Annotated in this window: 58 protein-coding genes and 4 pseudogenes (1 of these 62 only partly in view); 28 read left to right on the top strand and 34 right to left on the bottom strand. The window is 65.2% G+C overall.

Annotated features, from left to right (window positions below):
• The 5 genes from AC1DYK_RS09855 to AC1DYK_RS09835 all read left to right on the top strand — a co-directional run.
• A protein-coding gene (locus tag AC1DYK_RS09855; RefSeq protein ID WP_478166108.1) for a xanthine dehydrogenase family protein molybdopterin-binding subunit crosses the window boundary here: on the top strand, nt 1-1,432 show its 3' portion. The gene continues 950 nt to the left of window position 1, outside the view; 1,432 of the gene's 2,382 nt are visible here — the last part of the coding sequence; its start codon lies beyond the left edge, outside the window; its stop codon occupies nt 1,430-1,432.
• Nucleotides 1,429-2,280, top strand: coding sequence for an FAD binding domain-containing protein (locus AC1DYK_RS09850; protein ID WP_478166107.1), 852 nt, complete (start codon nt 1,429-1,431; stop codon nt 2,278-2,280). The genes AC1DYK_RS09855 and AC1DYK_RS09850 overlap by 4 nt, the downstream gene beginning before the upstream one ends.
• Nucleotides 2,281-2,345: 65 nt before the next feature.
• Nucleotides 2,346-3,503, top strand: a complete 1,158-nt coding sequence (locus tag AC1DYK_RS09845; RefSeq protein WP_478166190.1) for a xanthine dehydrogenase family Fe-S subunit — start codon at nt 2,346-2,348, stop codon at nt 3,501-3,503.
• Between the two features lie 267 nt (nt 3,504-3,770).
• Nucleotides 3,771-4,577, top strand: coding sequence for an alpha/beta fold hydrolase (locus AC1DYK_RS09840; protein WP_478166106.1), 807 nt, complete (start codon nt 3,771-3,773; stop codon nt 4,575-4,577).
• An 83-nt stretch (nt 4,578-4,660) separates the two neighbouring features.
• Entirely contained in the window at nt 4,661-5,191 is a 531-nt protein-coding gene (locus AC1DYK_RS09835; RefSeq protein ID WP_478166105.1) for a MarR family winged helix-turn-helix transcriptional regulator, read from the top strand.
• A 150-nt stretch (nt 5,192-5,341) separates the two neighbouring features.
• On the opposite strand, the pseudogene AC1DYK_RS09830 reads toward AC1DYK_RS09835, so the two are convergent.
• Nucleotides 5,342-5,791: pseudogene (locus AC1DYK_RS09830) on the bottom strand (Tn3 family transposase); the annotation flags it as partial.
• A gap of 155 nt (nt 5,792-5,946) precedes the next feature.
• Here AC1DYK_RS09830 and AC1DYK_RS09825 point away from each other — a divergent pair.
• Together AC1DYK_RS09825 and AC1DYK_RS09820 are read left to right on the top strand one after the other, a co-directional pair.
• Nucleotides 5,947-6,318: a hypothetical protein gene (locus AC1DYK_RS09825; RefSeq protein ID WP_478166104.1), complete on the top strand. Its 372-nt coding sequence runs from the start codon at nt 5,947-5,949 to the stop codon at nt 6,316-6,318.
• 83 nt (nt 6,319-6,401) lie between these two features.
• On the top strand, nt 6,402-6,593 hold the full coding sequence (locus AC1DYK_RS09820) for a CGNR zinc finger domain-containing protein (RefSeq protein WP_478166103.1): 192 nt from the start codon (nt 6,402-6,404) through the stop codon (nt 6,591-6,593).
• Nucleotides 6,594-6,739: 146 nt separating this feature from the next.
• On the opposite strand, the gene AC1DYK_RS09815 is transcribed toward AC1DYK_RS09820, so the two are convergent.
• The 4 genes from AC1DYK_RS09815 to AC1DYK_RS09800 all read right to left on the bottom strand — a co-directional run bounded on the left by AC1DYK_RS09815 (nt 6,740) and on the right by AC1DYK_RS09800 (nt 9,471).
• Nucleotides 6,740-7,606: a polysaccharide deacetylase family protein gene (locus AC1DYK_RS09815; protein ID WP_478166102.1), complete on the bottom strand. Its 867-nt coding sequence runs from the start codon at nt 7,604-7,606 to the stop codon at nt 6,740-6,742.
• Nucleotides 7,607-7,616: 10 nt separating this feature from the next.
• A complete protein-coding gene (locus AC1DYK_RS09810) occupies nt 7,617-8,081 on the bottom strand; it encodes a VOC family protein (RefSeq protein WP_478166101.1) in 465 nt (154 codons plus the stop codon).
• A 22-nt stretch (nt 8,082-8,103) separates the two neighbouring features.
• Complete coding sequence (locus tag AC1DYK_RS09805) at nt 8,104-8,826, bottom strand: SDR family oxidoreductase (protein WP_478166100.1); 723 nt, start codon at nt 8,824-8,826, stop codon at nt 8,104-8,106.
• A 78-nt stretch (nt 8,827-8,904) separates the two neighbouring features.
• The gene (locus AC1DYK_RS09800) at nt 8,905-9,471 is read right to left on the bottom strand and encodes an ester cyclase (RefSeq protein WP_478166099.1); all 567 of its coding nucleotides are present in this window, start codon (nt 9,469-9,471) and stop codon (nt 8,905-8,907) included.
• A gap of 111 nt (nt 9,472-9,582) precedes the next feature.
• Here AC1DYK_RS09800 and AC1DYK_RS09795 point away from each other — a divergent pair, with 111 nt between their 5' ends.
• Both AC1DYK_RS09795 and AC1DYK_RS09790 read left to right on the top strand, forming a co-directional pair.
• Entirely contained in the window at nt 9,583-10,494 is a 912-nt protein-coding gene (locus tag AC1DYK_RS09795) for a LysR family transcriptional regulator (RefSeq protein WP_478166098.1), read from the top strand.
• Nucleotides 10,495-10,660: 166 nt separating this feature from the next.
• A complete protein-coding gene (locus tag AC1DYK_RS09790; RefSeq protein ID WP_478166097.1) occupies nt 10,661-11,695 on the top strand; it encodes an IS110 family RNA-guided transposase in 1,035 nt (344 codons plus the stop codon).
• A gap of 645 nt (nt 11,696-12,340) precedes the next feature.
• On the opposite strand, the gene AC1DYK_RS09785 is transcribed toward AC1DYK_RS09790, so the two are convergent.
• Nucleotides 12,341-13,267 carry a carbohydrate kinase family protein gene (locus AC1DYK_RS09785; protein WP_478166096.1) on the bottom strand — a complete coding sequence of 309 codons (927 nt, stop codon included), beginning with the start codon at nt 13,265-13,267 and terminating at the stop codon, nt 12,341-12,343.
• Between the two features lie 156 nt (nt 13,268-13,423).
• Between AC1DYK_RS09785 and AC1DYK_RS09780 the strand changes: the two genes are divergently transcribed.
• The 10 genes from AC1DYK_RS09780 (at nt 13,424) to AC1DYK_RS09735 (ending at nt 24,636) form a co-directional block, all read left to right on the top strand.
• Complete coding sequence (locus AC1DYK_RS09780) at nt 13,424-14,428, top strand: substrate-binding domain-containing protein (RefSeq protein ID WP_478166095.1); 1,005 nt, start codon at nt 13,424-13,426, stop codon at nt 14,426-14,428.
• A 30-nt stretch (nt 14,429-14,458) separates the two neighbouring features.
• Nucleotides 14,459-15,433: an ABC transporter permease gene (locus AC1DYK_RS09775; protein WP_478166094.1), complete on the top strand. Its 975-nt coding sequence runs from the start codon at nt 14,459-14,461 to the stop codon at nt 15,431-15,433.
• Nucleotides 15,433-16,227 (top strand): ATP-binding cassette domain-containing protein, encoded by a 795-nt coding sequence (locus tag AC1DYK_RS09770; RefSeq protein WP_478166093.1) that lies wholly within the window; start codon nt 15,433-15,435, stop codon nt 16,225-16,227. The genes AC1DYK_RS09775 and AC1DYK_RS09770 overlap by 1 nt, the downstream gene beginning before the upstream one ends.
• Nucleotides 16,228-16,237: 10 nt before the next feature.
• Nucleotides 16,238-16,693 (top strand): RbsD/FucU family protein, encoded by a 456-nt coding sequence (locus AC1DYK_RS09765; RefSeq protein WP_478166092.1) that lies wholly within the window; start codon nt 16,238-16,240, stop codon nt 16,691-16,693.
• Nucleotides 16,694-16,770: 77 nt separating this feature from the next.
• Nucleotides 16,771-17,907: an ROK family transcriptional regulator gene (locus AC1DYK_RS09760; protein WP_478166091.1), complete on the top strand. Its 1,137-nt coding sequence runs from the start codon at nt 16,771-16,773 to the stop codon at nt 17,905-17,907.
• Nucleotides 17,908-17,990: 83 nt separating this feature from the next.
• A complete protein-coding gene (edd, locus tag AC1DYK_RS09755; RefSeq protein ID WP_478166090.1) occupies nt 17,991-19,895 on the top strand; it encodes a phosphogluconate dehydratase in 1,905 nt (634 codons plus the stop codon).
• Complete coding sequence (gene eda / locus AC1DYK_RS09750) at nt 19,892-20,521, top strand: bifunctional 4-hydroxy-2-oxoglutarate aldolase/2-dehydro-3-deoxy-phosphogluconate aldolase (RefSeq protein ID WP_478166089.1); 630 nt, start codon at nt 19,892-19,894, stop codon at nt 20,519-20,521. Before edd ends, eda begins: the two co-directional genes overlap by 4 nt.
• A gap of 52 nt (nt 20,522-20,573) precedes the next feature.
• Complete coding sequence (gene zwf, locus AC1DYK_RS09745; protein WP_478166088.1) at nt 20,574-22,037, top strand: glucose-6-phosphate dehydrogenase; 1,464 nt, start codon at nt 20,574-20,576, stop codon at nt 22,035-22,037.
• A gap of 24 nt (nt 22,038-22,061) precedes the next feature.
• Complete coding sequence (gene pgi, locus AC1DYK_RS09740) at nt 22,062-23,657, top strand: glucose-6-phosphate isomerase (protein WP_478166087.1); 1,596 nt, start codon at nt 22,062-22,064, stop codon at nt 23,655-23,657.
• A 118-nt stretch (nt 23,658-23,775) separates the two neighbouring features.
• Nucleotides 23,776-24,636 (top strand): SMP-30/gluconolactonase/LRE family protein, encoded by an 861-nt coding sequence (locus tag AC1DYK_RS09735; protein WP_478166086.1) that lies wholly within the window; start codon nt 23,776-23,778, stop codon nt 24,634-24,636.
• A 25-nt stretch (nt 24,637-24,661) separates the two neighbouring features.
• Here AC1DYK_RS09735 and AC1DYK_RS09730 read toward each other — a convergent pair.
• Nucleotides 24,662-25,087 (bottom strand): annotated as a pseudogene (locus AC1DYK_RS09730) (transposase); the annotation flags it as partial.
• Nucleotides 25,088-25,212: 125 nt separating this feature from the next.
• On the opposite strand from AC1DYK_RS09730, the gene AC1DYK_RS09725 reads away from it, so the two are divergent.
• Nucleotides 25,213-25,458 (top strand): aldehyde dehydrogenase family protein, encoded by a 246-nt coding sequence (locus AC1DYK_RS09725; protein WP_478166189.1) that lies wholly within the window; start codon nt 25,213-25,215, stop codon nt 25,456-25,458.
• A gap of 495 nt (nt 25,459-25,953) precedes the next feature.
• On the opposite strand, the gene AC1DYK_RS09720 is transcribed toward AC1DYK_RS09725, so the two are convergent.
• Nucleotides 25,954-26,724, bottom strand: a complete 771-nt coding sequence (locus tag AC1DYK_RS09720; protein WP_478166085.1) for a DeoR/GlpR family DNA-binding transcription regulator — start codon at nt 26,722-26,724, stop codon at nt 25,954-25,956.
• A 95-nt stretch (nt 26,725-26,819) separates the two neighbouring features.
• Here AC1DYK_RS09720 and AC1DYK_RS09715 point away from each other — a divergent pair, with 95 nt between their 5' ends.
• Both AC1DYK_RS09715 and AC1DYK_RS09710 read left to right on the top strand, forming a co-directional pair.
• Complete coding sequence (locus AC1DYK_RS09715) at nt 26,820-27,413, top strand: GDP-mannose pyrophosphatase (RefSeq protein ID WP_478166084.1); 594 nt, start codon at nt 26,820-26,822, stop codon at nt 27,411-27,413.
• Nucleotides 27,414-27,417: 4 nt separating this feature from the next.
• Nucleotides 27,418-28,002 carry a LysE family translocator gene (locus tag AC1DYK_RS09710; protein WP_478166083.1) on the top strand — a complete coding sequence of 195 codons (585 nt, stop codon included), beginning with the start codon at nt 27,418-27,420 and terminating at the stop codon, nt 28,000-28,002.
• Between the two features lie 52 nt (nt 28,003-28,054).
• Here AC1DYK_RS09710 and AC1DYK_RS09705 read toward each other — a convergent pair whose 3' ends face one another.
• From AC1DYK_RS09705 to AC1DYK_RS09635, 15 genes and pseudogenes are all read right to left on the bottom strand, one after another.
• Nucleotides 28,055-28,543, bottom strand: coding sequence for a NuoB/complex I 20 kDa subunit family protein (locus AC1DYK_RS09705; RefSeq protein WP_478166188.1), 489 nt, complete (start codon nt 28,541-28,543; stop codon nt 28,055-28,057).
• A gap of 199 nt (nt 28,544-28,742) precedes the next feature.
• Nucleotides 28,743-29,630 (bottom strand): helix-turn-helix domain-containing protein, encoded by an 888-nt coding sequence (locus AC1DYK_RS09700; protein ID WP_478166082.1) that lies wholly within the window; start codon nt 29,628-29,630, stop codon nt 28,743-28,745.
• A gap of 344 nt (nt 29,631-29,974) precedes the next feature.
• A complete protein-coding gene (locus AC1DYK_RS09695; RefSeq protein ID WP_478166081.1) occupies nt 29,975-30,424 on the bottom strand; it encodes a MarR family winged helix-turn-helix transcriptional regulator in 450 nt (149 codons plus the stop codon).
• Nucleotides 30,424-30,786 carry a GIY-YIG nuclease family protein gene (locus tag AC1DYK_RS09690; protein WP_478166080.1) on the bottom strand — a complete coding sequence of 121 codons (363 nt, stop codon included), beginning with the start codon at nt 30,784-30,786 and terminating at the stop codon, nt 30,424-30,426. Before AC1DYK_RS09690 ends, AC1DYK_RS09695 begins: the two co-directional genes overlap by 1 nt.
• Before the next feature lie 202 nt (nt 30,787-30,988).
• Nucleotides 30,989-31,495 (bottom strand): annotated as a pseudogene (locus tag AC1DYK_RS09685) (cation:proton antiporter domain-containing protein); the annotation flags it as partial.
• 1 nt (nt 31,496) lies between these two features.
• Complete coding sequence (locus AC1DYK_RS09680) at nt 31,497-31,766, bottom strand: hypothetical protein (protein ID WP_478166079.1); 270 nt, start codon at nt 31,764-31,766, stop codon at nt 31,497-31,499.
• Between the two features lie 64 nt (nt 31,767-31,830).
• A complete protein-coding gene (locus tag AC1DYK_RS09675; protein WP_478166078.1) occupies nt 31,831-32,250 on the bottom strand; it encodes a hypothetical protein in 420 nt (139 codons plus the stop codon).
• 103 nt (nt 32,251-32,353) lie between these two features.
• Nucleotides 32,354-33,127 (bottom strand): SDR family oxidoreductase, encoded by a 774-nt coding sequence (locus tag AC1DYK_RS09670; protein ID WP_478166187.1) that lies wholly within the window; start codon nt 33,125-33,127, stop codon nt 32,354-32,356.
• 171 nt (nt 33,128-33,298) lie between these two features.
• Nucleotides 33,299-34,507 (bottom strand): trans-sulfuration enzyme family protein, encoded by a 1,209-nt coding sequence (locus tag AC1DYK_RS09665; protein WP_478166077.1) that lies wholly within the window; start codon nt 34,505-34,507, stop codon nt 33,299-33,301.
• Between the two features lie 165 nt (nt 34,508-34,672).
• On the bottom strand, nt 34,673-34,936 hold the full coding sequence (locus AC1DYK_RS09660; protein ID WP_478166076.1) for a hypothetical protein: 264 nt from the start codon (nt 34,934-34,936) through the stop codon (nt 34,673-34,675).
• Between the two features lie 44 nt (nt 34,937-34,980).
• Entirely contained in the window at nt 34,981-35,481 is a 501-nt protein-coding gene (locus AC1DYK_RS09655; RefSeq protein ID WP_478166075.1) for a DUF1097 domain-containing protein, read from the bottom strand.
• Nucleotides 35,482-35,558: 77 nt separating this feature from the next.
• Nucleotides 35,559-36,464 carry an SDR family oxidoreductase gene (locus AC1DYK_RS09650; RefSeq protein WP_478166186.1) on the bottom strand — a complete coding sequence of 302 codons (906 nt, stop codon included), beginning with the start codon at nt 36,462-36,464 and terminating at the stop codon, nt 35,559-35,561.
• 61 nt (nt 36,465-36,525) lie between these two features.
• Nucleotides 36,526-37,266, bottom strand: a complete 741-nt coding sequence (locus AC1DYK_RS09645) for an SDR family oxidoreductase (protein ID WP_478166074.1) — start codon at nt 37,264-37,266, stop codon at nt 36,526-36,528.
• A gap of 116 nt (nt 37,267-37,382) precedes the next feature.
• Nucleotides 37,383-38,381 (bottom strand): GlxA family transcriptional regulator, encoded by a 999-nt coding sequence (locus AC1DYK_RS09640; RefSeq protein ID WP_478166073.1) that lies wholly within the window; start codon nt 38,379-38,381, stop codon nt 37,383-37,385.
• 40 nt (nt 38,382-38,421) lie between these two features.
• Nucleotides 38,422-39,507, bottom strand: coding sequence for an NAD(P)H-dependent flavin oxidoreductase (locus AC1DYK_RS09635; protein ID WP_478166072.1), 1,086 nt, complete (start codon nt 39,505-39,507; stop codon nt 38,422-38,424).
• 159 nt (nt 39,508-39,666) lie between these two features.
• Here AC1DYK_RS09635 and AC1DYK_RS09630 point away from each other — a divergent pair, with 159 nt between their 5' ends.
• On the top strand, nt 39,667-40,521 hold the full coding sequence (locus AC1DYK_RS09630; RefSeq protein WP_478166071.1) for a LysR substrate-binding domain-containing protein: 855 nt from the start codon (nt 39,667-39,669) through the stop codon (nt 40,519-40,521).
• 312 nt (nt 40,522-40,833) lie between these two features.
• Entirely contained in the window at nt 40,834-41,268 is a 435-nt protein-coding gene (locus AC1DYK_RS09625) for a GNAT family N-acetyltransferase (RefSeq protein ID WP_478166070.1), read from the top strand.
• A 166-nt stretch (nt 41,269-41,434) separates the two neighbouring features.
• Here AC1DYK_RS09625 and AC1DYK_RS09620 read toward each other — a convergent pair whose 3' ends face one another.
• Genes AC1DYK_RS09620 through AC1DYK_RS09595 form a run of 6 tightly spaced genes read right to left on the bottom strand, consistent with a single transcriptional unit; the run spans nt 41,435 to nt 47,369 of the window.
• Nucleotides 41,435-42,163 (bottom strand): SDR family oxidoreductase, encoded by a 729-nt coding sequence (locus tag AC1DYK_RS09620; RefSeq protein WP_478166069.1) that lies wholly within the window; start codon nt 42,161-42,163, stop codon nt 41,435-41,437.
• A gap of 35 nt (nt 42,164-42,198) precedes the next feature.
• On the bottom strand, nt 42,199-43,341 hold the full coding sequence (locus tag AC1DYK_RS09615; RefSeq protein ID WP_478166068.1) for a CaiB/BaiF CoA transferase family protein: 1,143 nt from the start codon (nt 43,339-43,341) through the stop codon (nt 42,199-42,201).
• The gene (locus AC1DYK_RS09610; RefSeq protein WP_478166067.1) at nt 43,338-44,462 is read right to left on the bottom strand and encodes an extracellular solute-binding protein; all 1,125 of its coding nucleotides are present in this window, start codon (nt 44,460-44,462) and stop codon (nt 43,338-43,340) included. Before AC1DYK_RS09610 ends, AC1DYK_RS09615 begins: the two co-directional genes overlap by 4 nt.
• Before the next feature lie 16 nt (nt 44,463-44,478).
• Entirely contained in the window at nt 44,479-45,792 is a 1,314-nt protein-coding gene (locus tag AC1DYK_RS09605) for a TRAP transporter large permease (RefSeq protein WP_478166066.1), read from the bottom strand.
• Nucleotides 45,789-46,334 (bottom strand): TRAP transporter small permease, encoded by a 546-nt coding sequence (locus AC1DYK_RS09600; RefSeq protein WP_478166065.1) that lies wholly within the window; start codon nt 46,332-46,334, stop codon nt 45,789-45,791. The genes AC1DYK_RS09605 and AC1DYK_RS09600 overlap by 4 nt, the downstream gene beginning before the upstream one ends.
• Before the next feature lie 30 nt (nt 46,335-46,364).
• Nucleotides 46,365-47,369: a C4-dicarboxylate TRAP transporter substrate-binding protein gene (locus AC1DYK_RS09595; protein ID WP_478166064.1), complete on the bottom strand. Its 1,005-nt coding sequence runs from the start codon at nt 47,367-47,369 to the stop codon at nt 46,365-46,367.
• 189 nt (nt 47,370-47,558) lie between these two features.
• Between AC1DYK_RS09595 and AC1DYK_RS09590 the strand changes: the two genes are divergently transcribed.
• The 3 genes from AC1DYK_RS09590 to AC1DYK_RS09580 are packed head-to-tail and all read left to right on the top strand — an operon-like array spanning nt 47,559 to nt 50,013.
• On the top strand, nt 47,559-48,749 hold the full coding sequence (locus AC1DYK_RS09590; RefSeq protein WP_478166063.1) for a CaiB/BaiF CoA transferase family protein: 1,191 nt from the start codon (nt 47,559-47,561) through the stop codon (nt 48,747-48,749).
• Nucleotides 48,746-49,198 (top strand): MaoC family dehydratase, encoded by a 453-nt coding sequence (locus AC1DYK_RS09585; protein WP_478166062.1) that lies wholly within the window; start codon nt 48,746-48,748, stop codon nt 49,196-49,198. The genes AC1DYK_RS09590 and AC1DYK_RS09585 overlap by 4 nt, the downstream gene beginning before the upstream one ends.
• Nucleotides 49,199-49,209: 11 nt before the next feature.
• Nucleotides 49,210-50,013: an IclR family transcriptional regulator gene (locus AC1DYK_RS09580; protein WP_478166061.1), complete on the top strand. Its 804-nt coding sequence runs from the start codon at nt 49,210-49,212 to the stop codon at nt 50,011-50,013.
• A 317-nt stretch (nt 50,014-50,330) separates the two neighbouring features.
• On the opposite strand, the gene AC1DYK_RS09575 is transcribed toward AC1DYK_RS09580, so the two are convergent.
• Both AC1DYK_RS09575 and AC1DYK_RS09570 read right to left on the bottom strand, forming a co-directional pair.
• Nucleotides 50,331-51,659 (bottom strand): Tn3 family transposase, encoded by a 1,329-nt coding sequence (locus AC1DYK_RS09575; RefSeq protein WP_478166060.1) that lies wholly within the window; start codon nt 51,657-51,659, stop codon nt 50,331-50,333.
• A gap of 37 nt (nt 51,660-51,696) precedes the next feature.
• The gene (locus tag AC1DYK_RS09570) at nt 51,697-52,014 is read right to left on the bottom strand and encodes a hypothetical protein (protein ID WP_478166059.1); all 318 of its coding nucleotides are present in this window, start codon (nt 52,012-52,014) and stop codon (nt 51,697-51,699) included.
• Between the two features lie 143 nt (nt 52,015-52,157).
• Here AC1DYK_RS09570 and AC1DYK_RS09565 point away from each other — a divergent pair.
• Nucleotides 52,158-52,851, top strand: a pseudogene (locus tag AC1DYK_RS09565) (IS6 family transposase).
• 81 nt (nt 52,852-52,932) lie between these two features.
• Here the strand turns inward: AC1DYK_RS09565 and AC1DYK_RS09560 are convergent.
• From AC1DYK_RS09560 to AC1DYK_RS09550, 3 genes are all read right to left on the bottom strand, one after another.
• Nucleotides 52,933-53,427: a hemerythrin domain-containing protein gene (locus AC1DYK_RS09560; RefSeq protein ID WP_478166185.1), complete on the bottom strand. Its 495-nt coding sequence runs from the start codon at nt 53,425-53,427 to the stop codon at nt 52,933-52,935.
• Nucleotides 53,321-53,833, bottom strand: a complete 513-nt coding sequence (locus AC1DYK_RS09555; RefSeq protein WP_478166058.1) for a DUF1161 domain-containing protein — start codon at nt 53,831-53,833, stop codon at nt 53,321-53,323. Before AC1DYK_RS09555 ends, AC1DYK_RS09560 begins: the two co-directional genes overlap by 107 nt.
• A 104-nt stretch (nt 53,834-53,937) precedes the next feature.
• A partial coding sequence (locus AC1DYK_RS09550; protein ID WP_478166057.1) for a DDE-type integrase/transposase/recombinase occupies nt 53,938-54,189 on the bottom strand: 252 nt, incomplete at its 5' end.

The raw sequence follows: 54,189 nt of genomic DNA, 5'->3' as shown, positions 1-54,189 counted from the left end.
CATCGACGGCGGCGCATATTCCTACTATCCCTTCTTTGTCGGTCTGGAGCCCGGCCAAGCGATCGGTAATCTGCCTGGTCCGTACACCTTTCGCGGTTATCGCTGCGAGACCCTATGTGTCGCGACCAACAAGCCAGGGTTCATGGCCTATCGCGGCGTGGCGCGCACCGGCGTTTGCTTCGCGATCGAACTTCTCATGGATGCTGTTGCGCGTGAAGTTGGGCGCGAGCCTTGGGAGGTCCGGATGGACAATTTGGTCCCGGCCGCTGCAATGCCCTACGTCAATGTGGCCAACAAGCACTTTGACAGCGGCGACTTTCCCGCGAGTCTCCGCCGTGCAGTGGAGATGATTGGACTCGCAGCTGTCCGGGAGCGCCAGGCTCGCGGAGAGCCGGACGGACGTCGGATCGGGTTCGGGACGGCAACCTATACCGAGCAATCTGCCCACGGCACCACGGTGTTCGCCAACTGGGGGTTGCCAGTGGTGCCTGGTTTTGATCAGGCGCTTGTCAGGATGACCGCGGATGGCGGGCTCGAAGTGCGCGTCGGCGTGCACTCGCATGGCCAAGGCATGGAAACCAGCTTCGCGCAAATCGCCAATGACGTACTTGGAATTCCGGTCGCACGAATTCGGGTTGTGCATGGTGATACAGCGCTTACCCCCTTCTCCTCGGGAACCTACGCCTCTCGCGCAACGGTCATGTCAGGGGGCGCCATCTCGACCGCGTGCAAGGAGCTTTTGCCTCGAATCCAGTCGATCGCCGGCTATCTCATGGGCGTCGACCCGCAAACGGTCGCATTGCTCGAAGGGCGCGCTATCGCCGGGGAAAAGTCGATTCCCCTGTCTGAAGTAGGGGGCGCGTGGTACCTCACGCCACAGGAGCTGCCTGCGAGCGTTCATCTCGGTGGCCTGGAAGTTTCGCGTGCGTACAAGCCCAAAGTCGACACCGGTACCTTTACGTATGCGACCCACGCTGTCGTTGTTGCAGTCGACACGGAGACGGGCGAGGTTGAGATTCTTGACTATGTCGTCGTCGAAGATTGCGGCACCATGGTCAATCCGATGATCGTGGAGGGGCAGACCATCGGCGGCATCGCTCAGGGTATCGGCACTGCGATGTACGAGGAGAGTCCTTACGACGACCAAGGCCAGCCGTTGGCTTCCACCCTGGCTGACTACATCTTGCCTGGCGCCACGGAAGTGCCGCGCATTCGCATCGAACACTTCGAGACACCTTCGCCTCACACGGAGTTCGGTGCCAAGGGCGTGGGCGAAGGTGGCGCGATCGCGCCGCCGGCGGTTATCTTCAATGCCGTGAACGACGCTTTGCGAGGTACTGGTGCTGCAGAGGTGCTAATGACTCCGTTGACGCCGCGTCGATTGCTCAAGGCCCTCGAAGGCTCAAAGCTGGTACAGGAGGGCGTCAAGTGAAGGCGTCCAAGTTCGCATACACACGCGTCCTCGAAGTAGATGAGGCGCTTGCCGTGCTGGCAAAAGGGGGCGGCACTGTGAAAGCGATGAGCGGAAGTCAGTCCTTGGGTCCAATGCTCAACCTGAGATTGGCGCGACCGGCGCAAGTGGTCGACGTCGCGAACATCCCAAGTCTGCGCGCTGTCAGTCGCAAGGCTGGGTGGGTTGAAATCGGCGCTGCCGTAACGCACGCCGAGGTAGAGGATGGCGCACACCAGCCGCTGGCAGGACATCCGATGCGTCAAGTCGCAAGTGGGATCGCCTACCGGGCGATCCGTACCCGCGGTACCGTCGGAGGTAGCTTGGCGCATGCCGATCCCGCGGCCGACTGGGTGGTTACGCTCGCGGCACTCGGTGCGCGCATCGTGATTAGGTCGCCGCGAGGCGAGCGCACGATCGAGGCTCACGCGCTCATGCTCGGCGCCTACACGACAGTGCTTGAGTCCGATGAATTGATTGTCTCCATCGCTGTGCCTTCCGAGACTCCCACTACGCATTGGGGATACCACAAGGTCTGCCGCAAGCCAGGCGAGTTTGCAGAAGCCAGTGCAGCGGTCTATTTCGATGTCTCGCGCAAAAGTGCGCGAATCGTTTTAGGGGCCGCCGACGGTCCACCCATTCTGCTGAGTGAGCTCGCGGCTGAAATCGCGATCAAGGGTGCCAGCGCTGCGGGGCGTGAACAGCTGCGAGCGGCCGTCAGCGTCGCACTCCCCGAGCGCGACACCATCGATCTGAAGCTTTTCACGGCCTGCGTGGAGCGCGCGCTCGAGCAGTCCGGTGTTTTTGCCGACCTAAGACAAGCGGAGTAAAAGACTTGGACCCGATTTCCATTCAAGTAAATGGCCGCAGCTTCAGCCGGGAGGCCGAGCCGAGGATGCATCTTGGCGACTTCCTGCGCGACGAACTGCGCCTGACAGGGACTCACCTCGGCTGCGAGCACGGCGTCTGCGGCGCGTGCACGGTACTCGTCAACGGTCAACCTACGCGTTCGTGCATCACTTTCGCCGTGGCATGTGAAGGCCAAGAGGTCACCACCATCGAGGGCTACGACGATGATGCGGTGATGCAACTGCTGCGGCCAGCGTTCACGCGCCATCACGCGCTGCAGTGTGGCTTCTGCACACCTGGGATGCTCACCACGGCGCGCGACATCGTGCTTCGTTTGCCCGAAGCTGACGAAGCGCGAGTACGCCTCGAGCTATCCGGGAACTTGTGCCGTTGCACTGGATACCAGGGCATCGTGGATGCCATCTTGGACGTGCTGCAACAGCAGCGCGACGCCCCCGACGTGCTATTTGAAAAGCTGCGACAAAAAATGAGTTCGTCGCGATCTGTCGCGATAAACCGAGTCACGACACCAAGGCAGACAGAACTTCCATCTCACTCGCCCAGCAAGCCGCCCACTGCAGATTCGAACGGTCTTGCGGAGATGGCGGAAGTCGACCCGGTAGCAATGGCTAAGGCCAAGGCCAAGGGGAATGCGATCGAAGTCTATTTCGACGTGCCTAATCCGCTGAATCAAGTGTGGGAATTCATGGGCGACCTGCCTGCGGTTGCATCCTGCTTGCCCGGCGCGACTATCGACTCGCACGAAGGGGAGAGGGTGAAGGGCACCATCGCCATCAAGTTCGGCCCGATGTCGGCGGCTTTCGCCGGTGCAGCGCGGTTGGAGCGTGACGACGCCGCCAAGCGTGCGGTCCTTCGCGGTGCCGGCCAAGACAGTCTGAGCAAGTCGCGCACCCAAGGGGACATTAGCTACAGGCTGGAGGCACTGTCGGCCGACAACACTCGCGTTCACGTGGACATGATTTATGCCCTTCAGGGGCCGCTTGCACAATTCTCGCGCTCCGGACTCGTAAAGGATTTCGTGCGTCGCATGGTGGCGGACTTCGGAAAGCAGATCACTTGGCGGCTCGGCGGGCAAACGGCCGTTTCCAACGAGTCGCAGCCCACGGTGTCGATCGCCGGGATGATGTGGAGCGTGCTCTGGAATCGCATCCGCAGTTGGCTCGGAAAACCCCCGCAGACTTAAGGCGACTCGCGCCGACCGCTCTGATTCCAAATGCGATGCAAACCACATTCAAACTCATAGTTTAGATAGTTACTTGAATTCTATGTTGGCGATGTCACGTTGGATCGATGCGGTCCACGATCGCTTGGGGCGGCTCGTTTGATTGGCGATACTCGCTGCCGTTGCGGCGACCGCCCTTAGTTCAGTTGGGCGAGAGTTATTCACCGCGAGTTTCAATGATTGGTTGGAGCTATAGAGTATGGACGAGCGGATTATCACGGAGTCGCAATGAGTTTCTTTCCTTATGGCTATCACGTACGCGCCAACGGGGTGCGCTTGCACCTGCTGCGCTATGGAGGACAAGGCCCTCGCTTACTCCTGTTGCCGGGCATCACGAGTCCAGCAATCACATGGGGTTTCGTTGCCGAGCGGTTGGCGCGGCACTTTGACGTGCATGTCCTTGACTTCCGGGGCCGCGGGTTGTCCTTTAGTGCACCTGGGATGATCGCAAGCCTTGATGCAATGGCGGCCGACGTGCTCGATCTACTGGATATTCTGGCATGGTCATCTGCGACGCTGCTGGGCCACTCGATGGGCGCCCGAGTTGCGATTCGCGCTACGACGCTCAACCCAGAGCGCATAGCCAAGCTGTTGTTAGTGGATCCGCCGATGTCCGGCCCCGGTCGCCGGGCTTACCCGGTACCGCTGACCTGGTATATGGACTCTATTCGCTTGGCTGCGCAGGGCATAACAGCCGAGGAACTGCGGCCCTTCGCCCCAACCTGGACAGAGGAACAACTGCGGTTGCGGGCCGAATGGCTCCACACGTGCAACGAAGATGCCATCATTCAGGCGCATGTCGGCTTCCACGAGGACGACATCCACACCGATCTACTCAAGCTGCGTACACCCGGACTTCTCATGGCGGCGGGAAAAGGGGGGGTGATGCTTCCGGAGGATTTGACTGAGATCAGAACGCTCGCGCCTGGCTTGGTGCAATGTACAGCCGCCAGTGCTGGCCACATGATCCCGTGGGATGATGAGGAGGACTTTTTCCGTCTTCTTGGTGAGTACCTGAAGTTCGACTTGCTGTAGTAGAACTTGAGGCGCAGTTTGGTATTTTATTCAAACCCAAGGGGGCGATACACTCGTCGTATGACGATATTTGCGATCACAGGATGACGACCAAGCGCTCTCCCGCTAAAAAAAAGACAGGTGGCACAACTGATGCGCCAAAGCCCCCGGGCCCCGAGATCTTCAACCCCCTGCGCCAAACAATGTGGCGCCGTCCGGGTTTTCTAATCCGTCGACTGACTCAGATCGGTCAGGCGATATTTTTCGATTTATGCAAGTCAGAAAGTATCACGCCGCTTCAGGTCGGCATGCTGACAGCACTGTCGATGAACCCGTGGCTGGATCAGAAAGCAATTGGCCGAGAGCTTTCTCTGGACCGCACGACAACTGCCGAAGTGATGAAGCGTTTGGTCGACAAAGGACTGGTTGAGACTCGAGTAAATCCGGACGATCGTCGATCAAGACTTTCGGTGATTACCAAGGAGGGCTTAAAGCTGATCAATGATTTGCAAGAAAGCATACACCGCTCTCAAGAGCTATTGATCGAGCCACTGTCTCCGGACGATCGCGCCGTTTTTATGAAACTGCTTGCTCAGCTCGTGGATGCCCATGAAAAAATGGAAAAACGGAGCTGAGTCGTCTGGTGGAGGTTTTTGTTGGTCGGGATCTGATGACGACCGCTAGACCGAGCTTGTTCTTCGCCGCGCGCACTGGGCTGCCGCCGGTTCGGTGGACAACGACCTAAGCTTTTTCAGCTTTCTCGAACTCTATCGGACTCACGTATCGCGCCCCCGGAACTCGACCACGCCTCGCCGGAAGCGCCCGTGTGTCTCCAGCGCCCGCATCGCGACGGACACCCACGCCGTGTCCAGGCCGGGGATCATCGCCGCCACGCTCTTGGCGTCGATGTCGGTGCCATGAGCGAGCAGGGCGGCATACCGCGCGAGCAGTTCGGCGGCGGTTTCCGCCCGGTGGCCCAGGAGCGCCTCGCTGTAGTTGCACTGGGAATCGATCTCCAGCAGGACATCGGGGAACTGTACGTCGCCGATCTCCCTGTAGATGAGCTCGCGCAAGCGCCGCGGCTCACCCTCTTCAGGCAGGGCCATCACGGCAGGAAGATGCAGCATGCCGTGGACATCGACTTCAAGCGAACCCTGCTCGCAGGCTTCGCCGACGGCGGCGAAGCCCGCACTCAAGTTGTGGAGGAGGGGGTCGACGCGTGCGTCGGCCGTTGCGTGCGCGTCAGCAGAGAGGTTACATTGCAGGCCAAGCTCCCAGAGCATTCTGCATCGAACAGAGAACGGACTGCTGCGCTGCCTAGTCACCTGTCGCCAACGCCAAGAGAAAAGCAATGAAAACACTTCCAACCATCTTCAAGAGCATCTGCGCCATGGCATTGATTGCGATGACGGCCGGCTGCGCAACTGGCCACCCGGACCGTGACAAGATCGCAATCGCGGCGGGCTTCAAGATCGTTTCACCGACCACTCCTGAACAGACCGCGCTCTACGCCAAGCTACCCAAAGACGCCGTCACGCCCGTCAAGTACAAGGGAGGCCTCTACTACGTGATGCGCGATTCCTCAAATGGAATGGCGCTGGTCGGCAACTCGGCACAGTACTCGGTCTACCAGGAAATGCGATATCAACAACGCATGAACAGCGAGGATCTGCGAGAGGCCCAGATCGACGAGATGAACAACGTCGATTGGGGCACGTGGGGCGGTGGCGGCGCGGCCTTTGTCGGCGGTTTCGCCCGTTGAGCGAGCGATCGGCGATCGGCTTTTTCGACAATCGTTAGCTCGATCCCGTCGAGCTGCTTCTGGCTGCCGCCGCAGCTAGCGCCATGAACGCAGGGCGGCAACGCGCCGTTTCGCGCGACCGCATCAAGATCTGCGCTAGTCCCACCTGTCCGGTGCTCTTCCTTGACCGCAGTCGGCGTGGCGATCGGTTGTGGTGCTCGTCAACCTGCGGAGCTCGCTTGGCCTCCGCGCGCTATCGCCAGCGGTTTCCTCCGGCCTTGTTGGACAGCGTTTGACTGATCGCCGGCACGAGGGCATCGCCAGTGAGGGGCCCCGACGGGGTGCCACCCGTGCATGGATGCGGACGTAGAACGTGAGGCAGTCCACAGATGGACAAGCAGATCCTGCATGAGGTCGTTCTAAAAAGGCTCTCAAGGCTAGTCTAGTAGGAAGTTCGAGGCACGCTGGGCATCGACAGTGCCCACTGCGCGATCTGGTCTTTGCGCACGAAGGCCACGTCTGGATGCTTGCTGGCATAGGTGAGGAAGTCGCCCATGACCTTCACGCGCGCCGGCGTTCCACCGATGCGGTCGTGCGTGGAAATCGACATCATTCGGCGCCGTCCGCCCGCCTCGGCGTAGAGCTGGTCGAACTCGTCCCTGAGCTCCTGGCCGAAAACCGAGGCCGTCAGCGGGCCCTCTGCTCCATAGCGTGCGATGTCGTTGTTGCGCAAGGTATAGGGGACGATGGCAAAGGGCTTGCCGTTGACCTCGGTGGTCATCGGCTCGTCGCTCGACAGGTCGTCGATGTGATAGGTGAAGTCTAGTTCTTGCAGGATGCTGAGCGTCCTGGGCGTGCCGCGCAGCCAGAAGGCATTGAAGCCGACCGGCCGCGTACCCGTCGCCTTTTCGATGGCGGCGATGTTGGCGACATAAGAGGCTCGCTCCTGCTCGGCCGTCATCGTCCAGTGCGGCGTCCAGGTCTGGCCATGCGCGGCCGCTTCATGGCCGCGGCGGACGATCTCGCGCGCCAGCGCCGGGTGGCGTTCAATTGCCTGGCCGGTCATGTGCGAGGTGACCTTCACGCCATGCTTGTCCCACAGGTCCAGCATCCGCGGAATGCCTTCGCGAACGCCGTAGTCGAACCAGGTGCGTGCCGGCAGGTCGGGCACATCCTCGGCCAGCGGCGGGAACGGCGCGCCGTTGTTGTGCTCGCTTTGGGCGCCGGCTTCGAATTGCATGGAGATCGAGATCACGAGCCGCGCGCCATTGGGCCAGAAATGGTTTGAGGATTGGGTGGAGTGGGACATGAAGGACGTTTCAGGGAAGGGAGTGGAGAGGATGGGGATTGGGTGATTCCGCGACCAGTTCGACCACGGGGCCGTCGGGAATCGCGATGAAGAACTGGCACTCGCCCGTTTGCGGAACAAAAGCCTCGTGGTAGGGCAACGCGCGGTCGTCCAGGCGGCGGCGTACAGCGTCCGCATCCGTCATGCGGAAGGCGATGTGGTCGACCACGCCCCCGCTGCCCCGAGCCGCGCGGGCGCCCACCTGCGCGGAGAGTTCGTCCGCCGAGGCGGGCCCGCGCAGCGCGATGTGCACCACCGCACGGTCTGCGGCATACAACCACCATCCGCGGAAGCGAAAGGGCGGCCTCGGTCCGATGCGCAATCCGACCACCTCGGTGAGGAACGACAGTGTGGGCCGTGCGTCTGCAGTGACCAGAAGCACATGGTCGAGGGACGGCGCCTCGGCTTCGACCGTCTTGCGGGGATAGGTGGTCATGGCGGCGTGGGGCCCCGTCGCATCAGGCGACCAATGCACCGCTGTCGAGGTCGATGACGGCGCCCGTGAGCGCACGTGCCTGCATCGCGAACAGGTAGCCGGCCGCGGTGTCGGCGTCGCTTGCGGCGAAGCCCACCGGAAGCGTCTGACGCAGCTTGTCGAACATGGCGGCCCGCCTGGTGTCATCCATCAGGCGCCAGCTCGGCGTGTTCACCGGGCCAGGGCTGATCGCATAGACACGCACCGGGGCCAGTTCGCGCGCCAGTTGCCGGGTCGCGGCCTCCAGCGCCGCATTGATCGCCGTCTTGACGACTGCTTTGGGTGAGGGCTTGCGTGCCAGCATGCCTGAGGTGAAGCCGATCGAGCCGCCCTGGCGCAGGCGCGGAGCGGCATGCTTGGCCGCGATGAGGCTGCCAGTCAGCTTCACCTCGAAGGCCGTACGCGCTGCATCGAAGTCGAGCGCGCCAAGCGGCGACGAGCCGATCAACGCACTGGCTGTCACGACTAGGTGATCAAGCGCGCCGAGGCGCTCGAAGAACGCGACGACCTCGGCTTCCTGGGTGATGTCGAGCGTCACGGTCTCGAGGCCGGGGTTCCCGCGCGCCGCCGCGGCAAGCCTTTGCGGGTCGCGTCCGCCGACGATCACGCGCGCGCCGAGCCGTTGTGCGCCGCGCGCGACGGCAAGACCGATGCCCGAGCTGCCACCAAGTACGGCAACGGTCTGATCGGAAAGGGAGGAAGACATGGGTACTCCAGTCGATGGTTGGTTGTGATTTCGGAATCCGGATTCCGGAATCCGTGATGAGAGGGGGTGCTCGCGGCCTCAGGGATGGACGACGCCCAGCTGCTGCAGCAGCGACAGGTTGTCCTCGAGGTGCCAGTTCTCGGCGATGCGCCCGTGGGCGATGCGGTAGACGTCGGTTGCGATGAAATCCACCCGTTGCCCGCTGCCTGACTTGCCCTGGAAGCTGCCGGTGTAGTGCCCGGTAAAGCGCAGACGCGCGACCACGCGGTCGCCCACCAGCAACATCTCCTCGGCCTCGGCCTTCAGGTCCGGCACCGCCGCGCGGAAGTTCCTCGATGCGAACAGCGGGCCCTCGACGCCCTGCGGGCGCCCCGGCGGCAGCGTACGGTCCATGAACCCGGGCGCCAGGGCGAGCCGGGCTTGGGCTTCGTCGCCCGTGTCCCAGAAGGCGAGATAGCGTCGCGCGGCCAGCGACATGGCGTCGCGTTGCGATGCGGCGATCGAGCGGTCCTGCACAACGTGGGCGGGCGAGGGCAGCACAGGTGCGGGCGCTTCGGCGAAGGCGGGGGATGAGAGGGCGGCGACCGTGGCCATGGCAAGGGCGACGCGGGCGGCTCGACGGCAAGGTGGGGACGAAGACAGCATGAAGAACTCCTGGTGGATGCGCGATGGGGCGCGAAGGTGTTCACTGTCTTTCTTTTCGTTCTAGGAGAAAATAGCCTTTAACTGACAAGCGACTATTCCAAAAGGTAAAAGATGCCCGAACTCGCCGACATGAAGCTTTTCGTGCAGACCGTGACCGCCGGCAGCCTCTCGGCCGCGGGCCGCGCGCTGGGGTTTTCACCGGCCGTCGGCAGCAAGCGCCTGGCGCGGCTCGAGGCGGCGCTGGGCACGCGGCTGCTGCACCGCAATTCGCGCCGGCTCGCGTTGACCGACGAAGGCGCCATCTACTTCGAGCGTTGTCAGTCCATCCTGGCCGACGTGGACGAAGCCGAGGCGGTCATCGGTCACGGATCGCACGCGCCGCGCGGCGTGCTGCGCGTGTCGTCGCCGGTTGCGTTGGGACGCCGCTGGGTCGGGCCAGCGATGGCCCGCGTCGCGCGCGACAACCCGGGCGTGTCGGTGCACCTCTCGCTCTCGGATTCGGTGGTGGACCTGATCGAGGGCGGCTTCGATTGCGCCGTGCGCATCGGCGGTGCGGAAGACTCGCGGCTGGTGGTGCGCACGCTAGCGTCAAACCGGCGCGTGATGTGCGCGGCGCCAAGCTACCTCGCGCGCCGCGGACTGCCGCAAACGCCCGCCGATCTTGCGACCCACGACTGCATCGTCATGACCCGTAGCGCGTCGGGGATTGCCGACTGGGCATTCCGGCCGACCGCGCGCCCCCACGACGCGCTGACCAGCGTTCGCGTGCGTGGACAACTGGTCACGGACAACGGCGAACAGGCCCACGACTGGGCGCTCGCAGGGCTCGGGTTGGTGCGCCGCTCGGTGTGGGATGTGGGGGCCGAGCTGGCAGACGGAAGCCTGGTCGAGGTCATGACGGCTTGGACGGGCGAGAGTGCACCCATCCAGGTGGTCTTTGCTTCGCGTCGCTTCCTGCCCCTTCGAACGCGAATGTTTGTCGATTTGCTCGTGGCGGAGTTCGCGCATGGGCAGACGCTCTAGGGATTCGCTTATATGGGCGCCTCCCGGATCGCAAGTAACTCGTGTGTGTGAAGAAGCAGGAGGCAGGGCTGCAGTCTTACTGGAATGGACGCCCCCTTTCTCCGGCGTTCGCCGGCTGCCAGAGTGTCAGCGGGCGATATTGCCCACTGCATATCGGAGGCAGCTCATGAAGATCACGACGATTGGTTTGGATCTCGCCAAGAACGTCTTTCAGGTGCACGGCATCAACGAGCACGGCGTCCCCGTACTTCGCAAGCAGCTCAAACGCAACCAGGTTGCACCGTTCCTCGCGCGTCTGGAGCCCTGCTTGATCGGTATCGAAGCCTGCGGCGGGGCGCACTATTGGGCGGCCAAGCTCACCGCGCTCGGGCATCGCGTGAAGATGATGGCGCCGCAGTTCGTCAAGCCGTATGTCAAGACCAACAAGAATGACGCGCTTGATGCGGAAGCTATTTGCGAGGCCGTCACCCGACCGAACATGCGGTTTGTTCCGGCAAAGTCACACGAGCAGCAATCTGTGTTGGCGTTGCACACGGCCCGTGAGAGCTTCGTCCACGCACGCAGTGCCCAGGCAAACCAGATTCGCGGGCTGCTGATTGAGTTCGGGCTCATCATTCCCCAAGGCATTCGTCATGTCTACGAGACGGTTCCAGGGCTGATTGAGGATGCCAGCAATGAGCTCCCCGGACGCTTCAGGCTGCTGATTGATCGGCTGCTGCAGCACCTCAAGGAACTGGACCGGCAGGTCCGTGAACTCGAGAGGGAGATCGAGGTATGGCATCGCGGCAACGAGGTCAGCCGTCGCCTAGAGACGATTCCAGGCATCGGCCCCATCACCGCAAGCGCGCTGGTGGCCAGCGCCGGCGACCCGACCAACTTCAAGAACGCGCGGCAGTTCGCCGCATGGATCGGGCTGGTGCCGCATCAGAGCTCCAGCGGAGGCAAGACCAAGCTGCTGGGCATCAGCAAGCGCGGCGACGTCTACCTTCGGACGCTGCTGATCCACGGGGGCCGTGCGCTGGTGCAGTTGGCCAAGACGCGAGCTGACCGAGCCGACACCTGGCTGGGCAGGTTGGTTGGCCGTCGACATCACAACATTGCGGCCGTGGCGATGGCCAATAAGAACGCGCGGCTAGCGTGGGCGTTGCTGTCCACGGGCAAGGCCTATGAACCCATGCATGCGCCGACAGCAGCTTCGTAGCTTTTGCAGCGCGCGAACGTCGGCGCATCACGTAAAGACTCTCTCACAGGTTGCTATGGCAATCGATCGTTGATGGCAATACAGGTAGGACCGGGGCTGGTCAAACCTGACGGATATAACGAGCTTCGAGCTCGCAGTCTTATTGAGGAGCCAGCCAGCGCATTCCATCAGGGCCGAAGCGCTTCATGCGTCTGAAGGTCGGATGTATGTCTGCAATCTTCTCCTGCTCGCCAGCAACGTGACATAGCCTTGCAAACTGGGGGCGTCCATGTATCTATCCGGCCTGTTGTGCAAGCTGATATGCCTGCCGGCCCTGATGGTTTTCGCTGACGAGGTTCCCATCTGATCAACGAGCTTGATGCTCTTGTTCCCTATCGGAGTGTCCCCGCCCCGGTCCGACCTGTCTGTCCCATCACACGCGTGGTCGCTTGCTCTCCTTCAAAAACGTTGTTCTGGAATCTTCGTCAGCGCGCAGCCTGCCAAGCCCCGGGGCGCCAAGCTAGACCGCGGGCCAGCACTGCCCAGATCGTTCGCGCCAGCTTGTTCGCCACGGCGGCGACGGCCACGCTATAGCTCGCCCATATAAGCATTTCCCTAGAGGCATGGTGGCTTTCTCGGCCGGCCCCGGGACGCCCTGGGACCGGTTCAGGGCAGTTCGGCGCGGCTCGGCATATCGGCACCGCGGCGGGAGCAGGTAATGGCCGCAGCCTTCGCGGCGAAGCGCAGCAGCGCTTCCAGTTGCCTTTCGTCCAGCGCCCTCAGCGCCACGGGCGTGAGCGCATCGTGTTCATCGAGCCAGGTCAGCAAGGCGGCCTGGAAAGTGTCGCCAGCGCCGACGGTGTCGATCACCTCCACGTGCCTGGACGGCGCGTCGATACGCGCCTTAGCGGTCCAGGCGCTCGAGCCGGCGCATCCGCGCGTGACGGCCACCAGTGCCGCGCCTTGCGTCAGCCATCGCGGCGCCACCTGCTCGGGCGTTTCGTCCGGGTAGAGCAGGGCGAGGTCTTCCTCGCTCACCTTGACCAGGTGCGACAGCGAGACCATGCCCTCGACCACTTCGCGCCAGCGAGCGATGTCGGGTTCGACATTGAGCCGGACGTTCGGGTCGTAGGCGATCAGGCAGCGCGCACGGGCGGTTGCCGCGAGTGCGCGCAGAGTGCTGCCGACCGGCTCGACCACGAGCGCGTAGGAGCCGAGTTGCAGCACCCGCGTGTCCGCCGGCAGCGCCGGCAGCATGTCGGGCGTAAGCCGCCGGTCGGCCGCACCGTTGCCGTGGAAGTCGTAGCGAGGCACGCCGTTGACGTCGATGCTGACCACGCTGAGCGTGCTCGGCGCGTCGTTGCGCAACACCAGCGAGGTGTCGACGCCCTCCGCCACGAGCGATGCCAGCAGGCGCTCGCCCAGGGCGTCGGTCGACAGCGTAGAGAGGAAGGCCGCGGGCCGCTCCAGCCGGGCCAGCCCCTGCGCCACGTTGAGCGGCGAGCCGCCGATGCGTGCATCGAGCCGCATGCCAGTGGGCGTGGGCTCGCCCATGTAGACGTCGATCAGGGCTTCACCGCAGACCACGAACATATTGATGTCTCCTTCGGGTTTCCACTAAATAACTCAACTTGATTTAAATACTCGAACCCAACTATAGTTGCCTCGCCCCCCTTCGCCAAGCCTTTGAGGGTGAGGGCGCTTTCAAGCCCCCGCAGGCAAGTCGCCCGCGAAATAAGGAGACCTAAGATGCTGAATCTCAAACTCGCCGCTGCCGCAGCGACGACCCTGGTGCTGGCCGCCGCAGGCACCGCGCAGGCCGCCGAACCCGTGATCGGCCTGATCACCAAGACCGAGACCAACCCCTTCTTCGTCAAGATGAAGGAAGGCGCCTCCGCCGAAGCCAAGGCCAAGGGCGCCAAGCTGCTCTCGGGCGCCGGCAAGACCGACGGCGACAACGCCGGCCAGGTGGCCGCCATGGAAAACATGATCGCCGCCGGCGCCAAGACCATCCTGATCACGCCGAGCGACGCCAAGGCCATCATCCCGGCGATCAAGAAGGCCCAGGACAAGGGCGTGATGGTGATCGCGCTCGACAGCCCGACCGATCCGCAGAGTGCCACCGACGCCCTCTTCGCCACCGACAACTACCAGGCCGGCGCCCTGATCGGCCAATACGCCAAGGCCGCGATGGCCGGCAAGCCGGTGAAGATCGCGACGCTCGACCTGTTCCCGGGCCACCCGGTCGGCGCCCAGCGCCACAACGGCTTCCTGCAGGGCTTCGGCCTGAAGAGCAACGACGCCAAGAACAACGAACTCGCCCGCCCGGCCGAGGTGGTGTGCATGGCCGACAGCTTCGGCGACCGCGCCAAGGGCCAGACCGCGATGGAGAACTGCCTGCAGAAGAATCCCGACATCAACCTGGTCTACACGATCAACGAGCCGGCCGCGGCCGGCGCCTTCAACGCGCTGCAGAAATCCGGCAAGGACAAGAACGTGATGGTCGTCTCGGTCGACGGCGGCTGCGACGGCATCAAGGATGTGGCGGCCGGCAAGATCGCCGCCACCTCGCAGCAGTACCCGCTGAAGATGGCCGCGATGGGCGTCGCCGCCGGCGTCGACTACGCCACCAGTGGCAAGAAGGTCAGCGGCTACACCGACACCGGCGTCACGCTGATCGCCGCCAAGCCGGTGGACGGCGTCGAGAGCAAGGACACCAAGCTCGGCACCGAGCTCTGCTGGGGCAAGAAGTAAGCGCGGCGCCACTGCACACCGGACACCGCCATGGCTGCCATCCCCTCCACCACTCTGAGTGCCAAGCTGCCCCCGCTCGGACAGCTCGGCCCGTTCATCGCCCTGCTGATCGCCTGCATCGCCTTCGGCTTCACGACCGACCAGTTCTTCAGCGGCGAGAACTTCTCGCTGATCCTGCAGCAGGTGACGGTGGTCGGCGTGATCGCGATCGGCCAGACGCTGATCATCCTCACGGCCGGCATCGACCTCTCGTGCGGCATGATCATGGCGCTCGGCAGCATCGTGATGACCAAGCTGGCGGCCGACATGGGGCTGCCCGCGCCGCTGGCGATCCTGGCGGGCATCGCCGTGACGGCCGGCTTCGGGCTCATCAACGGCCTGCTGGTGACGCGCATCAGGCTGCCGCCCTTCATCGTCACGCTGGGCACCTTCAACATCGCCTTCGCGATCACCCAGCTGTACTCGGGCGCGCAGACGGTGACCGAGGTGCCGCCGATGATGACCTGGTTCGGCAGCACCTTCGCGCTGGGCGGCACCAACATCGCCTACGGCACGATATTGATGATCCTGCTCTACCTGGGGGTCTGGTTCTGGCTGCGCGAGACCGGCGCCGGGCGGCATGTCTACGCGGTCGGCAACAACCCCGAGGCGACCCGGCTGGTCGGCATCCCGCCCGAGCGCGTGCTGCTCGGCGTCTACGTGCTGGCCGGGGTGTTCTACGGCATCGCCTCGCTGATGTCGGTCGCGCGCACCGGCGTCGGCGATCCCAACGCGGGCCAGACCGAGAACCTCGACGCGATCACCGCGGTGGTGCTCGGCGGCACAAGCCTGTTCGGCGGCCGCGGAATGATCCTCGGGACGCTGGTCGGCGCAGTCGTGGTGGGCGTGTTGCGCAACGGCCTCACGCTGATGGGCGTGTCGTCGGTGTACCAGGTGCTGATCACCGGCATCCTGGTGATCGTCGCCGTGACCGTCGACCAACTTTCACGCAAGGGAGCCCGATGATGACAGCCGCCACTGCACCCCTGGTGATGCAGGCCAAGGGCCTGATCAAGCGCTACGGCCAGGTCACGGCCCTCGACGGCGCCGACTTCGAGCTGCGCGCCGGCGAGATCCTGGCCGTGATCGGCGACAACGGCGCCGGCAAATCCTCGCTGATCAGGTGCCTGTCGGGCGCCACCGTGCCCGACGAGGGCCAGATCCTGCTGGACGGCAAGCCGATCCACTTCAGGGCGCCGATCGACGCCCGCCGCGAGGGCATCGAGACGGTCTACCAGGACCTGGCGGTGGCGCCGGCGATGACCATCGCCGAGAACCTGTTCCTTGGCCGCGAGATCCGTCGCGAGGGCTTCGCCGGCAACGTGCTGCGCATGCTCGACAAGAAGAAGATGCTCGAGCAGAGCGTAGCGCGCATGAACGACCTCAAGGTCGGCATCCGCTCGATGACGCAGGCAGTGGAGACTCTGTCGGGCGGCCAGCGCCAGTGCGTGGCGGTGGCGCGGGCGGCGGCCTTCGCGAGCCACGTGGTGATCCTGGACGAGCCGACTGCGGCGCTCGGCGTGAAGGAAGGCAACATGGTGCTCGAGCTGATCCGGCGGGTGCGCGACAAGGGCCTGCCGGTGGTGCTGATCAGCCACAACATGCCGCACGTGTTTGAGATCGCCGACCGCATCCACGTCGCCCGCCTGGGCAAGCGCGGCGCGGTGCTCAACCCGAAGAAGATCAGCATGAGCGACACGGTGGCGGTGATGACGGGGGCGCTGCCGCCCGAGCAGTTGCCGGCCGAGTGCCTGGCATGAGGCGTCGTCCATGCTGAAGAACATCGATCCCCTGCTCAGCCCCGAACTGCTCAAGGTGCTCTGCGAGATGGGCCATGGCGACGAGATCGTACTGGCCGATGCCAACTTCACCGCCGAGTCGCTGGGCCGCGGCAAGCCGATCGTGCGGCTTCCCGGGGTCGGCATGCGCGAGGCCTGTGCGGCGGTGCTGTCGGTGCTGCCGCTCGACGCGGCGGTCGCGCAGCCGGTCGCGTACATGCAGGTCAGCGACAACCTCGAGGGCTATCGCAGCGCCTTGCAGCGTGACGTGATCGCGCGAATGCAGGCCAGCGGCGATGCGACGGAGGCGCAATGTGAGGGCACCGAACGATTCGCCTTCTACGAGCGGGTCTCGCGCGCCTATGCCATCGTGCAGACCGGGGAGATGCAGCCCTTCGCCAACTTCCTGTTCAAGAAAGGCGTGATTGCTCACGCCCTGGTGCCGTGACCGCAGCCGAAACCGCCGCCAGGCTGCGTCCGCGCGGCTCGAACAACCTGGGCACGCGCCAGTTCAACGAGCGCGTGGTGCTGCAGGCGATCCGCCTGCACGGCGCGCTGCCGAAGGCCGAGATCGCACGCCTGACGAACCTGACCGCCCAGTCGGTGCAGCTGATCATCGCGGGGCTGGAGGCGGACGGCCTGGTGGTCAAGCACGCGCCATTGCGCGGCAGGATCGGCCAGCCATCGATACCGATGGCGCTGAACCCGGACGGCGCGTATTCGATCGGCATCAAGATCGGGCGGCGTAACCTCGATGTGCTGCTGGTCGACTTCGCCGGGCACGTGCGGGAGCGCCTCACGCTCGACTACCAGTTCCCCGATCCCGACACGCTGTTCGACGAGATCCGCGCGCGCGTGCAGGCGTTGCGCAAGACGCTCGGCCCCAAACGCGCACCACTGCTGCACGGTGTCGGCGTCGCTGCACCCTTGTCGCTCGGCGGCTGGCGATCGCTGCTCGGCGTCGCGCCGGAGCAGGCCGGCAAATGGAACGCGATCGACATCCGCGCGCAGGTGATGGCGATGACCAAGCTGCCGGTCGAAATGGTCAAGGACACGGCGGCCGCCTGCGTGGCCGAACTGGTGTCCGGGGCCGGACGCAGCATTCGCAGCTTTCTCTATGTGTTCATCGACACGTTCATCGGCGGCGGGCTGGTCATTGACAGTCGCCTGCGCAGCGGCGGGTCGGGCAACGCGGGCGCCGTGGGGTCGATGCCGCTCGGGCCGGGCCTTGCTGGCGGCGCCGTGCCGCCCCAGGTCCTCAACGTGGCTTCGCTGTTCACGCTGGAGTCGATGTATGCGCAGGCCGGGCTCGATGCCGGCGCGCTGGCGGACTCGCGCGCGGTCGCCGCGCCGTGGCTACCCGTCACGCGCGCGTGGATGGCGCAGTCGACCCCGGCGATCGCGCTGGCGATCAATGGCGCCGCGGCGCTGCTCGACCTGGAGGCCGTGATCGTCGACGGATCGTTCAGCCGGGAGATGCTTGCGGCCGTCCTGGCGGAGCTTGGCGTCGCGCTCGATCGTTGCAACTGGGAGGGAATCTCCCGCCCCCAGGTGCTGGCCGGGACGGTCGGCGCCGATGCGGGCGCGATCGGCGGAGCGCTGCTGCCGCTCTACGCGAACTTCGCCCCCGATCGCAACCTGTTTCTCAAACTCGATCGTTGATCCAGCCCAACTGAGTCAAGCTGATTCCCCATCCCGGTGTTGCCCGGCCCGAGGCCGGAACCCGCTTTATAAAGGAGCCTTCGATGAGTCTTCATCCAGTGCTTGCCGCGGTCACCGACCGCATCGGCGACCGCAGCGCGACGCCGCGCGCGGCCTACCTTGCCCGCCTCGAACAGGCCCGCTCCAAGGGCCCGATCCGGCAGGCCCTCGGCTGCACGAACCTGGCCCACGGCTTCGCCGCGGCGCCGGTCGGCGACAAGATCATGCTGCGCGAACTGCGCCAGCCCAATATCGCGATCGTCTCGTCCTACAACGACATGCTGTCGGCACACCAGCCCTTCGAGCGCTTCCCGGCCCTCATCAAGCAGGCGGCGCGCGAGGTGGGCGCCACCGCGCAATTCGCCGGTGGCGTGCCGGCGATGTGCGACGGCGTCACGCAGGGCGAGCCCGGCATGGAGCTGTCGCTGTTCAGCCGCGACGTGATCGCGATGGCCACCGCGGTGGCGCTCTCGCACAACATGTTCGATGCCGCGCTGTGCCTGGGCATCTGCGACAAGATCGTCCCCGGCCTCTTGATCGGCGCGCTGCAGTTCGGCCACCTGCCGACCATCTTCGTGCCCGGCGGGCCGATGCCTTCGGGCATTTCCAACGACGAGAAGGCGCGCGTGCGGCAGCGCTACGCCAAGGGCGAAGTCGGCCGCAACGCCCTGCTCGAATCCGAAGAGAAGTCCTACCACGGCGCGGGCACCTGCACCTTCTATGGCACGGCCAACAGCAACCAGATGCTGATGGAAGTGATGGGGCTGCACCTGCCGGGCGCGGCCTTCATTAATCCGGGCACGCCGCTGCGCGATGCGCTGACTGCGGCGGCCGCGCAGCGGGCGGTCGAGATCACGGCCGAGGGCGGCGCGTACACGCCCATCGGCCGGGTGGTCGACGAGCGTGCGATCGCCAACGCCATCGTCGGCCTGCTGGCCACGGGTGGCTCGACCAACCACACGATCCACCTGGTCGCGATCGCGCGTGCGGCCGGCATCCGCATCAACTGGGACGACTTCCGCGACCTGTCCAAGGCGGTGCCGCTGCTGGCGCGCGTCTACCCGAACGGCAAGGCCGACGTCAACCAGTTCCACGCCGCCGGCGGCATGGGCTACGTGATCGGCGAGCTGCTGGACGCCGGGTTGCTGCACGACGATACCTTGACGGTGGCCGGCGCCGGTGGCCTGGCGCGCTACCGCCAGCAGCCGGTCCTGGACGACGCCGGCCGGCTGGCCTGGCGCGACACGCCGCGCGCGAGCGCCGATGCCGCCATCCTGGCCCCGGTCTCGGCGCCCTTCAGCGCCGACGGCGGGCTCAAATTGCTCACCGGCAACCTCGGCCGCGCGGTCATCAAGACATCGGCCGTCAAGCCCGAGCACCGCGTGGTGCAGGCGCCGGCGATGGTGTTCGATACGCAGGAGGCGGTGATCGCCGCCTTCGATCGCGGCGAGTTGCAGCGCGACTTCGTCGCCGTGGTGCGCTTCCAGGGACCGCGCGCCAATGGCATGCCCGAGCTTCACAAGCTCACGCCGATCCTGGGCGTCCTGCAGGACCAGGGCTTCCATGTCGCGCTGGTCACCGACGGGCGCATGTCGGGTGCTTCGGGCAAGGTGCCCGCGGCGATCCATGTCACGCCCGAGTGCCTGGCGGGCGGACCGCTCGCGCGGGTGCGCGACGGCGACCCAATCGTGCTGGACGCCGAGCGCGGCGTGCTCGAGGCCCGCGTCGCCGCCGCCGAGTGGCAGTCGCGCCAGCCGGCCGTCGCCGAGCTCGGCGAGTCCCGCCACGGCATGGGCCGCGAACTGTTCGCGGCATTTCGCGCCAACGCGCTCGGCGCCGAGGAGGGTGCCGTCACCTTCCACGCGGCAGAGCCGGGCGCGCCGGGCCATGCGGCGCCTGTCGCGCCGGTCCACGACCATTTCGTCTTCACCCAGGGAGCCACGCCATGAACATCCTGCAGATCATGCGCACCGGGCCGGTGATCCCGGTCATCGTCATCAACCGACTCGAGGATGCGGTGCCGCTGGCACGCGCGCTGGTGGCCGGCGGCGTTCGCGTGCTCGAGCTGACCTTGCGCACGCCGGTGGCGCTGAAGGCGATCGAGGCCATCGCCAACGAGGTCGAAGGCGCGATCATCGGCGTCGGCACGATCACGCGGCCGGAGGACTTCGACGCGTCGCTCAAGGCCGGGGCCTTGTTCGGCGTCAGTCCGGGCCTGACGCCGGAGCTGATCGCGGCAGCCAGGGACAGCTCGCTGCCCTTGCTGCCCGGCGTGATGACGCCCTCGGACGTGATCGCCGCGCGCGCGGCGGGCTTCACGGAACTCAAGCTCTTTCCGGCGCAGCAGGCCGGCGGCGTGGGCATGCTGAAGGCCCTGGGCGGTCCCTTTCCCAATCTGGCGTTCTGCCCGACCGGCGGCATCAGCGTCGCCACGGCGCCGGATTTCCTGGCCTTGCCCAACGTCGCCTGCGTCGGCGGCTCCTGGCTGACGCCGGGCGACGCGGTCGCCGCTCGCGACTGGGGCCGCATCACCGCGCTGGCACGGGACACCGCACGTCTCGGCCAGACCGCCTGAACCCCGAGCGACGACTTCGCGCGCATCCGCGACGCAACCCAAGGATTCTTCCATGCCCCAAGTCAATTCATTCGATCTGCTGCTGTTCGGCGGCACCGGCGACCTCGCCATGCGCAAGCTGCTGCCGGCCCTGTACTTCCGCCACCGCGATGGCGACCTGCCGCCGCATGGCCGGATCCTGGGCCTGGCGCGCGAGCAGCTCGGGCGCTGCGACTTCATCGCGAAGGTGAAGGCCAGCTTTGCCAGCTTCGTGCCCGCCGCGGACATGGACGAAGCGACCTTCGCGAGCTTCGCCGAACGCCTCGACTACGCCAAGGTGGAGGCGAACACGCCCGCGGATTTCGATGCGCTGGCGCAGGTACTGAAGGATTCGCCGGCCGAGGTCCGGGTCTTCTTCCTGTCCACCGCGCCGGACTTCTTCGCGCCGATCTGCAAGAACCTCGCGGCGGCCGGGCTGGCCAGCGCCAACTCGCGCGTCGTGCTGGAGAAGCCCCTCGGGCGCGACCTGGCCTCGGCGCAGAAGATCAACGCGGACGTCGGCCGCGTGTTCACCGAGCCGCAGATCTTTCGCATCGACCACTACCTGGGCAAGGAGCCGGTCCAGAACCTGCTCGCGCTGCGCTTCGCCAATGCCCTGCTCGAACCGCTGTGGAACCGGACCTGGGTGCGCAACGTGCAGATCACGATCGCCGAGCAGGTCGGGGTCGAGACCCGAGGCGAGTTCTACGACCGCACGGGCGCGCTGCGCGACATGGTGCAGAACCATCTGCTGCAGTTGCTGTGCATCGTCGCGATGGAGCCGCCGACCTCGATCCATCCGGATGCGGTGCGCGACGAGAAGCTCAAGGTGCTGCGGGCGCTGACGCCCTTCACGCAGGCCGACGTCGGCTCGCGCACCGTTCGCGGCCAGTACCGCGCCGGCACCGTCAACAGCCAGGCCGTGCCGGGCTACCTCGAGGAAGCCGGCATTCCGCCCGACACGTCCACCGAGACCTACGTGGCGATCCGCGCCGAGCTCGAGAGCTGGCGCTGGTCGGGCGTGCCTTTCTACCTGCGCACCGGCAAGCGCATGGCCGAGCGCTCGGCCGAGATCGTGGTCAACTTCCGCTCGGTGCCGCATTCGATCTTTCCGTCCAATGGCACTGAATCGGCGGGGAACCGCCTGGTCATCCAGCTCCAGCCGGAAGAGAGCCTCAAGCTGTTCATGATGGCCAAGGTGCCCGGCGACACCATGAACCTCCGGCCGGTCGGCCTGAACCTGGACTTCGCCGAGCAGTTCAAGCAGCGTCCGATGGAAGCCTACGAGCGCCTGCTGCTGGACGCCATCCGTGGCAACCTGACGCTCTTCATGCGCCGGGACGAACTGGACGCCGCGTGGCGTTGGTGCGAACCGATCCTGGACGGCTGGCAGGCCTCGGGCGAAATGCCCAGGCCGTACAGCGCCGGTTCGTGGGGGCCCGCCGCCTCCAGTGCACTGGTCGGGCGCGACGGCGCCGCCTGGCGCGAGGAATCTTGAGTCAACCACGCTCCGAGACACACCATGAACACACCCCGCTGCGATCAAACCCAGGCATGGGCCGCCTTGCGTGGCCACTACCAGGCGCACGGTCACTCGTTCGACCTGCGCGAGGCCTTCGCCCAAGACCCCGGCCGCTTCGACGCGCTGGCGGTCGAGGCTCCCGGCATGTTTGCCGACCTGTCGAAGAACCGCATCGACGCCGCGTCGATGAAACTGCTGCTCGCCCTGGCGAGCGAGTGCCAGCTCGAGGAGCGGCGCGACGCGATGCTGGCCGGCGCCGCGATCAACACCACGGAGGACCGCGCAGTGCTGCACACGGCGCTGCGCGCGCCGCGAGGGCAGGGTCCATTCAGCGACGAGGTGCACGGCGTGCTTGACGCGATGCTCGCCTATGTCGAGTCGGTGCGCGAAACCCGGACCAGCGGCATCCGCCACATCGTGAACATCGGTATCGGCGGCAGCGACCTCGGGCCGCAGATGGCGGTGCCGGCGCTGGAGGCCTTCGTCCACCCGGAGCTCGGCTTTCACTTCGTCTCCAACGTCGACGGCCACGACATCACCTCGGTGCTGCGCCACCTGCGTCCAGCCGAGACGCTGTTCGTCATCGCGAGCAAGACCTTCACGACGCAGGAGACTATGGCCAATGCGCATGCGGCCAAGGCCTGGTTCGCGGCAAACGGTGGCACCGACACGGCGAAGCATTTCGTCGCGACGACCACTCAGGTCGCGGCGGCGGCCCAGTTCGGCATCGAGACGACCTTCGGCTTCTGGGATTGGGTCGGCGGCCGTTACTCGCTATGGTCGGCCATCGGTCTGCCGATCGCCCTGGCGATCGGTGCCGACAACTTCCGAGCCCTCCTGGCCGGCGCCCACGAGATGGACAGGCACTTCGCCACCGCCCCGCCCGCGAAGAATCTGCCCGTGCTCCTGGGGCTGATCGACGTCTGGTATCGGAACTTCCACGGCTTCACGAGCCGCAGCGTCGCGCCTTACCACCAGGGGCTCAAGCGGCTGCCGGCGTACCTGCAGCAACTGGAGATGGAATCGAACGGCAAGTGCGTCGACCTCGACGGCAACGCCTTGCCCTTCGCGACCAGCCCGGTGGTGTGGGGTGAACCCGGCACCAACGGTCAGCACGCCTACTTCCAGATGCTGCACCAGGGCACCGACGTGATCCCGGTCGAGTTCCTGCTGGTCAAGCATCCGACGCACGATCTGGCCGACCAGCATATGAAACTGTTGGCCAACGGCCTGGCGCAGGCGCAGGCCTTGATGCTCGGCAAGCGCACGGATGAGGCCATGACGGAGCGGGCGCCGACCGCCGCGAAGTCATTGGCGCCGGAAGTCGTCGCAAGACATCGGACCTTTCCCGGCAACCGTCCCAGCACCACGCTGCTGCTGGACCGGGTGACGCCGCACAGTCTCGGCGCGCTGATCGCGATGTACGAGCACCGCGTCTATGCGAGCGGTGCGCTGTGGGGGATCAACAGCTTCGACCAGTGGGGCGTCGAGCTCGGCAAGGCACTCTGCAGCGACCTGCTGCCGCGCTTGGCAAGCGGCGACACGCAGGGATTGGACGCGTCAACCGCCGGACTCATGAAGCGTTTGCTGGCCTGAAACGAATCGCCCGGCCCGCTGCGCATTCATGCTCGCTGGTCGTTGGTGCTTGAACTCGGGCGCAACCGAGGCCGTCTCCATGTCCATCAAGTGTCTTGCCATGCACAAGTCTGAACTCTTGTCCGACTACATCGGCACGCTACCGGAATGTCCAACCTGGAGCGACCGCGACGGTCGTCTGTACTGGACCGACATCGTCAAGAAGGAACTCCACTGGGTTCAGCCGAAGACCGGTGAACACAAAATCCTGCAATTCGATGAGGAAGTCGGCTGCTTCGCATTGCGCGAGAGGGGTGGCTTCATTCTGGCCATGCGCTCCGGCATCTACCTGTCAGACGCCGACGGTCGCATCGAGAAAAAGGTCTGCGACAACCCGAGCAATCCATCGGTCGCGCGCTTCAACGATGGGGGTGTCGACCAAGACGGGCGTTTCTATGCGGGCACCTATTGGGGGCCGCGCGACTTCAACGGCGCATTGTTGTGCCGCGTCGATGCAGCACTGAGGGTCCGAGTGCTCCAGTGCGACATCCTGGGCGCCAATGGTCTTGCCTTCAGCCCCGATCGGCGCTGGATGTACACGACCGACACCCCCAACCATGTGATGTACCGGACGCCGCTCGACCCCGCCAGCGGTGAGCCCGGACTGCGAGAGGTTTTCATGCGATTCCCGACAGGCAACGGGCGCCCTGACGGAGCGGCAATGGACGTCGAAGCATGCTACTGGACCGCCCTATTCAACGGACACCGCATCGCACGGATCTCTCCCGGCGGTGAGGTCATCGAGGAGTACGGGTTACCTGTGCGCTGCCCGACAATGGTCTGCTTCGGCGGGGATGACATGAAGACCTTGTTCATCACCACAACCCGCGAAAACATGAGCGAGGACGAAATCGCCGAGCGCCCGCTGTCCGGCGCGATCTTCGCCTTGCGCACCGCCGTCGCCGGTCTGCGCAAGCCGGCGTTCAAAGAGTTGAGCTAGTGCAGTGCGCCACTCTGTTCAGTACTTATCCCGTGGTGACGGCGAGAGCGGCCTTGGCCCGCGTGACCTTGGCCAGGATGTCGGAGGCGCGTGCGGTCCAGATGAACGGCTTCGGATCGATGTTGTGATGGGCGACGTACAGGTCGATGGCGAGTTCCAGTTCTGCCACGCTGGTGACGCTGTCGCTGTTCAGCCATGATGCGCTGGTGGGTGTGAAGTGCATGACGAAGCGCGGGTGTCGCGCCAGCCACTTCTGCACGTCGGGATGGCTCTGCGTGGCGTAGTTGTCCACGATCAGATGCAGGCTCAGGTGCTTGGGCGTGCGGCGCTCGATGAGCCGCAGGAACTTGAGCCACTCGCTGTGGCGGTGCCGCGGCTGGCACATCGAGATCACGCTGCCGTCCAGTGTGTTGAGCGCCGCGAACAGCATGGTCGTGCCGTGGCGCTTGTAGATGCTATGTGGGACTCTCAGAGCGAGATCCGTTGAGCTACAACGGAACTTTGACCCTGCCTCGTTTCCACGTACACCAAGTCACGCAGCCAGGAGGCTGAGTTCCCTTTCGACAGAGGCAAGGTATCCGATGGCCGTCTGCATGCGCACGCGGTTGTATACGTTCATCGTCTCATCTTCGATCGCGTGATTCAAAGTCTTCAAGTGCGGCTGAAGGCTTGAAGATCGGATCCGGGTTCGATGCCACGACCCAATTGGGCCCATTGGTCTCCAAGCGTCACTTCGAGCGGGTCATGAAATACATCGACCTGGCCGAGTTTTGCTTGACTGTTGGGGAAGCCCTTGTAGCGACAGAACCGGTAGTGCCATGACCGCTTCGCGCATTCCGTGCAGCACCACCGCCATCGCGCCGAACACGGCTCGCCGGCATGGACAACGCTCGGCGATTCACCGCAATCGTGGACGACTGATATACGATGAACCCCTTCACTCGCGTGCTTCCGTGATCGTCCACGATCACCTTGAAACGCCGTCCGCGATCACGCTGAAACCAGCGTCCACGATCGCTGAAATGCGCAGGTGCGCTTGCGCTGCCGCGAGAGGAGGGTAGTGCCACTACCTCATAGCGAACGAAGGCTGCTGCGGACGGCCACACCAGCATAGCCATGCTCGTTTGGCGGGACGGCGAAACGCTGACCGCGCTACTCAAGAGTCTCGACAAGGCCAGGCGAGCGGGCAGGGGTTCCAGACCGACGCAGCGCATAGGTGGCATGACGACCAATTCAGCCTGTCGGCTGACCGTACATCGGCGCCGGCGGCCACCGTGCCAGCGAGCGCCTGCGAAGGAATCGGTACCGAGAGCAAGCTCAACGCGCATCGACGTCCGCGCGAACCAGCCCCACGCCGGCCTTGCGCAATGGCTCGATCATTTTTCTCGACGCCTGCGTCGAATGCACGATGCGCCCTGCGCGCTTGAGCGGATGAACCTGCCAGGCCGAGACAGCGCCGAGCTTTTCGGAAGAAGCAAGCACCACGGTTTCGGCTGACGCATCCATCAGCGCGCGCTTGACCTGCGCCTCCTCCATGTCGCCAGTGGTGAGCCCCGCCTCTGCCTGCACGCCGGTGACGCCCATGAAGTAGGTGTCGGCGCGAATGCGGGAGATGGCATCCATCGTGGCCGCTCCCACCGTGACGACCGAATGCTTAAACAGGCGGCCGCCCAGCAGGACGACCTCGACGTCTGCGTGAGAGACCAGTTCGACTGCCACCGACGGGCTGTGGGTGACGACCGTCGCGCGCATGTTCATGGGCAGGTGCCGCGCCAGTTGCACGGCGGTCGTGCCGCCATCGATGAAAACCACTTGCCCGCCAAGGACGAGCCCCGCCGCGGCGCGCCCTATCGCCACCTTTTCATCCGGCACGAGTTGCATGCGCCGCGCGAAATCGCCTTCGGCCGCTGCCACGGGCAAGGCACCGCCGTGCACGCGCTTGAGCAGGCCTTGCGCAGCCAACTCGCGCAGATCGCGCCGGATCGAATCCTCCGACAAGCCGAGTTGGGCGCCGAGGTCCTTCGCGACGATGCTGCCTTCGCGACGCAGCAATGAAAGGATGTGTTGCTTGCGCTGGCTTGTCAGCATTACATGTCCTTCGATCGGGGTTCTTCGCACTGAACGGAAACTCGCTTGCACGATATTTCTTGGTTTTGCACGATTCTACTCATATGATCGGCGCCATGAAACTGCAAGACCGCGTGCGGGTGCGCGAAGTCACCCTGCTCTCCGACAACTGGTACACGCTCAAGACGACGAGCTTCGACTGGCTGCGCAATGACGGCCGGTGGCAGCGCATGAACCGCGAGACCTATGACCGCGGCAATGGCGCCACGCTGCTGCCCTATGACTTCGCGCGCCGCACGGTGCTGCTGACGCGGCAGTTCCGCTACCCGGCGTTCGTGAACGGTTGCGCCGACCTGTTGATCGAGGCGGCCGCGGGCCTGCTGGACGACGCCGAACCCGAGCATCGCATCCGTGCGGAGGTCGAGGAAGAACTGGGCTACCGGCTCGGGCCGGTGCGCAAGATCTTCGAATGCTTCATGAGCCCGGGTTCCGTCACCGAGCGCCTGCACTTTTTCGTCGCGCCCTATGACAGTTCGATGCGCATCGGCGCTGGCGGTGGACTGGCCGAGGAAGGTGAAGACATCGAGGTGATGGAACTGAGCATCGAAGATGCGTTGGCCAGGGTGGCCGATGGGCGCATCGCGGATGCCAAGACCGTCATTCTTTTGCTGCACGCCCAACTGCATGTGTTTGGAACGGCGCAAGGCTGAGCATATGACGCTCGAATTGCTATCCATGGCCGCATTCGCGCTGGCTGCCTCTATCTCCCCCGGGCCGGTGAACGTTCTGGTTCTGGCGGTGGCCGTGCGCGAAGGGTTCTTTGGGGGAATGCGCGTGGTGGCGGGTGCGACCGTCGGATTCACTGCACTTCTCGTCCTGTCTGGAATCGGCCTGCAAACGGTGCTCGCTCGGTTTCCAGGGCTGGTCAGCCTCGTCACCATGGCTGGCGTCGGATTCCTGCTGTACATGGCTTGGACCCTCTGGCGTGCCGGCAGCAGCATCGGCAGCGACACCGGTAGACGCTCGTCATTCTGGGGCGGGGCGTCGATGCAGTGGATGAATGCGAAAGCCTGGCTGGCCGCCATTGCAGGAACGGGCGCATTCGCCAGCGACGGCTCCGCGCGCGGCCTGCTGGTGTTTTGCGCCATCTACTTTCTGGTGTGCTTCATCTCCATGGCCGCGTGGTCGGCCGCAGGAGCGACGTTGCGCGAAGCCTTGAAGAACGAAACGCGGGTTCGACTTCTCAACAGGTCCTTGTCCGTGCTGCTCGTGATCTCCGCAGCCTTCATGCTGTTGTGATTGACTCCGAACGAGAAACGCGTGACTGCAGTCGGACGGGGATGCCGTGATCTCAGCGTCGTCGCAGCCAGCGCTGAAGCAACCCGCCCGGCTCGCCGCCGCGCGCGGCGGCAGGTGCGTCGCGGTGAATGACACGCACGCTGGCCACCTTGCGCTGGAGCTGCAGCACGCCGTAAAGTAAAGCTTCCGGTGTCGGCGGGCATCCAGGGACATACACGTCGACTGGGATGATGCGATCGACGCCCCGGACCACGGAATAGGCATAGTGGTAGTAGCCGCCGCCATTGGCGCAAGAGCCCATCGAGACCACGTACCGAGGCTCCGCCATCTGGTCGTAGACCTTTCGGATCGCGGGTGCCATCTTGTTGGTCAACGTTCCCGCGACGATCATCAGGTCCGCCTGGCGGGGACTGGCCCGCGGAATCATGCCAAAGCGATCGAAGTCGTAACGCGCGGCCGCGGTGTGCATCATCTCGACCGCGCAGCAGGCCAGGCCGAAGGTCAGATACCAGAGGCTGCCGGCCTGACAAGCGGCAAGCATTTCATTCACCGAGCTCAGCAGGTAGCCCTCGGCGGACAGCCCGTGGACGAAGGCAGTAGCGGTGGCAGGTGCGATCGGCGCGCGGTCGCGGGGCGGATTGAGTGGCGGCATGGGCATGCAGGAAGGTAGCCCGGTGCGATGCGCAGGTCTTGAACGAACCCGACATCGAGGCGCTCGCCGCGTGCTCGCTCGCTCGTCCCTAATCCTGTACGCGACCTTCTTCTTCGCGCTGCATCGATACATGACTCTCGAAACTTGCGGCCTGCGCGCCATGGAGCGCCCAATGCCCGGTGCGCCGTGACCGCACCTGGGCGCGCGTGGTCGCTGGCGGCATGCCGTAGGCGCCCGTGCATGCCCGGGTGAAATGGGCCTGATCGGAAAAACCGTGGTCTTGGGCCATCGCCGCCAACGGCGCGAACGGGTTCGCGGGGTTCGCCAGCGAAAGAAGTGCACGTTCTGACTGCCGCAGGCGCAGCCAGGTTCTCGGCGCGACCCCGAAGCACGCGCTGAATCGGCGCTGGTACTGCCTTTGACTCAGCAGCAGCCGCCCCGCCGCCGCCGCCACGCCCGCATCTTCAAGGACGTCGATCGCGAGCCATGCGCCAATTTGATCCGTCCGCCTCGCTGGAATCTTGAGCAAGGCCGAGAGATCGCCATCCGATTTCGGCGGCTGCTCCGCCAGGCGGCCCAGTGCCTTATGCAACGCACTTCCCGCGTCGCTCACGTCCGACAGGTCAGGGACATCCAGCCACCTATCGACCATGGCCGCCGGCCAGACGCCGAACCAGTCGCTCAGCAACCAGGGCTGGATCACGACGCTCAACGACCTCAGCGGTCCTGAGACGGCCGTGTGCAAAGGGGCGGTGAGTGGCCCCGTCACGAAGCACTCTGGAAGTGCGGTCTTGCCGGAAATCGGTCGGCCCTCGAGCACGAGATTGAGGCAGCCGTAGGCGTTGGCCGGGACAACGCTGACGACCTCGCCCGCGGCGCCTCTGTTCGAGCGCACTGTTCGCCAAATGAGTCGGCGCACCGCGCCCGAGCCCCGCTGCGACAAGTCAATCGAAGAGACGCTCTCGATCAAAGGCATAGGCCGCTACTTTAGCGATGGGTCGACATCGCGAAGCGGGGCTTCCCCTGGTTTTCCGGACGCCTGGCTTGGCCCTTTGAGCGCTCGCCGCGCTCCTGGGGCTCGCTTCAACACCGAGAGCGAGTTCGGCCGGATCGTTCCGCGGCGCATCACCAGCATCGCCGCCCAAGTTGGTTGAAGATGGTTCCAACGAACTCACAGGCACGTTCCGGCTGCTGGTTGATCGATTGGTGCAACACCGCGCGGAACTTGGTCGGTAGCCCGCTAACCCAAAATGGGCAGCTACGGGGTTGCAAAAGGCGCAGCAAGCCCAAACCAGGTTCATGTTGTACTCGCTGACGCCCTCATGCGTGTGGATCCATATGACCGCATATCTCCAGCAGCGTCATATGCGCGGAAGAGAGGTTCGAAGGGTCGATCAATCGTACGGCTTCCTTGCAATGGCCCTCGGCGGTGGCGACGGCGCCCTGCACCAATTGCCGCCCGCCGGGACGCAGTGCCGCATAGCGCTGCTTGGCGGTTTCAGGACCGGGCAGGCGTTGCGCGAGGCCCGTTTTCTCAAGCAGGACCATCCTGCGAACCAGCGTGGTCATCGAAACGCCCAAGGTTCGCGCGAGGGCATCCATGGGCAGGCGGCCGTCGTCTGCGCGCATCAGCAGGTAAAGGAGATCGAAGTCTTCAAAGTTCAATCCGTGAAAGGCACCGAGATCGTCGTCCATGCGGCGCGCAAGGCGCACTTGCGCGCGGGTGATGGCCAGAAAGAAATCCAGCGCGTTGGGAGTAGTGGCGGTCATCACGGGTTGTAGCCAAGTTCGCCGAGAGACAGCAGTTCTTCCTGCCACAGCGCCAGCAGATTTTCGAGCTCGGCAGCCCGGTCGAAGGACGGGTCTTCCTCCCGCTCCTTCACGCGATCGACTACCTCAAAGGTGAAATTCGCGGCTCCATGTGCGAGCCAGTCCTGCTGGAGTGCCTTGTTGCGATGCGAGTGGTGGTTGAGTTCGAAACGCACTCGGTTCATCGCGCCCTCCACGTCGAGGCTGCTACTCACGGAGACACGGCTATTCGCCTGGTTGCGGATGACGAAGACGCCTGTGGTACGCGCGCTCTCCTTGTATTGCCGAGTCAAGGCGCGCTTGGTTTCTGACAACAGATTCATGCCGCTAATATTACCCGGGTAAAACACAAGAGGCAATATACCCGGGTAAAAAATTTGCGGCGCCTCGCGCAGCAGCAGCGCGGCTTCTTCAGCCTCTTGCGAACGCCAGCAGGTCGGCGCTCACCTCGTCCTTGCGTGTGGTGCACATGCCGTGCGGCGCACCTTCGTAGATCTTCAGCGTGGCGCCCTTCACGAGCTTGGCCGACAGCAGCGCCAGCAATGGCAGCAGGTCCTCGAAGAGCAGGATGGCCACGATCTTCTGGCCGCGCGGGGCGGCGATGTCGCCACGCTCACCCAGCAGTTGCATGACGATGGCGGTGGAGGTGAGCACGAAACCCATGCCGCTGACGAAGGACACGGCCAGGGAAAATCCGAAGGCCACCCCGACCCCGGTGAGCAGCAGGCCGCAAACCACCACCTGCAGGCTGCCCAGGCCGAAGATGTCGCGCCGCATGCGCCACAGGTGCGAAGGGCGCATTTCCAGGCCGATGATGGAGAGGAACATCACGACCCCCAACTCGGCCGTGTGCAGAATGGTCTGGGGGTCACTGAACAGGCCCAGGCCGAAGGGCCCGATGGCGAGGCCCGCCGCGAGGTAGCCCAGCACGGAGCCCAAGCCCAGGCGCTTGAACAGGGGCACGGCCACCACCGCCGCGCCCAGCAAGGTCACGACCCTGACCAGGTCGCCGGCACCGCCTTCGACCGACATGTCAGATGCGGGAGAGTTGCCAGACCGCGATGCCGGCCGCGACGGCCGGCACTGCGAAGACCAGCAGCAGGATCGGGAACTCCTCGCGTGCGCTGTAGCCCGCATGGCTGACGCCGACCCACATGTTGATGGCCGCCACCAGCAACCAAGCCGGCACGAAGGCTTTCGCTGCGAGCGCCATGCCTGCGGCATTCGCGCCCCAGAGCCAGCCGAACAGGACGAAGATGCCGAGAAGGCCCAGGCCTCCACCGATGACCATCAGCACGTGCATGTCGATTCCTCCTCCAGTTTCAACTTGAGTGGGGCTGGGCACTGTGTGCCGCCCTCCGGGATTCTCAGGGTTTGCGCAGCGAACGATAAAAAGCCGTCCCAGCCTCCAAGTGCGGGCCGAACGCGAACCCGCGCCGGACCATGTCGTCCAGATCGCTTTGCTGGATCTGCATGACATAGCTCTTTGCCGTGGCCACCAGGCGCGTCTCGCCGATGGCCAGCACCGACATGTCGCGGCCGCCGTACCACTTGGCAGGATCGGCGTGTCCGGCCTTGAAGCTCTGGCCCGCGTACTCGACCTGCCAGCCGCCATCGAGCAAGACCCAGAAGCTGTCAGCCCCGCGCGAGTTGCTGGCGATCTCGGCGCCGGGCACGACGGACCATTCGCGCGAATGGTCGATCACCCACTGCAACTGCTCGCGCGACAGCGCTGTGAAAAAGGGCGTCTTGGCCAGCAAGTTCATGTACGTGACGGAGGCGCTCATGCCCGGGCCCGGCGCAGGCACCGAAGGCTTCTGCGCGCAAGCGCTCAGCGCTCCTGCACCGGCCAACAGCAGCAGCGCTCGCCTGCGAATCAGATCGTGCATGCTACTTCGTCGTGTAGCCGCCGTTGATCAGAATCGTTTGCCCAGTGATCCACCAGCCGTCGCTGACCAGATGGCGAATGAACGGCACGACATCTTCGATATCGGTCAGACCCGTCTTGCTGAACCCTGAGAGCGCGGCTGCCGTCTTGTGGTACGCCACCGCATCGGCCCCCTCGGCCGGATAGAAGAAGGGTGTGTCCATCGGACCCGGGCCGACGGCCGTCACCGAAATGCCGCGGGCACCCAGCTCCTTGGAGGCCGCCCGCGTGTAGTGCTCCACCGGCGCCTTCGTGCCCGCATAGGCGGCGTAGAACGGGGTGAACGCACCCAGCAGCGAAGTGACCACTGTGCAGATCTTGCCGTTGTCGTTGAGGTTCCTGCCCGCCTCCTTCAGGAAGAAGAAGGCTGTCTTGGAGTTGACCGCCGTCATCTCGTCGTACTCGGCTTCGCTCACCTCGGCCATCGGCTTCTTGAGCACCTTGCCCACGGTGTTGATGGCAATGTCCGGCCTGCCGACTGCGGCGATGGTGTCGGCGAAGAGCTTCTCGATGGCGCCGGCCGTCGTCAGGTCTGCCTGGATCGCCACCGCCTGCGCGCCAGCCTGCTTGATCGCCGCAACGGTCTCGTCCGCGTCGGCCTTGCTGCCCGCGCTGTTGTAGTGGACGGCGATAGCCTTGGCGCCATGGGCGGCCAGATCGCGGGCGATCAGGCCGCCGAGGTTCTTGGCGCCGCCTGCAATGAGGATGGTTTTGCCCTTGATGGAATGGTCTGCCATGTCAATCTCCTTGAGGCGTGATGATCTCTCGAGACTAGGCCGCACCGTCCGAGAGATAAACCATCGCTGGCTGGATAGATCAGCCAGAAAAGTCATCCAATCCCTAAACGCGATGTCAGAGCCCAGGCAACTGGGGTATCTTGTTTTGCTGCTCACCGCTCACCGCTCCGACTAGGCGGCTTTTTCGAGCGCACGAAGCACGTCACGTTTCAAGTCGTTACCGTCCTCGATCCCAAGGCTCATGCGCACCAGTCCGGGCGTGACCCCGGCGGCAAGCCGTGCCGCAGGGTCGACAGCACTGTGGGTCGTGGACGCAGGGTGGCAGGCCAACGAATCGGTGTCCCCAACGGAAACGGCCTGCGTGACGAGCGACAAGCTGTCCAGAAATAGGCGAGCAGCTGCCAGGCCGCCGGCAAGCTCAAGGGACAGAATGCCGCCAAACCGGCGCATCTGCCGTATCGCGGTGGCGTGACCCGGGTGCTCGGGAACGCCGGGGTAGTGCACCTTCGCCACCGCTGGGTGACGGTGCAATACCTCGGCGATCGTCTGCGCGTTGTCGCAACTGGCAGCCACCCGCAGAGGAAGCGTCTTGAGCCCACGGATGAACAGCGCCGCATCGTGAGGGCTCATGCAGCCGCCGAGCTCCTTCATGCCGGCGTTGCGAATCGCGGCGGCATACGGCAGACCCGCGACCGCCACGCCGCCTGTCGCGTCACCATGGCCCCCGATGTACTTCGTCGCCGAATGAACGACAACGTTGATGCCCAGTTCGAGGGGCCGCGTGAGCACGGGCGTGGCGAAGGTGTTGTCGGCGATGCTGACCAGGCCGCGCGCCTTCGCCAGCGCAGCCACTTTGGCAAGATCGCAGATGCCGAGGGTCGGATTCGACGGCGTCTCGACATACACCGCCCTCGTGCGCCCATTGACGCAGCCGGGAATATCCTCGACGGCGGCTGCGTGCACCGCGCGGATCCCGAGCCGCGGCAGCATCTGGCGCATGACGCCGTCGGTCCCGCCATAGAGCGTCCCGACATAGACGACTTCGTCGCCCGCCTCGAGGACCGCGAGCAATGTGGTGCAGATCGCCGCCATGCCACTGGAAAAGGCGATGGCCTGATCGCCTCCTTCCAGTGCGGCCATCTTCCGCTCGAACACGGCGACGGTCGGATTGGCGAATCGGCTATAGAGGTATCCCGGCTCCGCGCCCGCGAAGCGCGCCACGCCCGCATCGAAACCATCGAAAGCGAACGACGATGTGCTGACGACAGGCGTCGCGATAGCGCCGGTGCTGGGATCAGCCTGTTGGCCGGCGTGGACCGCCAACGTCCGGATGCCGACATCGGCGAGTTCAGTGGCAATCGGGGGCGCGTCGGTGGGCATGTGATTCCTCAAATTGGATGAGCTGACTGCTTACATTGCTGGTTGATCCGGGCTGTGCGACACATGCACCGGAACCACCTGTGGGCGGTCAAGGCAGTAGCGAGCGCGCAAGGAATTTTCAGCCTGAACCTCACCGCTGTCAGCTCGCTGCGGCTTCGGTGTCCGTCAAGTAGGACTAGCCAGTCGCCACTGAAGCACAAGCGCGCCGATAGCCGGCAGCCCAAAGAGCATCACGAAGATGGGCCACTCCTCAGAAAGCGTGTAGCCCGCCTCGACAATGCCGAACCACATGTTGAACGTGGAAACGGCGAGCCAGAGAAGGAGAAAGACAATGCTGGCCAGAGCGCTGGAGACATGGAGCAGTCGAGCCACGCCATGCAGGGATGCGAGCAGCAGGGCGGCAGCAGCAAGAAGGATGGTCGTTCGCATGACTTTCCCCGGAGTCAACGGGATCGGCTCGTTGGATTGGTGTTTCACCTGCGCAGGATGCGCATTTGCCAGCGATGCGCGAGCCAGGCGGCAAGGGTGCCGAGCGCACTGACGGCCGCGAGCTCTCCGAATGCAAGCAAGCTGGGCGGCAGGTGTGCCGCAAAGAACGTGATGAGTCCCAGGAAGTAGGCGGGAGTGTTGTTCAAGGGCGCGGCGGCGCGGAGTGACACCACGACCATGGCCACGACGAAGACCACCGGCGCGAAGGCAAGCGGTCCCATCACCGGGAGCAGCGCACCAACGCCGAGCGCTGCAAATGTGCCGAAAGCGATGCCGATGGCCAGGCAGAGATAGCTGCAAAGCGCATCTTTTGCGGAGTGTCCGCGCGTAAAGAAGGCAACCCAACCCACGAACATGGCCCAGACGGACCAGCCGAGAGTGGCTGATGTCGAGGCGGCGACCGCTGCGGTCGTTGCTGCCACCAGTGTGAGGGCGTTGAACTTGATGGACAGTGGCGCGATTGCGCCCGCGGTTGAGTTGGACATGGTCGAGACTTTCGTCAGGTGGTGAGGAGGTCATTGCCGCCCCGCGCAGGGCGGCAATGACAAACGTGCGAGATCGGTCAGGCCGCGATGACAGCGGGCTTCAGAAGGTCCTGCAAACCGATATTGCGGAACATCTCCGCGCGCACGCGGTCGGCCACGCCGTTCACGATCTCTGCGCCATCCTGGGACGGATCGACGTGCACCCGGAACGGACGCTTGCCAAACGGCATGCCGATCACATCGACGATCGCGTCGGCGACGGAGGCCGCATCGGCATCAGCGGGCTCGAGCGCCGCCAAGCCCTGCAATGCCTTCTCCGGGACGCCCGCATACGGGCCATCGTTGTATTCCGCTGCGCGGGCCGCGTCAGCCGGCGAACCGGAGTGGGCGAAGTGGTTCGTGCCTTTGGTGAAGGCGCCCGGCACGATGATGGTGGTTTCGATGCCCCACCGCGTCAGCTCCGCCGCATACGAGACGGCCAACGAATCCATCGCGGCCTTGGCGGCGAAGTAAGGTGACAGGTAGGGCGGCGTGCCGCCTCGGGTGCTCGACGACGAGACCCAGACGATCAAGCCCTTGCCCTGCTTGCGCAACTTCGGCAGCGCGGCACGGTTGACGCGCTGCGTGCTCAGTACGTTGACGTCGAAGAGTTGCGCGAACTGCTCGGGCGTGAAGGCCTCTGCCGGGCCGAACGACATGTGGCCTGCGTTGTGCATGACGATGTCGAGGCGGCCAGCCTCGGCGATGACCTTCGCGATACCCGCGTCGACGGAGGCGTCGGACGCAACGTCGAGTTCGACGGAACGCAGATCGACGTCGTTCTCCTGGGCGAAGTCGGCTGCCGCTGCAACGGCCGGTGCATTTCGGCCTTCAGTCGCGCGCATGCCTGCATAGACGATGTGGCCCGCCTTGGCCAATGCGCGGGCCGTGAGAGCACCGAAGCCGCTGGATGCGCCGGTGATGACGATGACTTGCTTGTTCATGATGACAGTGCTTGAAATGTGATCGGTATTCGTGTGAATCGAGAGAATCGATGGGGGCGGCTCAAGCCACTCCGCCGTTCGCGCGAAGGATCTGTCCATTGACCCAGGCCGCATCGGGGCCTGCGAGGAAGGAGACCACGCTGGCAATGTCGTCCGGCTGTCCCAGGCGCTCGAGCGGCGGCATCTTGGCGAACTGCGCGATGAGTTCGTCGCTCTTGCCCGTCAGGAACAGATCCGTGGCGATGGGGCCAGGGGCGACCGCATTCACGGTGATGTTGCGGCCGCGCAGTTCCTTGGCGAAGACGTGCGTGAAGGCTTCCACCGCGGCCTTGGTGCCGTTGTAGACAGCGTAGCCCGGCATGTTGAGGGCCAGCGTCGTGCTGGAGAAGTTTATGATCCGGCCGCCTTGGTTCAGGCGCTCGGCCGCTTCACGCATCGTGTTGAACGTGCCCTTGGCGTTCACGTTGAAATGGCGGTCGTACTCGTCGTCGCTGGTCTGCGCGAGGGGGATCGTCTTCAGGATGCCGGCGTTGTTGACCAGCACATCGACCTTGCCAAGCGTCTTTTCGACCTCGTCGAACATCGCCTTGACCTCCGATGGGCTTGCGACGTCGGCCTTCACGGCGATGGAGGTCTGCTGCCTGGCTTCCAGTGCCAGCACGAGTTCATCGGCTTCCCTGGAACTGCTGGCGTAGTTGATCGCGACGGCGAAGCCATCGTTTGCGAGGCGGCGTGCAATGGCAGTGCCGATGCCGCGCGAGGCGCCGGTGACGAGGGCGATCTTGGTGTTGGACGGATTCATTTCGGTGTTCCAGGATGAGGTGTTGAGGCTTGCTTGTCGAACTCGCATTCGACTGAACGAAGCTTAGGGATCAGGAGGGCGAAGCGAAATGACGAACACCCCACGATCTCTGCCATTCAGCGCTGCTCGAGGGGACCTGTTTCGAACGTCGCCCGGTATTGGGCGGGGGACACACCCAGTTCTTCGACGAATGCGCGGCGCATCACTTCGTCGCTGCCAAAGCCGCAGAGCGAAGCGACCTGCTCCAGCCCGCGCCGGGTCTGCTCCAGCATCACCCGGGCCGCATCGAGCCGCGCCTGGCGCACGTAGCGCGCCGGCGTGACGCGCGTCCTTTCACGGAAGACGCGCGCGAAATTGCGCGGACTCATGGCCATCTGTTCCGCAAGTCTTTCGACGGACAACGGTTTGTCCAGGTTCTCCGCAACCCATGCGGCCAGGTCCGCGAACGACCGGGTGCTGGGCATCTGGGCCTTCAGCGCGACACTGAATTGAAGTTGTCCTCCGGGCCGTTTCAGGAAGACGACCATCATTCGCGCAATATGCAGTGCGACGCGGCTTCCCATGTCTTCCTCGACCAGCGCCATGGCCAGGTCAATGCCTGCTGTTGCACCCGCCGAGGTGTAGATCGATCCGCTCTTCAGCCACACCCGCTCCGCATCCACATCGATGGCCGGATAGCGCTCGCTCAATTGCTTGGCGAACGCCCAGTGTGTGGCAGCCCTTTGTTCGTCCAGGAGACCTGCTGCTGCAAGCACGAATGCGCCGATGCCGATCGATGCGGTCCGGCGCGCGCTGCGGCTCTTCTCGTTCAGCCATCCGAACAGCATCGGATCGTTGAAGGTGAGGACGTCCTTGCCACTAACGATGAGAAGGGTATCGATCGGGGCGTCCATCGAGGCGTAGTAGCCGCCGCCTGCCATCATGTCGAGACCACACGCACCGCTGATCCGTCCCGTGACCTCGGTCGTGACCACGGATATGTCATAGAACGCGCCATTCCCGGCCTCGTTGGCCATCTGGAAGACCTGAAGCGGGCCGACCATGTCGATCTCGGCGATGGGTCCCACGGCGACGACAACCAGGCTTCTTGGGGCCCGCGCGGCCACTGCATCCATACGCTTGAAGTGTCTGCTCGGCCGATCCAAATCGGCCGATTCAGCGACCCAGGCTGCGCATCTGCGCCAAGGCTTGCTCTGCCAACACGCGGGTCAATGGACCTGCGCCCATCTCTTTCGCGAGCGGGGCGGCCTGGCCGGCCCACAGCGGCATGAAGTCGTCGGAGCCGGCCGCCTCGGCGGCGGACCGCAGCGGCCCCAGCGCTGCGCCAGCCTGAGGGAACGGTGGTGTCAAGTCCGAGATCGGTCCGAGTTCGCGCATCAGTCGATTGACCATTCCTCGCGCAGGCCGACCCGTGAAGAGGTTGGTCAGCGCAGTCGTTTCGGATCGCGGGCTCCGCAGTGCCGCGCGGTGCAGCGCCGGCAGCTTGGCTTCCGGCGTGTAGAGATAGGCCGTGCCGATCTGCACCGCAGCGGCGCCGAGCGCGATGGCGGCGACGATGCCGCGCGCGTCGGTGATCCCGCCGCTCGCGATCACGGGCAAGCTGACCGCATCGACGATCTGTGGCACAAGTGCGAGCGTGCCGAGCTGTGTGGAGATGTCTTCCTGCAGGAAGATGCCGCGATGGCCGCCGGCCTCGAAGCCTTGCGCAATGACCGCGTCGACGCCACGCGCGTCCAGCCAGCGAGCTTCCGCCACCGTCGTGGCAGAGGAGATCACCTTGGCACCCGTTGCCTTGACGCGCGCGAGGAGGCCCGTCTCGGGAAGCCCGAAGTGGAAACTGACCACGGTGGGCCGAAGCTCTTCGACCAGCGTGCACATGGCGGAATCGAAGGAATTGCGGGTTGAACTCGGGATCGTCCCCGCAGGATCCAGGCCGAGTTCGATGTAGTAAGCGCGCAGGCGCTGGCGCCATGCCATCTCCTGCAGCGAATCCGGCTCCTGGGCCGGGTGGCAGAAGAAGTTGATGTTCAACGGCGCCGTCGGGGCCTGGGCTCGGATCTGCGCCAGTTCGCTCCGCACTTGGGCCTCGCTGAGAAGTGCGCACGGCAACGATCCAAGACCTCCCGCATTCGCGACGGCGATGGCCATCTCGTGCAAGGAAGGGCCGGCCATTGGCGCCTGCAGAATGGGCACCTCGATGCCGAACAGATCAAGGATGCGCCGATCAGGCCACGTGTTCATCGCAGGAGAGCTCCGGGAAGGTGGCCGAACTCATCATGGGCTCCGCGATCGTCAGCGACGAGGGCTTGGCTGGCTGATGACGACCCGATGTAGAAAACTGAAGAAATTCTACATTCAAGATGAATAATAGTAAAATCAATCTCAAAAGGAGATGACAAGATGGATCTAACCTCTCTGGAAATCTTTGCCGCGGTGGCAACGGAGCTGAGCGTGACGCGCGCCGCGGAGCGACTTCAGCGCGTTCAGTCCAACGTGACGACTCGGCTGCGCCAGCTGGAGGAACAGCTGGGCGTCGCACTTTTCCTGCGCGAGGGAAAGCGCATGACGCTCACGCCCGAGGGCATCGTTTTCCAGGACTATGCGCATCGGTTGCTGTTGCTCGCCGCGGAGGCACAGGACGCATTGCGCCCCGGCAGTCCCAAGGGCAAGCTGCGGATCGGGACGATGGAAAGCACCGCAGCGAGCCGTCTCCCAGGCCCGCTTTCGCGCTATCACAAGCGATGGCCGGAGGTTGCGGTGGAGCTTCGGATGGAGCCCTCGGCAATCCTGATCGAGCAGCTTCTGGCGCATCAGCTGGATTGCGCCTTCCTCGCAGACTTGGGGCCGATCGGCGAAGTCATGGACACGCGGCTGGAGGCGCGGCCTGTCTACCAGGAAGAACTCATGCTGCTGCTGCCCTCCAGCCATCCGGAAGTCGAAGACCCCAGTCAACTTGAAGTCGACAGCTTGGCTGCGCTTGAACCGGGGTGCACATACCGCCGATTTGCGCGGCAGTGGCTGAGCAACAAGCGAGGGCTCAAGGTCCTCGAACTCGGGTCGTACCACGCCATCTTCGCTTGCGTAGCCGCTGGCACCAGCGTCGGCGTGGCACCGCGGTCGGTGTTGGAGTTGCAGCGCGCGCCGAAGGGGGTGAGAACTCAGCCCCTCGCCAGGATCGACACCTTGCTGGTGCACCGACGCGGGTACAGTTCAGCAGCTTTTCAGGCGCTGTGCGAAGAGCTCGCATCCACGTGACCATGGAAGTAAAGGATCCGACAATTCGACCAAGTGCGGGCAAGCGAGGACTTCCGCGCGAACGGTCCGCACAAGGCTGTGCCGAGGGATGCAGCACGCGGGTTGATCTCGGTGCCGCCGTATCCGCGTTGCGGCCATTCGATGGCGTTTCAAGATCGCGATAGCGCAGTCGGTGAAGGATGGCCCGGGCTATGCCTTATGCCTTGAGCCGGTCGTTCTGAGACCTACTGAACCCGCCACGTCACGCATCCAGAGCGTGGCCAATCTACAGAGCGAGATGCGCGCATCGGGGGCCGGCGGCAACTGCGGTTCGTGGGGCGCTGGCTCGTATCTGCACCTGGCGTGCGCGCACAAGGCGCAATCGTGGAAGGCCGGCATCACGCACGCTTCAACGCGGTCCATCGCCTACTCTTGACCAGCGGGTGGGCCCATCGAGTAGGTGACGTCAAAGAACTCGGCCGACTGATTTCGGCGTCACAGCGAGCCGTGGTTGCGGTGGCAGACGACGAAATCGTCGGCTTCGCGCGCGCGATTACCGACGGAATCTCCAACGGGTACGTGTCCATGGTCGTGGTCGCTGAGCCGCATCGACGACGGGGCATCGGGCAGGCACTCGTTGAACGCCTCATCGGGTCTGAATCGAACATCACCTGGGTGCTTCGGGCCGGAAGAACGGGCGCTGCAGAATTTTTCGCGAAGCTGGGCTTCAGCGCCTCATCGACCGCAATGGAGCGCTCGCGACGATGACCGCCTTGCAGAGGGAAGTCCGACGCAGGAAGGCAGAGTGCGGCTAGGAGCAGTTCATCACCTGCGTGGGATCTTCGCCAACCTGCGCGACAAGCGCGACACCCTGTCGGACGCGGAGGCGAGGCGCTGCGAGGTGATCTTTCGGGAAAACCTGCCGTAGCGGCCCTCAAAGGCTCCAGCCGCCGTCGATCACGTGGATCTGCCCGGTGGTGTAGGTCGCTTGCGCGAGATAGAGCACCAGGTCGGCGATCTCTTCCGGCGTGCCGATGCGGCCGATCGGCTGGCGGGCGACGAAGCTGGCGCGGGTGGCTTCGTAGTCGCCCTGGGCTTGGAGCCGCTGCTTGAGCGAAGGCGACTCGACCGTGCCGGGGCAGATCGCGTTGCAGCGCACGCCCTGCGTCACGAAATCGGCGGCGACCGACTTGGTCAGGCCGATCACCGCGGCCTTGGTGAGGCCGTAGGCAAAGCGGTTGGGCACGCCCTTCACGCTGCTGGCCACTGAAGCCATGTTGATGATCGCGCCGTCCCGGCGCGCCAGCATGCCGGGCAGCACCGCGCGCAGCGTACGCACCATCGACTTGACGTTGAGGTCGTAGGCGAAGTCGAGATCCTTGTCGGAGGCTTCGAGCAGGTTGCCCGCATGGACCACGCCGGCGCAGTTGAAGAGCACGTCGACCGCGCCGATCTCGGCGACCAGCGCCTGCACGGCGCTGTCCTGCAGCACGTCGAGCCGGCGCGTGCGCACGCCATTCAATGCACCGAGGTCGGCCAGCCCGGCTTCGTTGACGTCGGTGGCCCAGACGGCGGCGCCTGCGCGCGCGAACGCTTCGACGCTGGCGCGGCCGATGCCCTGCGCGGCGGCGGTGATGAGGACGGTCTTGCCTTCGAGGCTCATGGTTTCTTTCGGGAAGAGGGAGGTGGAGGAAGCCGTCAGAGACCGAACTCGCTGCGGATGCGATCGCTGTGCTCGCCCACGCGCGGCGCACCGCGTTCGCTGACGGCACGTTCGCCGTCGATGCGCACCGGGCCGCGCGTGGTGCGCACTGGCGTGCCGTCGCCGCGGCGCACGGTCTGCAGCATGTCGAGCAGGCCGAAGGCCTTGCTCTGCAGCAGTCGAGGCCAGTCGAGCACCTCGGCGCACCAGACGTCGGCCGGGCGCAGGCGTTCGAGCCAGTGGGCGGTGCCATGCCGTGCCAGTTCGGTGGCGATCACGCGCTTGATCTCGTCGCGCCGCCCGAAGCTGTCCTCGGGGCTGTAGTCGGCCAGTGCTGGCAGCGGCAGCGTTTGCGCGAGCCGCCCGAGCGGCATCATTGCCAGCGCGAGGTAGCCGTCGCTCGTCGGGTAGATGCCGTAGGGCGCAGCCAGGTAGGCATTGGCGTTGCGGAAGCCGGCCCGCGCGGGCGGACGCTGGCCGTCGTTGAGATGGGTGGTCAGCAGTTCGAACTGCAGGTCGACCAGGGCTTCGAGAAGGCTGGTCTGCACCTGCGCGCCCGCGCCGGTGATGCCGCGGCGCACCAGGGCCGCGAGGATGCCTTCGGTCAGCACGTGGCCGGCCAGCATGTCGGCGATCGACAGGCCCAGCGGCACCGGGCCGTCGCCTTCGTGGCCGTTGAGCCAGGTCACGCCCGAGAGCGACTGCGCCAGCAGGTCCTGCCCCGGCATGTCGGCCCACGGACCGGTTTCGCCATAGCCCGAGACCCCGGCGTAGACCAGCCGCGGGTTGATCGCCCGCACCGCCTCGTAGCCCAGGCCGAGGCGCTCGATCACGCCGGGGCGGAAGTTCTGGATCAGCACGTCGGCACGTGCCACCAGCTGCTTCAGCGCGGCCAGGTCCGCGGGCTCCTTGAGGTCGATCGCGAGGCTTTCCTTGTTGCGGTTGATGGCATGGAACAGCGTCGAGTCGCCGCCCAGGTCGGTGTCGGTCAGGTAGAGCGTGCGGCAGATGTCGCCGGTGCCCGGCCGCTCGACCTTGATGACGCGGGCGCCGAGGTCGCCGAGCCGCAGCGCGGCCGAGGGACCGGACAGGAATTGGGCCAGGTCGAGGACCAGCAGCCCTTCGAGCGGCGCGCTCATCGGCTCAGGCTTTCCTGGAACATCGTGTTGAGGATGTCGACGATCGCGCTGGCGGGGAGGTCGCTGCGCAGCGCCGCGTTGAGTCTCAGGGAGGCGGCCTGCTGGAAGTTCATGTAGCCGTCGTGGCGCGGCCGTACCCAGGCGCCTTCGAGCGTCTCGCGCGTCGCACGATAGAAGTCGCCGGCGCTGCGATTGACTGTATCGTCCTCCCAGGCCGCCGCGTGGCCGGGCTGGCCGCCGGCCGCGGCGAAGGGACCGCGCTGCGCTTCGGCGTCGGCCACCCAGACGGCGAAATCGAAGGCCGCTTCGGCATGCGCGCTGCGCGCCGACACCGCGATGCCGGTGCCGCCGAGTGCCGAACCGCGGGGGCCATGCCCGCCGAGTGTCGGGATGTCGGCGAAGCCCAGCCGCACCGGCCGGAAGTCCTGCCATGCATAGTTCACGTAGCCGTAGATCAGCGGCACGCAGTCGATGCGCGCGTCCGTCCGCGCCATGTCCTCGAACACCGCGATCGGATCCTGCGACAGGCACTTCGGATCGATCAGCCCGATGAGCTGGCGCAGCCGCTCGCAGACCTCGGACGCGATCTCGACGTCGAACAGATCCGGCCCTTCGACCCGGCCCGGCGCGCCGAGCTGGGCGCACAGCGTGTAGAGGCACATGAGCGAATGCGGTGGCCGAAGCGGCAGGGCCACGCGGCCGGCGCGGGCCAGCTCGAGCACCTGCGTCCAGTCCGAGGGCGCGGCCTCGAGCCGGTCGGGCCGCCAGGCGAGCACCTGCGTCGCGGCATCGATCGGCAGCGCCCATTGCCGGCCCTTCCAGTGGTAGCTGGGAAAGGATCGACCGACGCTGCCGCGCGCGATCGAGCCCAGGCGCGCTTCGTCGAAAGGCAGCAGGCAGCCTTCGCGCGTGACCTGCCCGACGTGCGGGTGGTCGATCACGATCAGGTCGTACTGGCGCGCCAGCTGGTCGACCGGGAAAGCCTCGAAGTCCTGCAGCGAGCGGCGATCCCAGCGGATGTCGACGCCGGTGCGCTGCTTCCACAAGGCCGAGCAGGCCGCCAGGGGTTCGTAGCCGCGCGGGTGGTCCCACGTCATGCCCTTGAGTGCGATGGATGTCATGCGGATTCGCGTCGGGTCACTGGACGGCGCCGGTGCCGTACAGCAGGTTGGGCAGCCAGAGGGAGATCTGCGGGAAGATCGACAGGATGACGAGCAGCACCATCATCACGGCCAGGTACGGCACCACCTCGCGCGAGTAGTCGCCCATGCGCACCCTGAGCGTCTGCGACGAGATGTACATCAGGCCGCCCACCGGCGGCGTGATGCCGGCGATCGTGAGGTTGGTGATCAGCACGATGCCGAAGTGCACCTTGTCGATGTGCGCGCCCTCGATCAGCGGCAGCAGCATCGGCGTCAGGATGATCAGCGCGGCCGAGCCCTCGATCGCGGTGCCCAGCACGATCAGCACGAGGTTGATCAGCAGCAGCAGCAGGATCGGGTCGGTGGTGGTGCCGGCGAGCCAGCCCGACATCGCCTGCGGCACCTGTTCCCACGACAGGTAGAAGCCGAAGGCCGAGGCGGCGCAGATCATCATCATCACGCTGGCCGAGTCGCGCACCGATTCGGCCAGCACTTCGGGCAGCTGGCGCAGCTTCATCTCGCGGTAGCCGAAGATCGCGACCAACAGCACGTAGAGCACCACCACCGCACCCGACTCGGTGGTCGTGAAGATGCCGTAGCGCGTGCCCAGGATGATGACCACCGGGATCGACAGCGCCCACAGCCCGTCGATCAGCGCGTGGCCCAGTTCCCGCGCATTGGCTCGGGTGGCGCGCTGCGGCGTGTACTTGCGCTTGATGGCCAGCACGTGGGTGGTGAACATCAGCGCCACCGCCAGCAGCAGGCCCGGCACGATGCCGGCCGCGAACAGGCGGCCGATCGAGGCCTCGGCCAGGAAGCCGTAGATGATCAGGCCGATCGACGGCGGGATCAGCGCCGTGATGATGGCCGCCGAGGAGGTGATGACGGCGGCGAAGGGCGCGCTGTAGCCGCGCGCCACCATCTGGGTGCCGATGGTCTTGGCGAGCATCGCGGCATCGGCGTTGGCCGACGCGGTGAGGCCGCCCAGCAGCGTGGCCAGCACGGTGCACATCTGCGCGAGCGCCCCGGTCATGTGGCCGACCAGCACCTCGGCCAGGTTGAGCAGCCGCCGCGTGATGCCCGATGCGTTCATGATGCAGCCGGCCAGCACGAACAGCGGCAGCGCCAGCAGAGACACCGACTCGGTGCCCTCGGCCATCTGCTGCGAGAAATTGGCCAGCGGCATCTCGCCGAGGTTGAGCACGAAAAAGCCGAGCGCGGCGATCGCCATGGCCCAGGTGATCGGCGTCTGCAGCGCCAGCAGCACCAGCATCAGGATCGAGGGCAGCCAGAGATGGAAGCTGCTCACAGCGCGATCTCCGACGAGGGCTGCCATTTCCAGCCGCTGGCCCAGGGCTTGAGCAGCAGGTGCTGCACCAGCATCAGCAGCGAGGCGAAGGCCATCGGGGCGTAGACGACCGAGCGTGGGATGTCGATGACGACCACCCGGATCGAGTGCGCGATGACCGCCTGCCAGACGAACATCGCGGTCAGGGTCACGAACAGCGCGGCCAGCAGCCACCAGTTGAAGATGAAGATCGCGCGGCGCACCGGCGGCGGGAACATCGCGACCAGCGCATCGACGTCGGCGTGCATGCGCCAGCGGATGCAGGCGGCGGCGCCGAAGAAGACCAGCCAGCCGAAGGCGATCACCGCGACCTCGAAGGTCCAGGACGCCGGCTGCGGAAACAGGTAGCGCGTGACCACGCCCCAGGTGATGGACAGCACGATGACGACCGTGCAGGCGACGCCGATGGCTTCGTCCGCGCGGCGCAGGCTCAGGAGCGGTCCGGGCGAGGGCGCCGCCGCGGGCGCCGCCGTGCCGGCCGCGAAGGCAACCGAATCAGTCATGGAATCGAGGTGGGCGGTGACCGTTGCGGGTCAGTGGGCCATCGCGGCACGCACCTTGTCGTACATGCCGGGCGTCAGGCCGGGGACCTTGGTGTAGGCGACCCGGGCCTTCTCGGCGAAGGCCTTGGTGTCGACGTCGGTCACGATCTGCACGCCGTTCTTCCTCATCTCTTCCGCGTAGGCGGCGTCGGAGGCCAGCGTGAGCTGGGTCAGCTCGGCGCCGGCCTTCTTGCCCTCGTCGAGCAGCACCGCCTGCAGGTCGGGCGGCAGGCTCTTGAAGAAATCGGTGCTGGTGACGACTGCCACGTACATGATCTGGTGGCCGGTGGTCGAGAGCACCTTGCGCACCTCGTAGAGCTTGGAGCCGACCAGCGAGCCGTAGTTGGCCTCTGCCGCGTCGACCACGTTGGTTTGCAGCGCGTTGTAGACCTCGCCCCACGGCAGCGCGGTCGGCCGGGCGCCGAGCGCGGTGAAGGTCTCCAGCATGATCGGCGACGGCGGCACGCGCAGCGTCATGCCCGCCAGGTCGGCCGGGCTGCGCACCGGCTTGCTGCCGAGCAGGTGCCGGACGCCGAACAGGCCGTCGGCGACGATCAGCTTCAGGCCCTGCTGCTCGAGGCGCCCCGACATTTCCTTGAACACCTCGGAGGCGAAGAGCCTCTTGGCGTCGTCCGCGCTGCCGTAGAGGTAGGGGCCGGCGAGGATGCCGACGTCGGGCACGAACTGGCTCAGCTGGCCGTAGTCGGTCACGCTCATCACGCGGGCACCGCCCTTGATCATCTCGTTGACCTTCTTCTGCGGCCCCAACTGGTCGCCGGTGAAGATGTTGAGCGTGATCCGGCCGCCCGAGCGCTCCTTCAGGCGATCGGCGAAGGAGTGCATCACCTTCACCACCGGCTCGCTCGGATTCACCTGCGAGGTCGAGAAGCGCAGGTTGTAGGTCTGGGCCGCCGCCGGCGCGAGGGCGCCGAGGGCCAGCGCCAGACCGGCGGCGAGGGAGGACAGGGTCGAGAGGGCCGTGCGGCGTGACGTCATGTGTTGTCTCCGGGTTCTGGCGCTGGTTGGGCGCATTGGTAGTATTCCTATATGAACTCAATGTTCATGTATGAAATGATGTCGCCATTGAATCGCAGTGTCGATAAGGGTTTTCTCCAACATTTGGAGATGAAAGTTCATACATGAAATCAGTGTTCACTTATGACTGAGACGAATTCAGAAGAGGTCTTGCCCCTGGCCGGCCTGCGCGTGCTGGATTTCAGCCAGTTCCTGGCCGGGCCTTCCTGTGCGCTGCGTCTTGCCGACCTGGGGGCCGACGTCATCAAGGTCGAGCGACCCGATGGCGGCGACCTCTGCCGCGGCCTGGTACTGGCGGACCAGAGCTTCGAGGGCGACAGCGCGCTGTTCCACACCATCAACCGCCGCAAGCGCAGCTTCGCGGTCGACCTCAAGCAGCCTGAAGACCTGGCGCGCGCCAAGGCGCTGATCGCGACGGCCGACGTGATGATCCACAACTTCCGTCCCGGCGTCATGGAGCGCATCGGGCTCGATGCCGCGAGCGTGCTGGCGCTGAACCCGCGCATCGTCTATGCCGCGGTGACTGGCTACGGAGAAGAGGGCCCCTGGCGCGACCGACCGGGCCAGGATCTGCTCGTGCAGTCGCTCTCCGGCCTGGCCTGGCTCTCGGGCGATGCCGGCATCGACGGCGACGGCCCTCCGGTGCCGGCCGGCGTGTCGGTGATCGACCTGCTCACCGGCGCCCATCTGGTGCAAGGCATCCTGGCGGCGCTGCTGCGCCGCGGCGTGACCGGCCGCGGCGGGCGGGTCGACGTGAGCCTGCTCGAGTCGGCGCTCGACCTGCAGTTCGAGCCCTTCACCGCCTTCCTCAACAGCGACGGCGCCCAGCCGGCGCGCACCCCCGGCAACCATGCCAGCGTGCACGGCGCGGCGCCTTACGGCATCTACCGCACCCGCGACGGCTTCATGGCCGTGGCGATGACGCCGATGGACCGGCTGGCGCAGCTGATCGGCAGCGCCGCCCTGGCGGACAAGGTGGCCGATCGCGGCAACTGGTTTGCGCAGCGCGACGCGATCAAGCAGCAGCTGCAGCACGACTTGCTGCAGCAGGACAGCGCCCACTGGCTCGCCATCCTGGAGCCGGCCGGCGTCTGGTGCGCCGAAGTGCTGCGCTGGCCCGAACTCGCGGCGCATCCGGCCTTCGAGGCGCTGCGCATGACCCAGACCATCCGCAGTGCGAGCGGCGCCACGCTGCGCACCACACGCTGTCCGATCCGCATCGACGGCAGGCGCCTGTTCAGCGAGCAGGGCGCACCGCGCCTGGGCGCCGACACCGAGGCCATCGCGCGCGAGCTCGGCCTGCCCGGCGCCCACCCATCTTCAACAGCACCCACACCATGACCAGCGAACAGTTCTTCGAAGACTACGTGCTCGGTGCCGCGCGCACCACCACCGGCCGCACCATCACCGAGGCCGACATCGTGCTGCACGCCGGACAGACCGGCGACTTCTTTCCGCATCACATGGACGCCGCCTGGTGCGCCACACAGGATTTCGGCCAGCGCATCGCGCACGGCACGCTGATCTTCAGCGTCGGCATCGGGCTCACTGCCACCGTCATCAACCCGCGCGCCATGTCCTACGGCTACGATCGGCTGCGCTTCGTCAAGCCTGTGTTCATTGGCGACTCGATCTACTCGAAGGTCGAGATCAGCGACAAGCGCGACCATCCGAAGCGCAGCGGCCACGGCATCGTCGTCGAGACGGTGACCGTCACTAACCAGCGGCAGGAGACCGTGCTGGTGTGCGACCACCTTCACATCGTGGAGCGGCGCGCAACGCAGGGCTAAACTGCCAGCCCATGACGAATCAGGCCGCCATCGATCCCACAGAACCAGAGACCGAACGCCGCCCCAAGTACGCGGTGCCCGCGGTCGAGAAGGCGCTCGACGTGCTCGAGCTGCTGTCGGCGCAGGCGGTGCCGATGACGCAGGCGCAGTTGTGCCGGGCGCTCGGCCGCGAGCCCAGCGAGCTGTTCCGCCTGTTGAGCGCCCTCGAGGCGCGCGGCTACCTGCGGCGGGAGGAGAGCGGCGGCTACGTGCTGACGCTCAAGCTCTTCGAGCTGAGCCGCACCCATTCGCCGCACGAGCAACTGCTGCGCGCCGCGACGGCGCCGATGCGCGAGCTGGTCGACAGCATCCGCGAGTCCTGCCACCTGAGCGTGCTGCATCGCGACCAGTTGCTGGTACTGGCGCAGGTCGATGCGCCGACCTCGATCCGGCTGTCGGTGGAGGCCGGGTCGCTGCACTCGGCGGTCGACACCCTGTCGGGACAGGTGCTGCTGGCCAATTCGCCGGCCGACGAGCGCGACGAACTGTTGTCGCGCCGCGCCGAGTTCCTGCGAAAGAGCGCCGACGAGCGCGCCGCGTTCACCGCGATGCTTCACAAGATGCGCCAGGATGGCTGGGGCTATGCCGAGAACGCGCGCTTCGTCGGCGGGCGCGATCTGAGCGTGCCGGTCGGCAATCCGCTGGGACGCACGCGGGCGGTGCTGACCATCGCCTCGCTCAAGGGCACGCACACGGTGCACGGCGACCTGTTCGAGCTGCTCCCCGGGCTGCGCAAGTGCGCCGAGGACATCGGGCGCATCGCGGGCATCGGCTGAGGCTTCGCGGGCGTGTTCAGCGCCGCGGGTCCAGCTTGTGGCGGGAGGTGTCGGCGCAGCAGACCGGCTAACTGTCCAGCAGGATTCGGGGTAGTCGTATCTTTTCGACAAATTGACACGGTCTTGCCGAAAAACATCAATCACGACAAGCACTTGCAAAAGCGCCAGTCGGAGCAGGGCAGCGCGACTAGTGCAAATTGACACGGTCACCGACCCGACGCCGTGGAAGCGGCACGCTGGTGCTCGGAGCCAAGCTCCACTCCGGCGTCAGGCCTGGCATACGTGTGATCTCGCACTGCGCGGACTCAGGTGCTGGCTCAGAGTGCCGCCTTGCCCGAGCGACGCTCGACCAGCAGATGCCGATACTTCTCGAGGTTGAACCGGTACGTCCCGCGGAAGTTGATGTGCGAGAAGTGTGCGGGGCCGATCCGGCGAAGCCAGTCGTCCTCCATCGGCAAGCCGGAGGCCCTGAGACGGGCAACCACGCTGTCCATGCGGCTGGTGTTCCAGGCGAGCAGGGCGTGCGCAATCTGTCCGCCGTGAATAGCACGCTGGAGTTGATGCACCGATTCGCCGCGGCTGAGTAGCGTGAGGATCTCACGTCGAAAGTCGGTGATCGTCAGGTAGTCGCACAGGAAGAGCGTTCGCAGCAGACCTCCCAGGTGATCAGCTGCATGGTGCAATGGATCGCCGATGGCGGCCGACCCCAGCCGATGAATGGCGTGTGCCGCGGACACCTTGCCAGCGCGAATGGATGACACCAGCCGCACGAGATCGTCCCAGCCGCGTTCGATGGACTTAAGGAACACCCGGCGCACCGTGGCAAGCTCTAAGGTGTCCGGCACCGACCATCCCCTGGGAACGAACAGCTTGCGCTCTCTCAGGTCTCTCAGGTCTCTCAGTCTCGGACACAGGTCGAACCCCAGGAGCTTTGCGATGGCCAGGGCCACGCTGGTCATGCCATGGGTGTCCACGGCCAGAAGGGAGACGCGAATGCGATCCTCGCTGCGATTGTGTTGCTCGACGCCTTCGACGGCGGCACCCGCCTGTCGTTCGTTCAGCACGATCGGCTGGTCGTAGAAGAGTCCCCAGCGGTCCCGGACGTGGGTATACAGACCGGCGGCATAGGTGCGCCGCCTCGGATCCACTCTGGTCGTCCACAGGTGCCGGCTGGCATCCATGGCCATCATGTCTGCCGACCCCTTGGTGCCGTCTCCCCACAAGGCTGCGATCGGCAGGGAGTTCTGATACTCCGAGACCCGTTCATTGGCGCGCCGAAGGCGACCACTGAATTCGACGGCCCGCATGGCCGCGGCAATATGCGCTGCATCCAGACCAGGAATCATCGATCCCACCCCGGTGGCGTCGTTGTCGCTCCCATGGGCAAGCAGCGCGCCATAGACTGCCACCAGTTCGTGGCCAGACTCGGGCCGACGGGCCAGCAGCGCCTCGCTGAAGTGCGTTGCCGCGTCGACCTCCATCAGCATGTCAGGCAACTGCACTTGTCCGATGTGCTTGAAGACGGCCTCTCTGGTCTTGCGAGGTTCGATCTCCTCGTCCAACGCATTGATCGGCGGCAAATGCACCAGCCCCTTGGCGTCGATATTCACCTTCCCGCGCTCGACCGCTTCCGCGAGCGCGTACATCCCGACCGACATCGTGGCCAGAATCGGCGCCAGGAAGTCACTGGCCTGAGGCGGGCAGATCAAAGATCTGAAAATGCTGCTCCCTGAATCTCGTCCATTCCGCGTCGGCGAGGAGCATGGATTGGCTGGAGCGGTGACCGATCGAATGGTTTACCCATACGCTGCCGCGCCGCAAGCTCTTGCGCAGGGCCATCATCGTGCTGGCGGCGAACGCACGATAGCGGGACCGAGGATCCAGGTCGGTGACGATCGCGCTCCATGCGAGGCCTACCGCTGGAAGTTTGAAGTCCGGCGGAATCTCCCAGCCTCCGATCGCCTGAAGCGCTATCCACGCCTGCCATTGCTCGTATGCCAAGTCGCCTGGCCTTCCGGCAAAGTCGATGTCTCGAAGTCCTGCCAAGTGCGCATGAACACGGCGGCTGTCCTCCGCAAGAGCTCGACGAACTTGCGAGGCAAATGAGGTGGCCCCCGTGTCGCTAATGTCACCGATTCCCTGCGGTGGTGATCAGCCAGGCGGTGCGTTGGTATTTCCGATTTCAGCTGAGCCTGCGCGACATCGAGGAGTTGCTTTTCGAGCGCGTCGTGGTCGTGAGCTACGAGACGATCCGGCGCTGGTGCGACAAGTTCGGCGCCAGCTTCGCGCATCGCGCCAAGGCCGCACGCCGCAAGCCAGGATCGACCTGGCATCTGGACGAAATGTTCGTGACGCTGCGCGGTGAGCCCTATCTGCTGTGGCGCGCTGTCGACCAGCATGGTGCCGAGCTCGACATCCTTCTGCAGAAGCGCCGCGACAAGGCGGCCGCGAGCACGCTTCTTCAAGCGCGTGCTCGCGGCTTGCCCGGAGGTTCCCCGCAAGATCGTCACCGACCGATTGCGTAGCTATCCAGCCGCAAAAGCCGAGATCCCGGCGCTGGCGAGAGTGCGGCACGTGTTCGTGAAGGCCTGTGCCCGCGTGAACAACCGTGCCGAGAACAGCCATCAACCTACCCGTGAGCGCGAGCGGCGCATGCGAGGATTTCGCCGGGCTGAGCGAACGCAGTCTTTTCTCTCGAGCTTTGGTCCCATCCGCCAGCACTTCGCCCTCAAGCGCCATCTGCTGCGCGCATCGCTCTATCGCAAGCAACTGGCTGCGCGCTTCGACGCCTGGCATGTCTTCACGGGACTCACCCAAAATCCGTTTGCAGCCTTCTGAATCGCAACGCCGCCTGCCGATGTTGCGCCCACTCATCGGCAACGTGACAGCGCCGCATGAGGCATTGCGGGTCGGCTTCGTTTATCTTGGGCGCCCACGGTCGCGTTCTTTCGCGACCCCCATTGCGTCGGACATCGACGACACCACAATGGCCCATTCCTCGCCCGTCAGCAACATTGCCATTTGCGAATGGAGCAGCGTGTCCTCCAGATCCAAATGGGCGCGCATCAACTGGCGGTGCTCTTGCAGCAGGGCTTCAACGGCGCTGGCCGCGTCCATGTCCCCTTCCCCGACAAGCTTCAACTTGGCCTTCGACTGAGAGAGCAGGCCGTCACAGCGCGCACGTTCCTGTTCGAGTTGATTGAGCAGATTGTCAGCCTCTGCCGACCTGCCACGCAGTATTTCGAGCAGGACAACGCCCTTCGGGCGATGCGTTGTTTCGTCGAATGCCTGAAGGCGTTCGACCAGCTCAAGAAGCGACGCCGCCAGCGGTCCAGGGCGTGTCCAATCTCCGGTATTCAGCGTGCCATCCACAAGAGCCAGCAACTCGCGAATGCGAGTGTGCTCCGCACGCAAGATGGCCCACGCACATTCGGCCGCCAACATGTTCTCGTCCCCTTTGAGCCAGTCTACTCCTGGCTTGAGAGGCGCTGCCGCTATTTTCCGCAGTCGCCGCCGACGGACACTGTGCCGTCCTTGCACTCGGTAAGGATCGGCTCGCTGGCGGGCGTGGACGCGATTGGATGGCATCCGGCTCCGACCCGCCTTCGCGCTGGTACACGATCTTCTTGCTGCCGAGCTCGCAGGTGCCCACCACCTGGCCGCTCACCGGCGCGGCGACACCGATCGTGGTGACGGTGAAGCGCACCACGCCGGCCGCGGCAATCTTCGATTCGATCTGGGCGCGCAGGGCTTTGCAGCTTTCGGCGCCGCTTGCAGCGCTGGCGATGGTCCACGCGGCGGGGACGAGCCACAGTTTCATGATATGGAAGGCTGCCTCACACTGCGGGGCTGGCGATCGCACTGCTGACGCTGGCGTTGTCACGTTGACAGTGAATGGTCGCAAAATCGGCAGGAGGTTGCGATTCAGAAGGCCGCAGACGGATTTTCGGTGAGGCCCGTGAAAAGACGCCAGGCGTCGAAACGCGCAGCCAGTTGCTTGCGATAGAGCGATGGGCGCAACAGGTGACGCTTGAGCGCGAAGTGCTGGCGGATGGGACCGAAGCTCGACAGAAAAGCCTGGGCGCGCTCAAGCCTGCGAAGGCCTCGCATGCGCCGCTCGCGCTCACGGGTGGGTTGATGGCTGTTCTCGGCGCGGTTGTTCGCGCGGGCGCAGGC

This window comes from Variovorax sp. P2_H12 (genome assembly GCF_056403395.1).
The sequence above is the reverse complement of the archived record's forward strand: the minus strand, read 5'-3'. Positions and strand labels throughout refer to the sequence as shown.

What these genes read in the sequence shown, in the direction of transcription:
- AC1DYK_RS09805 (WP_478166100.1), bottom strand. Translation starts at nt 8,826, where the DNA reads ATGTCTTCCTCCCTTTCCGATCAGACCGTTGCCGTACTTGGTGGCAGC.
- AC1DYK_RS09720 (WP_478166085.1), bottom strand. Translation starts at nt 26,724, where the DNA reads ATGCTGACAAGCCAGCGCAAGCAACACATCCTTTCATTGCTGCGTCGC.
- AC1DYK_RS09555 (WP_478166058.1), bottom strand. Translation starts at nt 53,833, where the DNA reads ATGAAACTGTGGCTCGTCCCCGCCGCGTGGACCATCGCCAGCGCTGCA.
- AC1DYK_RS09665 (WP_478166077.1), bottom strand. Translation starts at nt 34,507, where the DNA reads ATGCCCACCGACGCGCCCCCGATTGCCACTGAACTCGCCGATGTCGGC.
- AC1DYK_RS09650 (WP_478166186.1), bottom strand. Translation starts at nt 36,464, where the DNA reads ATGAACAAGCAAGTCATCGTCATCACCGGCGCATCCAGCGGCTTCGGT.
- AC1DYK_RS09700 (WP_478166082.1), bottom strand. Translation starts at nt 29,630, where the DNA reads ATGCCTTTGATCGAGAGCGTCTCTTCGATTGACTTGTCGCAGCGGGGC.
- AC1DYK_RS09655 (WP_478166075.1), bottom strand. Translation starts at nt 35,481, where the DNA reads ATGTCCAACTCAACCGCGGGCGCAATCGCGCCACTGTCCATCAAGTTC.
- pgi (WP_478166087.1), top strand. Translation starts at nt 22,062, where the DNA reads ATGAACACACCCCGCTGCGATCAAACCCAGGCATGGGCCGCCTTGCGT.
- AC1DYK_RS09790 (WP_478166097.1), top strand. Translation starts at nt 10,661, where the DNA reads ATGAAGATCACGACGATTGGTTTGGATCTCGCCAAGAACGTCTTTCAG.
- AC1DYK_RS09600 (WP_478166065.1), bottom strand. Translation starts at nt 46,334, where the DNA reads ATGACTGATTCGGTTGCCTTCGCGGCCGGCACGGCGGCGCCCGCGGCG.
- AC1DYK_RS09695 (WP_478166081.1), bottom strand. Translation starts at nt 30,424, where the DNA reads ATGACCGCCACTACTCCCAACGCGCTGGATTTCTTTCTGGCCATCACC.
- AC1DYK_RS09780 (WP_478166095.1), top strand. Translation starts at nt 13,424, where the DNA reads ATGCTGAATCTCAAACTCGCCGCTGCCGCAGCGACGACCCTGGTGCTG.
- AC1DYK_RS09705 (WP_478166188.1), bottom strand. Translation starts at nt 28,543, where the DNA reads ATGCTTGCCGCTTGTCAGGCCGGCAGCCTCTGGTATCTGACCTTCGGC.
- edd (WP_478166090.1), top strand. Translation starts at nt 17,991, where the DNA reads ATGAGTCTTCATCCAGTGCTTGCCGCGGTCACCGACCGCATCGGCGAC.
- AC1DYK_RS09690 (WP_478166080.1), bottom strand. Translation starts at nt 30,786, where the DNA reads ATGAATCTGTTGTCAGAAACCAAGCGCGCCTTGACTCGGCAATACAAG.
- AC1DYK_RS09845 (WP_478166190.1), top strand. Translation starts at nt 2,346, where the DNA reads ATGCATCTTGGCGACTTCCTGCGCGACGAACTGCGCCTGACAGGGACT.
- AC1DYK_RS09775 (WP_478166094.1), top strand. Translation starts at nt 14,459, where the DNA reads ATGGCTGCCATCCCCTCCACCACTCTGAGTGCCAAGCTGCCCCCGCTC.
- AC1DYK_RS09595 (WP_478166064.1), bottom strand. Translation starts at nt 47,369, where the DNA reads ATGACGTCACGCCGCACGGCCCTCTCGACCCTGTCCTCCCTCGCCGCC.
- AC1DYK_RS09640 (WP_478166073.1), bottom strand. Translation starts at nt 38,381, where the DNA reads ATGGATGCAGTGGCCGCGCGGGCCCCAAGAAGCCTGGTTGTCGTCGCC.
- AC1DYK_RS09785 (WP_478166096.1), bottom strand. Translation starts at nt 13,267, where the DNA reads ATGTTCGTGGTCTGCGGTGAAGCCCTGATCGACGTCTACATGGGCGAG.
- AC1DYK_RS09575 (WP_478166060.1), bottom strand. Translation starts at nt 51,659, where the DNA reads ATGTACGCGCTCGCGGAAGCGGTCGAGCGCGGGAAGGTGAATATCGAC.
- AC1DYK_RS09815 (WP_478166102.1), bottom strand. Translation starts at nt 7,606, where the DNA reads ATGTCCCACTCCACCCAATCCTCAAACCATTTCTGGCCCAATGGCGCG.
- AC1DYK_RS09800 (WP_478166099.1), bottom strand. Translation starts at nt 9,471, where the DNA reads ATGCTGTCTTCGTCCCCACCTTGCCGTCGAGCCGCCCGCGTCGCCCTT.
- AC1DYK_RS09715 (WP_478166084.1), top strand. Translation starts at nt 26,820, where the DNA reads ATGAAACTGCAAGACCGCGTGCGGGTGCGCGAAGTCACCCTGCTCTCC.
- AC1DYK_RS09645 (WP_478166074.1), bottom strand. Translation starts at nt 37,266, where the DNA reads ATGAATCCGTCCAACACCAAGATCGCCCTCGTCACCGGCGCCTCGCGC.
- AC1DYK_RS09585 (WP_478166062.1), top strand. Translation starts at nt 48,746, where the DNA reads ATGACCAGCGAACAGTTCTTCGAAGACTACGTGCTCGGTGCCGCGCGC.
- AC1DYK_RS09770 (WP_478166093.1), top strand. Translation starts at nt 15,433, where the DNA reads ATGACAGCCGCCACTGCACCCCTGGTGATGCAGGCCAAGGGCCTGATC.
- AC1DYK_RS09675 (WP_478166078.1), bottom strand. Translation starts at nt 32,250, where the DNA reads ATGAGCGCCTCCGTCACGTACATGAACTTGCTGGCCAAGACGCCCTTT.
- AC1DYK_RS09810 (WP_478166101.1), bottom strand. Translation starts at nt 8,081, where the DNA reads ATGACCACCTATCCCCGCAAGACGGTCGAAGCCGAGGCGCCGTCCCTC.
- AC1DYK_RS09820 (WP_478166103.1), top strand. Translation starts at nt 6,402, where the DNA reads ATGAACGCAGGGCGGCAACGCGCCGTTTCGCGCGACCGCATCAAGATC.
- AC1DYK_RS09825 (WP_478166104.1), top strand. Translation starts at nt 5,947, where the DNA reads ATGGCATTGATTGCGATGACGGCCGGCTGCGCAACTGGCCACCCGGAC.
- zwf (WP_478166088.1), top strand. Translation starts at nt 20,574, where the DNA reads ATGCCCCAAGTCAATTCATTCGATCTGCTGCTGTTCGGCGGCACCGGC.
- AC1DYK_RS09660 (WP_478166076.1), bottom strand. Translation starts at nt 34,936, where the DNA reads ATGCGAACGACCATCCTTCTTGCTGCTGCCGCCCTGCTGCTCGCATCC.
- AC1DYK_RS09840 (WP_478166106.1), top strand. Translation starts at nt 3,771, where the DNA reads ATGAGTTTCTTTCCTTATGGCTATCACGTACGCGCCAACGGGGTGCGC.
- AC1DYK_RS09635 (WP_478166072.1), bottom strand. Translation starts at nt 39,507, where the DNA reads ATGAACACGTGGCCTGATCGGCGCATCCTTGATCTGTTCGGCATCGAG.
- AC1DYK_RS09670 (WP_478166187.1), bottom strand. Translation starts at nt 33,127, where the DNA reads ATGGCAGACCATTCCATCAAGGGCAAAACCATCCTCATTGCAGGCGGC.
- AC1DYK_RS09610 (WP_478166067.1), bottom strand. Translation starts at nt 44,462, where the DNA reads ATGACATCCATCGCACTCAAGGGCATGACGTGGGACCACCCGCGCGGC.
- AC1DYK_RS09710 (WP_478166083.1), top strand. Translation starts at nt 27,418, where the DNA reads ATGACGCTCGAATTGCTATCCATGGCCGCATTCGCGCTGGCTGCCTCT.
- AC1DYK_RS09580 (WP_478166061.1), top strand. Translation starts at nt 49,210, where the DNA reads ATGACGAATCAGGCCGCCATCGATCCCACAGAACCAGAGACCGAACGC.
- AC1DYK_RS09615 (WP_478166068.1), bottom strand. Translation starts at nt 43,341, where the DNA reads ATGAGCGCGCCGCTCGAAGGGCTGCTGGTCCTCGACCTGGCCCAATTC.
- AC1DYK_RS09630 (WP_478166071.1), top strand. Translation starts at nt 39,667, where the DNA reads ATGGATCTAACCTCTCTGGAAATCTTTGCCGCGGTGGCAACGGAGCTG.
- AC1DYK_RS09680 (WP_478166079.1), bottom strand. Translation starts at nt 31,766, where the DNA reads ATGCACGTGCTGATGGTCATCGGTGGAGGCCTGGGCCTTCTCGGCATC.
- AC1DYK_RS09620 (WP_478166069.1), bottom strand. Translation starts at nt 42,163, where the DNA reads ATGAGCCTCGAAGGCAAGACCGTCCTCATCACCGCCGCCGCGCAGGGC.
- AC1DYK_RS09795 (WP_478166098.1), top strand. Translation starts at nt 9,583, where the DNA reads ATGCCCGAACTCGCCGACATGAAGCTTTTCGTGCAGACCGTGACCGCC.
- AC1DYK_RS09765 (WP_478166092.1), top strand. Translation starts at nt 16,238, where the DNA reads ATGCTGAAGAACATCGATCCCCTGCTCAGCCCCGAACTGCTCAAGGTG.
- AC1DYK_RS09835 (WP_478166105.1), top strand. Translation starts at nt 4,661, where the DNA reads ATGACGACCAAGCGCTCTCCCGCTAAAAAAAAGACAGGTGGCACAACT.
- eda (WP_478166089.1), top strand. Translation starts at nt 19,892, where the DNA reads ATGAACATCCTGCAGATCATGCGCACCGGGCCGGTGATCCCGGTCATC.